At 71.2% G+C, this 55,725-nt stretch carries 51 protein-coding genes and 2 pseudogenes (2 of these 53 only partly in view); 26 read left to right on the top strand and 27 right to left on the bottom strand.

All coding sequences use genetic code 11. The features are described from left to right. Positions 1-413, top strand: the 3' portion of a protein-coding gene (locus AC3CH1_RS18815) for a polysaccharide deacetylase family protein (RefSeq protein WP_488464439.1). 340 nt of this gene lie to the left of the window's left edge; 413 of the gene's 753 nt are visible here — the last part of the coding sequence; the start codon falls outside the window, past its left edge; it ends in the stop codon at positions 411-413. A gap of 102 nt (positions 414-515) precedes the next feature. Here the strand turns inward: AC3CH1_RS18815 and lon are convergent, their stop codons facing one another. After that, complete coding sequence (lon, locus tag AC3CH1_RS18810) at positions 516-2,936, bottom strand: endopeptidase La (RefSeq protein ID WP_488463997.1); 2,421 nt, start codon at positions 2,934-2,936, stop codon at positions 516-518. Between the two features lie 326 nt (positions 2,937-3,262). Between lon and AC3CH1_RS18805 the strand changes: the two genes are divergently transcribed. From AC3CH1_RS18805 to AC3CH1_RS18785, 5 genes are all read left to right on the top strand, one after another. Beyond that, the gene (locus tag AC3CH1_RS18805) at positions 3,263-3,973 is read left to right on the top strand and encodes a spermidine synthase family protein (protein ID WP_488464438.1); all 711 of its coding nucleotides are present in this window, start codon (positions 3,263-3,265) and stop codon (positions 3,971-3,973) included. 235 nt (positions 3,974-4,208) lie between these two features. Continuing rightward, positions 4,209-4,946, top strand: coding sequence for a response regulator transcription factor (locus tag AC3CH1_RS18800; protein WP_488463996.1), 738 nt, complete (start codon positions 4,209-4,211; stop codon positions 4,944-4,946). Next, on the top strand, positions 4,943-6,019 hold the full coding sequence (locus AC3CH1_RS18795; protein WP_398062602.1) for a HAMP domain-containing sensor histidine kinase: 1,077 nt from the start codon (positions 4,943-4,945) through the stop codon (positions 6,017-6,019). The genes AC3CH1_RS18800 and AC3CH1_RS18795 overlap by 4 nt, the downstream gene beginning before the upstream one ends. Positions 6,020-6,300: 281 nt before the next feature. Further along, on the top strand, positions 6,301-10,128 hold the full coding sequence (locus AC3CH1_RS18790; protein WP_488463995.1) for a multifunctional oxoglutarate decarboxylase/oxoglutarate dehydrogenase thiamine pyrophosphate-binding subunit/dihydrolipoyllysine-residue succinyltransferase subunit: 3,828 nt from the start codon (positions 6,301-6,303) through the stop codon (positions 10,126-10,128). Positions 10,129-10,271: 143 nt separating this feature from the next. Further along, positions 10,272-10,457: a DUF6104 family protein gene (locus tag AC3CH1_RS18785; protein ID WP_003966321.1), complete on the top strand. Its 186-nt coding sequence runs from the start codon at positions 10,272-10,274 to the stop codon at positions 10,455-10,457. Positions 10,458-10,485: 28 nt separating this feature from the next. Here the strand turns inward: AC3CH1_RS18785 and AC3CH1_RS18780 are convergent. Beyond that, positions 10,486-11,312: pseudogene (locus AC3CH1_RS18780) on the bottom strand (hypothetical protein). Between the two features lie 163 nt (positions 11,313-11,475). Between AC3CH1_RS18780 and AC3CH1_RS18775 the strand changes: the two are divergent. Next, on the top strand, positions 11,476-12,333 hold the full coding sequence (locus AC3CH1_RS18775) for a DUF4097 family beta strand repeat-containing protein (protein WP_488463994.1): 858 nt from the start codon (positions 11,476-11,478) through the stop codon (positions 12,331-12,333). A gap of 1 nt (position 12,334) precedes the next feature. Continuing rightward, on the top strand, positions 12,335-13,396 hold the full coding sequence (locus AC3CH1_RS18770; protein ID WP_488463993.1) for a PadR family transcriptional regulator: 1,062 nt from the start codon (positions 12,335-12,337) through the stop codon (positions 13,394-13,396). 205 nt (positions 13,397-13,601) lie between these two features. Here the strand turns inward: AC3CH1_RS18770 and AC3CH1_RS18765 are convergent, their stop codons facing one another. The 6 genes and pseudogenes from AC3CH1_RS18765 to AC3CH1_RS18740 all read right to left on the bottom strand — a co-directional run bounded on the left by AC3CH1_RS18765 (position 13,602) and on the right by AC3CH1_RS18740 (position 18,458). Continuing rightward, positions 13,602-14,183: a Clp protease N-terminal domain-containing protein gene (locus tag AC3CH1_RS18765; protein WP_488463992.1), complete on the bottom strand. Its 582-nt coding sequence runs from the start codon at positions 14,181-14,183 to the stop codon at positions 13,602-13,604. Next, positions 14,183-14,392, bottom strand: a complete 210-nt coding sequence (locus AC3CH1_RS18760; RefSeq protein WP_007447814.1) for a sigma factor-like helix-turn-helix DNA-binding protein — start codon at positions 14,390-14,392, stop codon at positions 14,183-14,185. The genes AC3CH1_RS18765 and AC3CH1_RS18760 overlap by 1 nt, the downstream gene beginning before the upstream one ends. A 31-nt stretch (positions 14,393-14,423) precedes the next feature. After that, entirely contained in the window at positions 14,424-14,963 is a 540-nt protein-coding gene (locus tag AC3CH1_RS18755) for a GNAT family N-acetyltransferase (RefSeq protein ID WP_488463991.1), read from the bottom strand. Further along, positions 14,941-15,357: pseudogene (locus tag AC3CH1_RS18750) on the bottom strand (endoglycoceramidase); the annotation flags it as partial. The pseudogene AC3CH1_RS18750 and the gene AC3CH1_RS18755, both read right to left, overlap by 23 nt. Before the next feature lie 268 nt (positions 15,358-15,625). Beyond that, positions 15,626-16,594: a zinc-binding dehydrogenase gene (locus tag AC3CH1_RS18745; RefSeq protein ID WP_488463990.1), complete on the bottom strand. Its 969-nt coding sequence runs from the start codon at positions 16,592-16,594 to the stop codon at positions 15,626-15,628. A 604-nt stretch (positions 16,595-17,198) separates the two neighbouring features. Then, positions 17,199-18,458: an NAD(P)-dependent malic enzyme gene (locus tag AC3CH1_RS18740; protein WP_488463989.1), complete on the bottom strand. Its 1,260-nt coding sequence runs from the start codon at positions 18,456-18,458 to the stop codon at positions 17,199-17,201. 526 nt (positions 18,459-18,984) lie between these two features. Between AC3CH1_RS18740 and AC3CH1_RS18735 the strand changes: the two genes are divergently transcribed. Genes AC3CH1_RS18735 through AC3CH1_RS18725 form a run of 3 tightly spaced genes read left to right on the top strand, consistent with a single transcriptional unit; the run spans position 18,985 to position 21,705 of the window. Continuing rightward, the gene (locus AC3CH1_RS18735) at positions 18,985-19,947 is read left to right on the top strand and encodes an ABC transporter substrate-binding protein (protein WP_488463988.1); all 963 of its coding nucleotides are present in this window, start codon (positions 18,985-18,987) and stop codon (positions 19,945-19,947) included. Positions 19,948-19,975: 28 nt separating this feature from the next. Beyond that, entirely contained in the window at positions 19,976-20,944 is a 969-nt protein-coding gene (locus tag AC3CH1_RS18730; RefSeq protein WP_488463987.1) for an amino acid ABC transporter permease, read from the top strand. Next, positions 20,941-21,705, top strand: a complete 765-nt coding sequence (locus AC3CH1_RS18725; RefSeq protein WP_488463986.1) for an amino acid ABC transporter ATP-binding protein — start codon at positions 20,941-20,943, stop codon at positions 21,703-21,705. Before AC3CH1_RS18730 ends, AC3CH1_RS18725 begins: the two co-directional genes overlap by 4 nt. Before the next feature lie 96 nt (positions 21,706-21,801). Here AC3CH1_RS18725 and AC3CH1_RS18720 read toward each other — a convergent pair whose 3' ends face one another. The 3 genes from AC3CH1_RS18720 to AC3CH1_RS18710 all read right to left on the bottom strand — a co-directional run bounded on the left by AC3CH1_RS18720 (position 21,802) and on the right by AC3CH1_RS18710 (position 24,082). Continuing rightward, positions 21,802-22,596, bottom strand: coding sequence for a hypothetical protein (locus AC3CH1_RS18720; RefSeq protein ID WP_488463985.1), 795 nt, complete (start codon positions 22,594-22,596; stop codon positions 21,802-21,804). Beyond that, entirely contained in the window at positions 22,593-23,081 is a 489-nt protein-coding gene (locus tag AC3CH1_RS18715) for a SigE family RNA polymerase sigma factor (RefSeq protein ID WP_488463984.1), read from the bottom strand. Before AC3CH1_RS18715 ends, AC3CH1_RS18720 begins: the two co-directional genes overlap by 4 nt. Before the next feature lie 239 nt (positions 23,082-23,320). Further along, positions 23,321-24,082, bottom strand: coding sequence for a class I SAM-dependent methyltransferase (locus AC3CH1_RS18710; protein WP_488463983.1), 762 nt, complete (start codon positions 24,080-24,082; stop codon positions 23,321-23,323). Between the two features lie 99 nt (positions 24,083-24,181). Here AC3CH1_RS18710 and AC3CH1_RS18705 point away from each other — a divergent pair, with 99 nt between their 5' ends. Continuing rightward, the gene (locus AC3CH1_RS18705) at positions 24,182-24,802 is read left to right on the top strand and encodes a CGNR zinc finger domain-containing protein (protein WP_488463982.1); all 621 of its coding nucleotides are present in this window, start codon (positions 24,182-24,184) and stop codon (positions 24,800-24,802) included. On the opposite strand, the gene sodX is transcribed toward AC3CH1_RS18705, so the two are convergent. Further along, positions 24,715-25,143, bottom strand: a complete 429-nt coding sequence (sodX, locus tag AC3CH1_RS18700) for a nickel-type superoxide dismutase maturation protease (protein ID WP_488464437.1) — start codon at positions 25,141-25,143, stop codon at positions 24,715-24,717. The genes AC3CH1_RS18705 and sodX overlap by 88 nt on opposite strands. A gap of 198 nt (positions 25,144-25,341) precedes the next feature. Between sodX and sodN the strand changes: the two genes are divergently transcribed. The 5 genes from sodN (at position 25,342) to AC3CH1_RS18675 (ending at position 31,352) form a co-directional block, all read left to right on the top strand. After that, entirely contained in the window at positions 25,342-25,737 is a 396-nt protein-coding gene (sodN, locus tag AC3CH1_RS18695; RefSeq protein ID WP_003966342.1) for a superoxide dismutase, Ni, read from the top strand. 758 nt (positions 25,738-26,495) lie between these two features. Further along, entirely contained in the window at positions 26,496-27,185 is a 690-nt protein-coding gene (locus tag AC3CH1_RS18690) for a hypothetical protein (protein ID WP_488463981.1), read from the top strand. 125 nt (positions 27,186-27,310) lie between these two features. Next, a complete protein-coding gene (locus tag AC3CH1_RS18685; RefSeq protein ID WP_488463980.1) occupies positions 27,311-28,525 on the top strand; it encodes a hypothetical protein in 1,215 nt (404 codons plus the stop codon). After that, entirely contained in the window at positions 28,522-30,402 is a 1,881-nt protein-coding gene (locus AC3CH1_RS18680) for a DEAD/DEAH box helicase (RefSeq protein ID WP_488463979.1), read from the top strand. The genes AC3CH1_RS18685 and AC3CH1_RS18680 overlap by 4 nt, the downstream gene beginning before the upstream one ends. Beyond that, entirely contained in the window at positions 30,399-31,352 is a 954-nt protein-coding gene (locus AC3CH1_RS18675) for a protein NO VEIN domain-containing protein (RefSeq protein ID WP_488463978.1), read from the top strand. Before AC3CH1_RS18680 ends, AC3CH1_RS18675 begins: the two co-directional genes overlap by 4 nt. A gap of 31 nt (positions 31,353-31,383) precedes the next feature. On the opposite strand, the gene AC3CH1_RS18670 is transcribed toward AC3CH1_RS18675, so the two are convergent. Beyond that, entirely contained in the window at positions 31,384-32,571 is a 1,188-nt protein-coding gene (locus tag AC3CH1_RS18670) for a DNA cytosine methyltransferase (protein WP_488463977.1), read from the bottom strand. Between the two features lie 421 nt (positions 32,572-32,992). On the opposite strand from AC3CH1_RS18670, the gene AC3CH1_RS18665 reads away from it, so the two are divergent. Next, positions 32,993-33,376 carry a very short patch repair endonuclease gene (locus AC3CH1_RS18665; RefSeq protein WP_488463976.1) on the top strand — a complete coding sequence of 128 codons (384 nt, stop codon included), beginning with the start codon at positions 32,993-32,995 and terminating at the stop codon, positions 33,374-33,376. Positions 33,377-33,386: 10 nt separating this feature from the next. Here AC3CH1_RS18665 and AC3CH1_RS18660 read toward each other — a convergent pair whose 3' ends face one another. Beyond that, on the bottom strand, positions 33,387-34,163 hold the full coding sequence (locus AC3CH1_RS18660) for a GIY-YIG nuclease family protein (protein WP_488463975.1): 777 nt from the start codon (positions 34,161-34,163) through the stop codon (positions 33,387-33,389). A gap of 181 nt (positions 34,164-34,344) precedes the next feature. Between AC3CH1_RS18660 and AC3CH1_RS18655 the strand changes: the two genes are divergently transcribed. The 7 genes from AC3CH1_RS18655 (at position 34,345) to AC3CH1_RS18625 (ending at position 42,028) form a co-directional block, all read left to right on the top strand. Then, the gene (locus AC3CH1_RS18655; protein WP_488463974.1) at positions 34,345-35,217 is read left to right on the top strand and encodes an alpha/beta fold hydrolase; all 873 of its coding nucleotides are present in this window, start codon (positions 34,345-34,347) and stop codon (positions 35,215-35,217) included. 236 nt (positions 35,218-35,453) lie between these two features. Beyond that, on the top strand, positions 35,454-36,419 hold the full coding sequence (locus AC3CH1_RS18650; RefSeq protein ID WP_488463973.1) for an alpha/beta hydrolase: 966 nt from the start codon (positions 35,454-35,456) through the stop codon (positions 36,417-36,419). Beyond that, the gene (locus AC3CH1_RS18645) at positions 36,416-37,600 is read left to right on the top strand and encodes an acyltransferase family protein (protein WP_488463972.1); all 1,185 of its coding nucleotides are present in this window, start codon (positions 36,416-36,418) and stop codon (positions 37,598-37,600) included. Before AC3CH1_RS18650 ends, AC3CH1_RS18645 begins: the two co-directional genes overlap by 4 nt. Positions 37,601-37,628: 28 nt before the next feature. Then, positions 37,629-38,960, top strand: a complete 1,332-nt coding sequence (locus AC3CH1_RS18640) for a sensor histidine kinase (protein WP_488464436.1) — start codon at positions 37,629-37,631, stop codon at positions 38,958-38,960. Next, positions 38,957-39,631 (top strand): response regulator, encoded by a 675-nt coding sequence (locus AC3CH1_RS18635; protein WP_488463971.1) that lies wholly within the window; start codon positions 38,957-38,959, stop codon positions 39,629-39,631. The genes AC3CH1_RS18640 and AC3CH1_RS18635 overlap by 4 nt, the downstream gene beginning before the upstream one ends. 43 nt (positions 39,632-39,674) lie before the next feature. Continuing rightward, positions 39,675-40,853 (top strand): DUF1266 domain-containing protein, encoded by a 1,179-nt coding sequence (locus AC3CH1_RS18630; RefSeq protein WP_488463970.1) that lies wholly within the window; start codon positions 39,675-39,677, stop codon positions 40,851-40,853. Further along, positions 40,850-42,028 (top strand): DUF1266 domain-containing protein, encoded by a 1,179-nt coding sequence (locus AC3CH1_RS18625; protein ID WP_488463969.1) that lies wholly within the window; start codon positions 40,850-40,852, stop codon positions 42,026-42,028. The genes AC3CH1_RS18630 and AC3CH1_RS18625 overlap by 4 nt, the downstream gene beginning before the upstream one ends. Positions 42,029-42,101: 73 nt before the next feature. Here AC3CH1_RS18625 and AC3CH1_RS18620 read toward each other — a convergent pair whose 3' ends face one another. From AC3CH1_RS18620 to AC3CH1_RS18600, 5 genes are all read right to left on the bottom strand, one after another. Further along, positions 42,102-42,983, bottom strand: a complete 882-nt coding sequence (locus tag AC3CH1_RS18620) for an SDR family oxidoreductase (RefSeq protein WP_488463968.1) — start codon at positions 42,981-42,983, stop codon at positions 42,102-42,104. Next, the gene (locus tag AC3CH1_RS18615) at positions 42,980-43,330 is read right to left on the bottom strand and encodes a DUF952 domain-containing protein (protein WP_488463967.1); all 351 of its coding nucleotides are present in this window, start codon (positions 43,328-43,330) and stop codon (positions 42,980-42,982) included. Before AC3CH1_RS18615 ends, AC3CH1_RS18620 begins: the two co-directional genes overlap by 4 nt. A gap of 33 nt (positions 43,331-43,363) precedes the next feature. Further along, positions 43,364-45,193: a choice-of-anchor A family protein gene (locus tag AC3CH1_RS18610; protein WP_488463966.1), complete on the bottom strand. Its 1,830-nt coding sequence runs from the start codon at positions 45,191-45,193 to the stop codon at positions 43,364-43,366. Positions 45,194-45,308: 115 nt separating this feature from the next. Then, complete coding sequence (locus AC3CH1_RS18605; RefSeq protein ID WP_488463965.1) at positions 45,309-46,307, bottom strand: NAD-dependent epimerase/dehydratase family protein; 999 nt, start codon at positions 46,305-46,307, stop codon at positions 45,309-45,311. Between the two features lie 130 nt (positions 46,308-46,437). After that, positions 46,438-47,391: a LysR family transcriptional regulator gene (locus tag AC3CH1_RS18600; protein ID WP_488463964.1), complete on the bottom strand. Its 954-nt coding sequence runs from the start codon at positions 47,389-47,391 to the stop codon at positions 46,438-46,440. A 314-nt stretch (positions 47,392-47,705) separates the two neighbouring features. Between AC3CH1_RS18600 and snpA the strand changes: the two genes are divergently transcribed. After that, complete coding sequence (snpA, locus tag AC3CH1_RS18595) at positions 47,706-48,359, top strand: snapalysin (RefSeq protein ID WP_488463963.1); 654 nt, start codon at positions 47,706-47,708, stop codon at positions 48,357-48,359. Positions 48,360-48,600: 241 nt separating this feature from the next. Here snpA and AC3CH1_RS18590 read toward each other — a convergent pair whose 3' ends face one another. The 8 genes from AC3CH1_RS18590 to AC3CH1_RS18555 all read right to left on the bottom strand — a co-directional run. Beyond that, the gene (locus AC3CH1_RS18590) at positions 48,601-48,957 is read right to left on the bottom strand and encodes a GntR family transcriptional regulator (protein ID WP_488463962.1); all 357 of its coding nucleotides are present in this window, start codon (positions 48,955-48,957) and stop codon (positions 48,601-48,603) included. A 2-nt stretch (positions 48,958-48,959) separates the two neighbouring features. Next, on the bottom strand, positions 48,960-49,928 hold the full coding sequence (locus AC3CH1_RS18585) for a DUF1648 domain-containing protein (protein WP_488463961.1): 969 nt from the start codon (positions 49,926-49,928) through the stop codon (positions 48,960-48,962). Positions 49,929-50,116: 188 nt separating this feature from the next. Next, complete coding sequence (locus tag AC3CH1_RS18580; protein WP_488463960.1) at positions 50,117-51,082, bottom strand: alpha/beta hydrolase; 966 nt, start codon at positions 51,080-51,082, stop codon at positions 50,117-50,119. Positions 51,083-51,357: 275 nt separating this feature from the next. Next, on the bottom strand, positions 51,358-52,437 hold the full coding sequence (locus AC3CH1_RS18575) for a 2-oxoacid:ferredoxin oxidoreductase subunit beta (RefSeq protein ID WP_488463959.1): 1,080 nt from the start codon (positions 52,435-52,437) through the stop codon (positions 51,358-51,360). Continuing rightward, positions 52,430-54,340, bottom strand: coding sequence for a 2-oxoacid:acceptor oxidoreductase subunit alpha (locus AC3CH1_RS18570; protein WP_488464435.1), 1,911 nt, complete (start codon positions 54,338-54,340; stop codon positions 52,430-52,432). Before AC3CH1_RS18570 ends, AC3CH1_RS18575 begins: the two co-directional genes overlap by 8 nt. Positions 54,341-54,475: 135 nt before the next feature. Next, entirely contained in the window at positions 54,476-54,607 is a 132-nt protein-coding gene (locus AC3CH1_RS18565) for a hypothetical protein (protein WP_488463958.1), read from the bottom strand. Positions 54,608-54,726: 119 nt separating this feature from the next. Further along, positions 54,727-55,353 carry a DsbA family oxidoreductase gene (locus AC3CH1_RS18560; protein ID WP_488463957.1) on the bottom strand — a complete coding sequence of 209 codons (627 nt, stop codon included), beginning with the start codon at positions 55,351-55,353 and terminating at the stop codon, positions 54,727-54,729. A 94-nt stretch (positions 55,354-55,447) separates the two neighbouring features. After that, positions 55,448-55,725, bottom strand: the 3' end of a protein-coding gene (locus tag AC3CH1_RS18555) for an MDR family MFS transporter (protein WP_488463956.1). The gene runs 1,318 nt beyond the window's last position; 278 of the gene's 1,596 nt are visible here — the last part of the coding sequence; the start codon falls outside the window, past its right edge; the stop codon is at positions 55,448-55,450.

The following is a 55,725-nucleotide window of genomic DNA, read 5'->3' as shown; positions in this document are numbered from 1 at the left end:
GGACGCACAAGGTGCTGACCGACCAGAAGCCGGACGAGATACGCGCCGAGCTGGAGAAGACGCAGCTGGCCATCGAGAAGATCACCGGCAAGAAGCCCCGCCTGATGCGCCCGCCGCAGGGCCGCACCGACGACACGGTCTCGGACATCAGCAAGGACCTGGGGCTCTCCCAGGTCCTGTGGAGCGCCACCGCCAAGGACTACTCCACGAACGACTCCGCGCTGATCAAGAAGCGGATCCTGGACCAGGCGAGCAAGGACGGCATCATCCTGCTGCACGACATCTACAAGGGCACCGTCCCCGCCGTGCCCGGGATCATCGACGCGCTCCAGAAGGACGGCTACACCTTCGTGACCGTCCCCGAGCTGATGGCCCCGGCCGTGCCGGAACCGGGCACGATCTACCGCCCCTGACCGGCCCGCGAGGCACGCGGAACGGCCCGCCCCCGTTGACTCGGGAAGCGGGCCGTCCGTACCGGTCGCGGGCCTTGGGCCTCGCCCGTCACAGCGTGGCGGTCAGGCCGCGGCCGGGATCCTGTCCTCCACACGGGCCGACGCCGGGGCGAGGGCGATCTCCAGCACCTGGCGGACGTCGGTGACCGGGTGGACGTCCAGCTTCTCCAGCACCTCGGCCGGGACGTCGTCCAGGTCGGCCTCGTTGCGCTGGGGGATCACCACGGTGGTGATGCCCGCCCGGTGGGCGGCCAGCAGCTTCTGCTTGAGGCCCCCGATCGGCAGGACCCGCCCGGTCAGCGACACCTCACCGGTCATCGCCACGTCCGTACGGACCAGGCGTCCGGAGAGCAGCGAGGCCAGGGCGGTCGTCAGGGTGATGCCGGCGCTCGGGCCGTCCTTGGGGATGCCGCCCGCCGGGAAGTGGATGTGCACACCCCGGTCCTTGAGGTCCGCGACCGGCAGCTCCAGCTCCGCGCCGTGCGACCGCAGGAAGCTCAGCGCGATCTGCGCCGACTCCTTCATGACGTCCCCGAGCTGGCCGGTCAGGGTCAGTCCGGAGGCCCCCGTCTCCGGGTCGGCGAGCGACGCCTCGACGAAGAGGACGTCACCGCCCGCCCCGGTCACCGCCAGCCCGGTGGCCACGCCCGGCACGGCGGTGCGGCGCCCGGCCGGCTCCTGGGCGGACTCGGGCACGTGGTGCGGACGGCCGATGAGGCCGCGCAGATCCGCGTCGGTCACCGCGAACGGCAGCTCGCGGTCGCCCAGCTCGTGCTGGGCCGCGACCTTGCGGAGCAGCCGGGCCACCGCCCGCTCCAGATTCCGTACGCCCGCCTCGCGGGTGTACTCGCCGGCCAGCTTGCGCAGCGCCGACTCCTCCAGGGCGACCTCGTCCTTCTCCAGGCCGGCCCGCTCCAGCTGGCGCGGGAGCAGGTGGTCCCGGGCGATGACGACCTTCTCGTCCTCGGTGTAGCCGTCGAGGCGGACCAGCTCCATGCGGTCGAGCAGGGCCTCCGGGATGGCGTCGAGCACGTTGGCGGTGGCGAGGAAGACCACGTCGCTGAGGTCGAGCTCGACCTCCAGGTAGTGGTCGCGGAAGGTGTGGTTCTGGGCCGGGTCGAGGACTTCGAGGAGGGCGGCGGCCGGGTCGCCCCGGAAGTCGGAGCCGACCTTGTCGATCTCGTCGAGCAGGACGACCGGGTTCATCGAACCGGCCTCCTTGATGGCCCGCACGATACGGCCGGGGAGCGCGCCCACGTACGTACGCCGGTGGCCGCGGATCTCCGCCTCGTCCCGGACACCGCCGAGCGCGACGCGGACGAACTTGCGGCCCATGGCGTGCGCGACGGACTCTCCGAGGGAGGTCTTGCCGACGCCGGGCGGGCCGACGAGGGCCAGCACCGCGCCACCGCGGCGGCCGCCCACCACACCCAGCCCCCGGTCGGCACGGCGCTTGCGCACCGCGAGGTACTCGGTGATGCGTTCCTTCACGTCGGCGAGGCCGGCGTGCTCGGCGTCCAGGATCTCCCGGGCGCCGCGGATGTCGTAGGCGTCCTCGGTCCGCTCGGTCCAGGGCAGTTCGAGGACGGTATCCAGCCAGGTGCGGATCCAGGAGCCCTCGGGCGACTGGTCGCTGGACCGCTCCAGCTTCTCGACCTCCTTGAGCGCGGCCTCGCGGACGTGCTCGGGGAGGTCGGCGGCCTCGACACGGGCCCGGTAGTCGTCGGACTCGTCCTCCGGGTCGCCGTTGAGCTCGGAGAGCTCCTTGCGCACGGCGTCCAGCTGGCGGCGCAGCAGGAACTCGCGCTGCTGCTTGTCGACGCCGTCCTGCACGTCCTTGGCGATGGATTCGGCCACGTCCTGCTCGGCGAGGTGCTCGCTCAGCCACTGGATGGCGAGCTTCAGCCGGGCGATCGGGTCCACGGTCTCCAGGAGCTGGACCTTCTGCGCTGTGGTGAGGAACGGTGAGTATCCGGAGTTGTCGGCGAGCGCGGAGAGGTCGTCGATCTGCTGGACCCGGTCCACGACCTGCCAGGCGCCGCGCTTCTTCAGCCAGCTGGTGGCGAGTGCCTTGTACTCCTTGACCAGCTCGGCGACGGATCCGGGCAGCGGGTCGGGGGCGGCGGTCTCGAGCACGGTCCCCTCGACCCAGAGCGCCCGGCCGGGCCCACTGGTCCCGGCGCCGATGCGGACCCGGTCGCGGGCCCGGATCAGGGCGCCCGGGTCACCGTCCGACAGGCGTCCGACCTGCTCGACGGTGCCGAGGACACCGGTCCCCGTGTACGTCCCGTCGATCCGCGGGACCAGCAGCACCTGGGGCTTGCCCCCACCGGGACGGGCGGCGGCCTGCGCGGCCTCGACGGCGGCGCGCACCTCGGTGTCGGACAGGTCGAGCGGCACCACCATGCCGGGCAGGACGACCTCGTCGTCGAGCGGCAGCACGGGCAGGTCGATCGGTGTGAACGCCTCGGACTCGTTAGTCATGATCTCCCCTTCGGCAGGCAAGTTGAGCTATGTGGACTCAATGCTCCTGAGCCGCCGAATGTTCCCCACCGCTTGTTCGCTCTGAGCGATCAGACGCTCCCGAGTCGGCCCCGGACCGTCCTTGCCGTCCTCCCGACGGGCGGCGCGGGGCGGTCCTCCGCATGCGGGAGCGCCACCGGGCGGGCCGTTGTTCCCCGCCCCGGAAGATCCCGGAAGAGGGAACTCGCTGGCCCTCGGCCCGGGCGGCGGCCAGGATGACGAACACCGACCGCTACGACCGGAGACCGGAGAGCCACACGATGCCCGCGATGCCCGCGATGCCCCCGATGCGTGCGATGCCCGCCCACGACCCGTTGCCGACGCTTTCCGCCGACACCCCCGTCGTCCTCGACCGCCGCGAGGGACCCTTCGGCGAGGTCGTGCTGCGGGAGCGCGGGGAGCACTTCGAGATCATCGCCAACGGCTGCTTCCTGATGGACACCTCCGACGGGCGCTCCGAGCGGCTGCTGATCGACGCCGCGCTGGCCGCCCTGCCCGCCGCGCGGACCGGTCCCTCGGTGCTGATCGGCGGCCTGGGCGTCGGGTTCTCGCTGGTGCGGGCCGCCGAGGAGGGGCGCTGGGGCCGGATCGTGGTCGTGGAGCGGGAGCAGGCGATCGTGGACTGGCACCTGGCCGGGCCGCTGGACCGGATCTCCGGGCCGGCGCTGGCCGACCCCCGGACCGGGATCCTCCACACGGATCTCGTCGCCCACCTCCGTACCACCACGGAGCGTTACGACGCCCTGTGTCTGGACATCGACAACGGGCCGGACTGGACCGTCACGGAGGACAACGGAAGCCTCTACTCCCCCGCCGGCCTGGCGCACTGCCACGACCGGCTGACCCCGGGCGGAGTGCTCGCCGTCTGGTCCGCGCAGCCGTCGCCGGCCTTCGAACAGGCCTTGCGGAATGCCGGGTTCAGCAGGGTTCGGACGGAAGAGGTGGCCGTTGCCCGAGGTGTGCCCGACGTGGTCCATCTCGCACTTCGGACGATCTGAACCCCCCTCCCGGTATGCGCGGACCGGCGGCGGCACGGGTCGACCGGCGCCAGGGCGACCATCCGGCCGCCCGGTCGGCGTGGACGCGCACGTCCGGGGCAACACCCTGCGTAGCCGGGAGCCCTCCGCTGCCTTTACGCTGCTGACCGGCACACGGGATCACCCACCGAAATCCACGAGCGAAAACCGTGCCTCCGGGGGAATGGCTCCCGCGAGAACGGGCAGGGGCGGGGCGATGGAACAGACACACACCACCCACAGCGGCGTCGCGGCCACCCCGGGGGCTCAGCGCCGGGTGCTGGTGGTCGAGGACGACCCCACGATCGTCGACGCCATCTCCGCCCGGCTGCGGGCGGAGGGCTTCCTGGTGCAGACCGCGCTGGACGGCCCTGCGGCCGTGGACGCGGCCGAGGCCTGGCAGCCCGACCTGATGGTGCTCGACATCATGCTTCCCGGCTTCGACGGCCTGGAGGTCTGCCGCCGCGTACAGGCGCAGCGCCCGGTACCGGTGATGATGCTCACCGCGCGCGACGACGAGACCGACATGCTGGTCGGGCTCGGGGTCGGCGCGGACGACTACATGACCAAGCCGTTCTCCATGCGGGAGCTGGCCGCCCGGGTGCACGTGCTGCTGCGCCGGGTGGAGCGGGCCGCGCTGGCCGCCGTCACCCCGCGGAGCGGCATACTGCGTCTGGGTGAGCTGGAGATCGACCACGCGCAGCGCCGGGTCCGGGTGCGCGCCGAGGACGTCCACCTCACGCCGACCGAGTTCGACCTGCTGGTCTGTCTGGCCAACACCCCGCGCGCGGTGCTCTCCCGGGAGCAGTTGCTGGCCGAGGTGTGGGACTGGGCTGACGCCTCGGGCACGCGCACGGTCGACAGTCACATCAAGGCGCTGCGCCGGAAGATCGGCGCGGAGCGGATCCGTACCGTGCACGGCGTGGGCTACGCCCTGGAGACTCCCGCGCCATGACGCGGCCGGGGTCCGGACTGCGGCCCTTCTCCATCAAGGCCAAACTCGGCACACTCGTCGTGGTCTCGGTGTTCATCACCACGGGGCTGCTGATCGTCGCGTTGCGGACCCGTACGGAGTTCCGCTTCATCACGGTGTTCTCGGTGATCGCCACGCTGCTGATCACCCAGTTCGTGGCGCACGGTCTGACCGCGCCGCTGGACGAGATGAGAGCGGTGGCCCGGTCCATCTCGCACGGCGACTACACCCGCCGGGTGAGCGGTGCCGGGCGGCGGGACGAGCTGGGGGACCTGGCGCAGACGATCAACCGCATGGCGGACGATCTGGAGGCGGAGGACCGGCATCGAAAAGAGCTGGTCGCCAATGTCAGCCATGAGCTGCGCACCCCCATCGCGGCGCTGAGAGCCGTGCTGGAGAACGTGGTGGACGGGGTGTCCGCCGCCGATCCGGAGACGATGCGCACGGCGCTGCAGCAGACGGAGCGGCTGGGCCGGCTGGTCGAGACGCTGCTGGACCTGTCGCGGCTGGACAACGGGGTGGTGGCGCTCAAGGCCCGCCGTTTCGAGGTCTGGCCCTATCTCTCGGGCGTACTGAAAGAGGCCAATCTCGCCGCCTCCCATCGACGTCTGTCGTCGGGTTCGGGCAACCACTCCCGTACGGACGTCCACCTGCATCTGGACGTCTCGCCGCCGGAGCTGACCGCGCACGCGGACGCCGAGCGGCTGCACCAGGTGGTCGCCAACCTCATCGACAACGCGGTCAAGCACAGCCCGCCGCACGGGCGGGTGACGGTGCTCGCGCGGCGCGGGGACCGTCCCGAGTCGCTGGAGCTGGAGGTCGTCGACGAGGGGCCCGGCATCCCGGAGGCGGAGCGCCACCGGGTGTTCGAGCGCTTCAACCGGGGCCAGGTGCCCTCCCCGCACGGTCCGGGAAGCGACGGCGGTACGGGGCTGGGGCTGGCCATCGCCCGTTGGGCCGTCGATCTGCACGGCGGTCGGATCGGCGTGGCCGAATCCGCGAGGGGTTGCCGCATCCAGGTCACCCTCCCGGGAATTCCCGAGCCGCGCGGTTGACGGCGCTGTTGACATAGGGTCGAACCGGAAGGGCACGTTCACCCGTGTCCTGCCAGCAGGGGCCTCAAAGGGATGCGGCCGGATGGCCGTATCCTCGGTCCTGCGTACCCGAAGTGCAGTGGAACCTCGCTTGTTTCCCGCCATTTCCTGCGCCGAAACCCGCCTTCCGATGTGATGTGCACGACGAAGCACCGGCCCGGCCTGCAAGGAACGGTTCGGGGGGCGTAGCCTTGATTTCCGCTGTCCATCACCTTGTGAAGCGGAAGAGGGCGGTTGCCGCCGTGTCGTCTCAGTCCCCCAGTAACTCGAGCATCTCGACCGATCAAGCCGGACCGGGTACGAACCCGGCCGCAGCGTTCGGCGCCAATGAATGGCTCGTCGACGAGATCTACCAGCAGTACCTCCAGGATCCCAGTTCGGTCGATCGCGCCTGGTGGGACTTCTTCGCCGACTACAAGCCGGGTGCCTCCGGCACGGCGGACAAGCCCGTTCCCGGCGTCGCACCGGTGACCGAGACCCCCGCCGCTCCGGCCGCGGCCGCTCCGGCGTCCGCGCCCGCCCCGGCCGCTCCCGCCCCGGCGGCTGCTCCGGCGAAGGCCGCGCCCGCAGCCGCTCCGGCGGCTCCCGCGCAGTCGTCCCCGGCCAAGGCCGCCCCGGCTCCGGCCCCGGCGAAGCCCGCGGCGGCGAAGCCCGCCGCCGCGCCCGCCAAGGCCAAGGAGGACGATTCCACCAAGGCCCCGGCCGGCCCGGAGTACGTGACGCTGCGCGGCCCCTCGGCCGCGGTCGCGAAGAACATGAACGCCTCGCTGGAGCTGCCGACGGCCACATCCGTCCGCGCGGTCCCGGTGAAGCTGCTCTTCGACAACCGCATCGTCATCAACAACCACCTCAAGCGCGCCCGCGGCGGGAAGATCTCCTTCACGCACCTCATCGGGTACGCGATGGTGCAGGCCCTCAAGGCCATGCCGTCGATGAACTACTCCTTCGCCACGAAGGACGGCAAGCCGACCCTGGTCAAGCCGGAGCACATCAACCTGGGTCTGGCCATCGACCTGGTGAAGCCGAACGGCGACCGCCAGCTGGTCGTCGCGGCCATCAAGAAGGCCGAGACGCTCAACTTCTTCGAGTTCTGGCAGGCGTACGAGGACATCGTCCGGCGCGCCCGCATCGGCAAGCTCGGCATGGACGACTTCTCCGGCGTCACCGCCTCGCTGACCAACCCCGGCGGCATCGGCACCGTCCACTCGGTGCCCCGCCTGATGCCCGGTCAGGGCCTCATCATGGGCGTCGGCGCGATGGACTACCCGGCGGAGTTCCAGGGCACGTCGCAGGACACCCTGAACAAGCTCGGCATCTCGAAGGTCATGACGCTCACGTCGACCTACGACCACCGGGTCATCCAGGGCGCCGCCTCCGGCGAGTTCCTGCGGGTCCTGTCCCAGCTGCTGCTCGGCGAGAACGAGTTCTACGACGAGATCTTCAAGGCGCTGCGGATCCCCTACGAGCCGGTCCGCTGGCTCAAGGACATCGACGCCTCGCACGACGACGATGTCACCAAGGCCGCGCGGGTCTTCGAGCTGATCCACTCCTACCGGGTCCGCGGCCACGTCATGGCCGACACCGACCCGCTGGAGTACCACCAGCGCAAGCACCCCGACCTGGACATCACCGAGCACGGCCTCACCCTGTGGGACCTGGAGCGGGAGTTCGCGGTCGGCGGGTTCGCCGGCAAGACGATGATGAAGCTCCGCGACATCCTCGGCGTGCTGCGTGAGTCGTACTGCCGCACCACCGGCATCGAGTTCATGCACATCCAGGACCCGAAGCAGCGCAAGTGGCTCCAGGACCGCGTCGAGCGCCCGCGCCCGAAGCCCGAGCGCGAGGAGCAGCTGCGCATCCTGCGCCGGCTGAACGCCGCGGAGGCGTTCGAGACCTTCCTGCAGACGAAGTACGTCGGCCAGAAGCGTTTCTCGCTGGAGGGCGGCGAGTCCGTCATCCCGCTGCTCGACGCCGTTCTCGACTCCGCCGCCGAGGCCCGCCTCGACGAGGTCGTCGTCGGCATGGCCCACCGCGGCCGTCTGAACGTCCTGGCGAACATCGTCGGCAAGTCGTACGCGCAGATCTTCCGCGAGTTCGAGGGCAACCTCGACCCGCGCTCGATGCACGGCTCCGGCGACGTCAAGTACCACCTGGGCGCCGAGGGCACCTTCACCGGTCTCGACGGCGAGCAGATCAAGGTCTCGCTGGCCGCCAACCCCTCGCACCTGGAGGCGGTCGACCCGGTGCTGGAGGGCATCGCCCGCGCCAAGCAGGACATCATCAACAAGGGCGGCACGGACTTCACGGTCCTGCCCGTCGCGCTCCACGGCGACGCGGCCTTCGCGGGCCAGGGCGTCGTCGCCGAGACGCTCAACATGTCGCAGCTGCGCGGCTACCGCACCGGCGGCACCGTGCACGTGGTGATCAACAACCAGGTCGGCTTCACCGCCGCCCCGGAGTCCTCGCGCTCCTCGATGTACGCCACCGACGTGGCGCGCATGATCGAGGCGCCGATCATCCACGTCAACGGCGACGACCCGGAGGCCGTGGTCCGCGTCGCGCGGCTCGCCTTCGAGTTCCGGCAGGCGTTCAACAAGGACGTCGTGATCGACCTCATCTGCTACCGCCGCCGCGGTCACAACGAGGGTGACAACCCGGAGTTCACCAACCCGCAGATGTACACCCTGATCGACAAGAAGCGCTCGGTGCGCAAGCTCTACACCGAGTCCCTCATCGGTCGTGGCGACATCACGCTGGAAGAGGCGGAGCAGGCGCTCCAGGACTTCCAGGGGCAGCTGGAGAAGGTGTTCGCGGAGGTCCGCGAGGCCACCTCGCAGCCGGCCGCCCCGCACGTCCCGGAACCGCAGGCCGCGTTCCCGGTGACCGTGGAGACGGCCGTCTCCGCCGAGGTCGTCAAGCGGATCGCCGAGTCGCAGGTCAACATCCCGGACTCGATCACCGTCCACCCCCGCCTGATGCCGCAGATGCAGCGTCGCGCGGCCTCCGTGGACAACGCGACGATCGACTGGGGCATGGGCGAGACGCTCGCCATCGGTTCGCTGCTGATGGAGGGCACCCCGGTCCGGCTCGCCGGCCAGGACACCCGCCGCGGCACGTTCGGCCAGCGCCACGCGGTCCTGGTCGACCAGGTCACCGGCGAGGACTACACCCCGCTGCTGTACCTGGCCGACGACCAGGCCCGGTACAACGTCTACGACTCGCTGCTCTCGGAGTACGCGGCGATGGGCTTCGAGTACGGCTACTCGCTGGCCCGTCCGGAGTCGCTGGTCATCTGGGAGGCCCAGTTCGGTGACTTCGTCAACGGCGCGCAGACCGTCGTGGACGAGTTCATCTCCTCGGCCGAGCAGAAGTGGGGCCAGACCTCCGGCGTCACGCTGCTGCTGCCGCACGGCTACGAGGGCCAGGGCCCGGACCACAGCTCCGCCCGTCCGGAGCGCTTCCTCCAGATGTGCGCGCAGGACAACATGACGGTCGCGATGCCGACCCTGCCGTCGAACTACTTCCACCTGCTGCGCTGGCAGGTGCACAACCCGCACCACAAGCCGCTGATCGTCTTCACCCCGAAGTCGATGCTGCGTCTGAAGGCCGCGGCCTCGTCCATCGAGGAGTTCACCACCGGCGGATTCCGTCCGGTGATCGGCGACGCGTCGGTCAAGCCGGAGAACGTCCGCAAGGTCGTCTTCTGCGCGGGCAAGCTGTACTACGACCTGGACGCCGAGCGGGAGAAGCGCGGCGACACGGAGACGGCGATCATCCGGCTGGAGCGCCTGTACCCGCTGCCGGGTGCGGAGATCCAGGCCGAGATCGCGAAGTACCCGAACGCGGCGAAGTACCTGTGGGCCCAGGAGGAGCCGGCGAACCAGGGCGCGTGGCCGTTCATCGCGCTCAACCTGATCGACCACCTGGACCTCGCGGTCGGCTCGGACGTGCCGCACGGCGAGCGACTGCGCCGCATCTCGCGGCCGCACGGCTCGTCCCCGGCGGTCGGCTCGGCCAAGCGTCACCAGGCGGAGCAGGCGCAGCTGGTCGAAGAGGTCTTCGAGGCCTAGGACCATGCGGCAGCCGTAGGAGCTGTTCGTACGCCACAGGGACCCGGTTCCGCGCTCGTCGCGGGGCCGGGTCCCTGGCGTATCCGGCGTATCCGGCGTATCCGGCGTTCAGGAAGGCGTCCGCGCCTCGATATCCTGTGCGCATGTACTTCACGGACCGTGGCATCGAGGAACTGGAGAAGCGGCGCGGCGAGGAGGAGGTCACCTTCGAGTGGCTCGCCGAGCAGCTGCGGACGTTCGTCGATCTCAACCCCGACTTCGAGGTGCCGGTCGAGCGCCTCGCGACCTGGCTGGCCCGGCTGGACGACGAGGACGACGAGGACGCGTGACACCCGCACGGTCTGGGGACGACACGTTTTAAGGCCTGTCGGCGCCCGCCCTGGCCCGCTCGTACGCGAGTCCCAGCGCGCCCTGCGCCAGCAGCACCGCCCCGGCCGCCGCCCAGCCTCCACTGCGGCGACGGGCGCCCCACAGCAGGAGCGGGAGCCCGGCCGCGAGCTGGACGGCGGCGACGGCACGGGCGCGGGGGCCGCGTACCCACGGGCCGATCCTGCTGCTCTCGACCGCGTCCAGTTCGACGCGTACGGCATCGCGCCAGCCGGCCCACTCGATCCGTTCCACCCCGCGCTGCACCGCCGCGACGCTGCGCAGCCGGTCCGCGCTCTCGCCCGGCGAGAGCCCGGCGGGCAGAGTCAGCCCGATGCGGGTGAGAACGGCGAGCAGTCCCCGCAGCCGGGCGTCCGCGTCGCCCTCCGGATCGGGGCGGGTCAGCTCCTCCAGCGCCTGTACGTCCAGCACCGGGTCGAGGCCGAGCCGGACCGCGAAGGTGCGCATGGCCTCGTCCTCGCCCACCGGGGTGCCGTCGGTCAGCCAGATGTAGCCCACGGGCCGGCGGAACCCTGCGGCGAGCGTGAATCCGGCCCGGTCGGCGTCCCACCACAGGGCGAGCACCGGCCAGGTGGAGCCGACCGCGAGCGCGGTGGCCCAGCCGCCGAGGACCCGGTCCACGGGCTCGGGGTCCTGCTCGGCGCCCCGTTCCAGGGTTTGCCCTCCGGGACGAGCACGCTCCACTCCTCGCCCGCGCGGACCAGCAGCATCTGCTCGCGCAGCAGGTGGGCGAGCGGCCGTACGGTCTCGGGGTCGGCCCGGCACAGCAGGAGGGCCCCGGTGGATGTCGCGTTCATGGCTCACACGCTAGGGCAATTTGCCCATACTTGATCTATTTGTGCTCATTTCTCTCCTCACCACCCCCCTCCGGCCCCCTTTGACTTCCCCCATCCGCGATATATCGTGTTCCGTACGAGACGCGATATGTTGCGTTGCCACGCTTCCCGGGAGGTCACATCCATGCCTGTGTCGACATGGACCATCGCCGAGCCGCGGAAGCTCGCCTTCGAGGATCCGGTGACGGCACTCCAGGTGCGCGTCGTGGACGGCACGGTCAACGTGGTCGGAACCGACGAGCCGGAAGCCCGGCTGGAGATCTCCGCTATCGAGGGCCCGCCGCTGATCGTGACCCAGGAGGACGGCCGGCTGACCGTGGCCTACGAGGACCTGCCCTGGCAGGACCTCCTGCGCTGGTTCGACCCGAAGAACCGACGCCGCAGCGCCGTGGTCACGCTCGTGGTGCCGGCCGCTTCCTCGGTCGAGGTCGGCGTGATCGGTGCCGGGGCCGTCGTCTCCGGCATCAGCGGCCGCACGGAGGTCCGCGGCATCACCGGAGACTCCACGCTCGTCGGGCTGACCGGCGCGGTGCGCGGGGAGTCCGTGTCGGGCAGCCTGGAGGCCCAGAGCGTCACGGGGGACCTGCGCTTCCACTCCGTGTCCGGCGATCTGACGGTGGTCGACGGGGCGGGGACCTCGGTCCGGGCCGAGTCGGTCAGCGGCGCCATGGTGCTGGACGTCGACCCGTCCGGGCAGCCCACGGACATCCGGCTGGCCACGGTGACGGGCGAGATCGCGATCCGGCTGCCGCACCCGGCCGACGCCAGGGTCGAGGCGAACACCGCGAGCGGGGCCGTCTCCAACGCCTTCGAGGACCTGCGGGTCGGCGGGCAGTGGGGCGCGAAGAAGATCACCGGCACGTTGGGCGCCGGGACGGGGACCCTGCGGGCGACGACCGTGTCCGGTTCGATCGCCCTGTTGCGCAGGCCACCCGTCGAGGACGACGCGTACGCCGCCGAGCCGACCGGAAAGGTTCTCTGACATGCCTCCCGTATTCGCCCACGGCCGTCTGCGGCTGTACCTCCTCAAGCTCCTGGACGAGGCGCCTCGCCACGGTTACGAGGTCATCCGCCTGCTGGAGGAGCGCTTCCAGGGCCTGTACGCCCCGTCCGCCGGCACGGTCTACCCGCGGCTGGCCAAGCTGGAGGCCGAGGGCCTGGTCACCCACGCCACCGAGGGGGGCCGCAAGGTCTACTCCATCACCGACGCGGGGCGCGAGGAGCTGGCGGGCCGGGGCGGCGAACTGGCCGACCTGGAGCTGGAGATCCGCGACTCGGTCTCCGAGCTGGCCGCAGAGATACGCGACGACGTACGGGGCGCGGCGGGCCGGCTCCGCAGCGACATGCGGGCGGCGGCTTCGGAGTCCCGGCAGGGCACGAAGGCCGGGGCGGGAGCAGGGGCCGGGAGCAACAAGGGCCGGGCGAAGACCGAAGGCGCCTCCCCCTTCGACGACTTCGGCGACTTCGACTTCGGCCGTCTGGGCGACCTCGGCGAGAGCGAGACGTGGCGCACGGCGAAGGAGGAGCTGAACCGGGCCAAACAGCTGTGGAAGGAGCAGGCACGCCGGGCGAAGGACGAGTCCCGGCGTGCCCGCGAGGACGCCCAGCAGGCCCGCCGCCAGGCCAGGGAGGCCCAGGAGAAGGCGCACGAGCAGATGCAGACCGCCGCCCGGCAGGTCCAGGAGCACTTCGCGCGCGGCGACTGGCCCTCCGGGGTGCGGGAGGGCCTCGCGGAGATCACCGGCCAGCTCGGCGGGTTCGCGCGCTCCGGAGCCTGGCCCCCGTTCGGCAAGCCCGGGGCGGACTCCGCCCCGGCGGCCCCGGTCCCCGACGACGGCTTCGACTGGGCCGAGGACGCACCGGCCACGGGCGACCCGGTGCGCGACCTGGACCGCCTGCTGGACCGTTTCCGCGACGGCATCCGGGACACGGCCCGCGATCACGGAGTGACGGAGGCCCAGCTCGCGGAGGCCCGCCGCCACCTGGGGGCGGCGACGGCGCGGATCGAGGCGCTGCTGACGACGGAGGACGAGCGGAAGGCCTGAGCCGAGGCGGCCGAGGCGGCCGAGGCGGAACGGAACAGGGGCGGGCGTCCGGTGCTGGACGGCCGCCCCTGTTCCGTTCGGGCGTCCGGTGCTGGACGGCCGCCCCTGTCTTCCGTCCGGAGGTCCGGTGCTGGACGGCCGCCCCTGTCTTCCGTTCGGGGGTCCGGTGCTGGATGCCCACCCCGCCCGGTTCCGTACGCCCGTCTCACCCGGCCTCGGCGCGCCCCTGGCCCCCGTCGGCGTCGCGGCCGTACAAGGCGCGCTGCACGGTCGCGTAGGTCGCGCCGTGCTCGGCGAGGACGTCGGCGACGACTCCGGGCTTCGCCGTGAGGGCCAGGAGCAGGTGCTCCTCGCCGATGAAGCGGTCGCCGCGCCCCAGGGCGACCCGTAGCGAGTTCTCCAGGACGGTCTTCGCGCCCGAGGTGAAGGGGCGGTGCGCCGACCACCACCGGCGGCCGCCCCGGTCGGTCGCCAGGGCCCCTTCGCCGTGGGCCGATTCGACCCGGGAGACGATCGCGCCGATGTCGATCCCGATGCCGGCGAGGGCGTCGGTGTCGGCCTTGGTCAGACCGCCGCGGCGGCGGGCCCCGGCGAAGGCGGCGTCCAGGGAGGCGCGGCGGTCGTGGAGGCCGAGTGCGGTGACGGCGAACGAGGCCCGGCCGCCCTCCTGTTCCAACAGCGCGAGCAGCAGGTGTTCCTCGGTGACCGAGTCGGCCCCGACGCGCTCGGCCTGGGTCACGGCGCCCTTCACGGTCGCGCGGGCCCCTCGGGTGAATCGCTCGAACATCAACGCCTCCCGTACTTCTTGTGCACGGCCTGCCGGCTGACGCCCAGCTCGGCGGCGATCTCCTGCCACGACCAGCCCTGGACGCGGGCGCTTCTCACTTGTACGGCTTCGAGCTGTTCCAGCAGCCGCCGCAGCGCCGCCACCGACCGCAACCCGACGCGCGGGTCACGGTCGCCGGCACGTGCGGCCAGATCCGTTGCTTCGGTCATGATGTCAACCTACATTGACAGATGCTCTCCGTCAATCAAAGTTGACATCATCGTCGGCCAGGCGGGCGTGCCGCTCGACGTCGTACCGGACGTTGCCGTAGCGCAGCCTGGCCCGCTCGATGCCCTCGGGCGCGAACCCGGACCGGGTCGCGACCCGGCAGGATGCCGTGTTGTCGGTGCGGTGGCCCAGCTCCAGCCGGTACAGCCCGAGCCCGTCGAAGGCCCAGCGCGCCAACGCCCGCACACCGGCCGGGGCGACGCCCCGGCCGCGCGCCTCCTCCGTGGTCCAGTAGGAGACCCAGCCGGTGTCGTGGTTCAGGTTGACGGCGTCGATGGCGACACAGCCGAGAGCCTCGCCCGCCTCCCCCACGACGGCCCAGGAGTAGCCGGTGCGCGCTCCCCGTTCGCGCGTGCGGTCCGCGATCCAGGCCAGCGCCCCGGATCGGTCGAACACCGGCCGGTCCGTCTGGCGGTCCATCTCGGCCGGGGCGAAGGCGCGGAGCACCGCCGAGGCGTCGGCGGGCTCCCAGGGGCGCAGCAGAAACCCTTCAGGGGTGGTCAGTTCGTCCATACGGACCACCTTCCCGCATGGTCACCACCACCTCGCCCCCGGGCCACGCCCGTACGACCGGCCAACTGCCGCGCGAAGACGTGCCGGGACCTCCGGCGACCAGCCCCGGGCCGGTGACGGAGACACGCCAGCCCCGGGGCGTGGGCGGGAGGGACAGCTCCGTCGCCCCGGGGCCGGCGGCGGCACGGTAGGCGAGGCGGTAGGAGCGGGTGTCCGCGTCGTACGCCTCGGAGCGGACGGTCCCGGCGACGGCCGGGGCGTACGGGGTGGCCGTCCGCTCCTTGTTCGTACGGAAGCGGCCCCGCTCGTCGACCGCGCAGTAGCCGCCGCCGTAACACCAGACGTACCCGGCCCAGCCGGAGCTGTAGCGGTTCAGGGTGTCGACGGCCTCGCGGTTCGCCTTGTCCTCGACGTTCCAGCCGCGCAGGGTGAGGGTGCGCCCCCGGTCGTCGGTCAGTGGCGGGGCGGCACGTGCACGGGACTCGGATGCCGGTACGGCTACGGGGGCGGGGTGCGCCGAGGCGGCGGGAGCGAGGGCTCCCGCCGCGAGCACAGACGCGACGACAACGGTCATGAGTGCTCTGCCCATTCGCATGGGCGGCACCCGATCAGCAAAGCTGACACATGTTCACGTATGCGTGGACGCCGCGTTTCTGGCGGAGCTACGAGGCCGGCGTGAGCACGATCTTGCCGAACAGGTCGCCCGACTCCAGCCGCCGGAAGCCCTCCCTGGCCCGGTCCAGCGGCAGCACCTCGTCGATGACCGGGCGCACCCCGGTGGTCGCGCAGAACGCGAGCAGGTCCTCCAGCTCGTCCTTGGACCCCATGGTGGAGCCGACGACCTTCAGCTCCAGGAAGAAGATCCGGGTCAGCTCGGCGTGGGCGGGCCGGTCTCCGCTGGTGGCCCCGGAGATGACGAGGGTGCCGCCCGGGCGCAGCGACTTCACGGAGTGGGACCAGGTGGCGGCCCCCACGGTCTCGATGACGGCGTCCACCCGCTGCGGCAACCGGGTGCCGGGCTCGTACGCCTCCAGCGCACCGAGTTCGACCGCCCGAGCACGCTTGGCCTTGTCCCGGCTGGTGGCGAAGACCCGCAGCCCGGCGGCCTTGCCGAGCACGATCGCGGCGGTGGCGACCCCGCCGCCGGCGCCCTGGACGAGCACGGAATCGCCGGGCCGTACCCCGGCGTTGGTGAACAGCATCCGGTACGCGGTGAGCCAGGCGGTCGGCAGACAGGCGGCCTCCGCGAAGCTGAGCTCCTTCGGCTTGGGCAGGACGTTCCAGGTGGGGACGGTGACCTGCTCGGCGAAGGTGCCCTGGTAGCGCTCGGTGAGGATGGAGCGCGGCTCCTTCGGGCCGACGCCGTGCCCCGACTGCCCGATGACGGAGTGCAGGACGACCTCGTTGCCGTCCTGGTCGACGCCGGCCGCGTCACAGCCGAGGATCATCGGGAGCCGGTCCTGCGAGAGGCCCACGCCCCGCAGGGACCAGAGGTCATGGTGGTTGAGGGACGCGGCCCGGACGGTGACGGTGGTCCACCCGGGACGCGTCCCGGGGGCCGGGCGATCACCCAGCTCCAGGCCGTCGAGGGGCTGGTCGGGATCGATGCGGGCTGCGTAGGCGGCGAACATGGCTCGACGATAGGCGGGTCGGGGCGGCCCACGGAACCGCCCGCACGTGTGACGCACACCAAGCGGGGTGGGCCCGCGCCATCGATCCCCTCTCGCGTTTGCCGGCGGGGCCCGCACATTCCCCCTCAGGCGGCAACCAGCCCCTGCGGCGATTGAGCAGCGGAGGCCCGCACCCCCAAGCCTCTGCGGCGATTGAGCAGCGGAGGCCCGCACCCGCAAGCCCCTGCGGCAATTGAACAGCGGAGGCCCGCACCCGCAAGCCCCTGCGGCGATTGAACAGCGGAGGCCCGCACCCGCAAGCCCCTGCGGCGATTGAACAGCGGAGGCCCGCACCCGCAAGCCCTTGCGGCGATTGAGCAGCGGGGGTCCGCACCCTGAAGCCCCTGCGGCGATTGAGCAGCGGGGGTCTGGGGGCAGAGCCCCCGGGGCGCTGCCCCGGACCCCGCTCCTCAATCGCCGGAGAGGCTTGAAGGTGCGGGCCCCATTCCTCAATCCCGAGAGGCCTATTGGTGCGGGCGAGGCTGGTGGCGCGGGCCCCGGGGCAAGAAGTGGGCGGGGCCCGTACACGTACAGGCCCCGCCACCCACAACCGCTCAACGCGACCTCAGCGCCGAGCCACACCCTCCGCACGGGCCGCCGCGGCCACGGCCGCGGTGACCGCCGGGGCGACCCGCTCGTCGAACGGCGACGGGATCACGTACTCCGCCGCCAGCTCGTCGCCGACCACGTCGGCCAACGCGTTCGCCGCGGCGATCTTCATGCCCTCGGTGATCCGGGAGGCCCGGACCTGCAGCGCGCCCGCGAAGATGCCCGGGAACGCCAGCACGTTGTTGATCTGGTTCGGGAAGTCCGACCGCCCGGTCGCCACGACCGCCGCGTACTTGTGCGCGACGTCCGGGTGGACCTCCGGGTTCGGGTTGGCCATCGCGAAGACGTACGCGCCGGGGGCCATCGAGGCCACCGCCGCCTCCGGGACCGTACCGCCGGAGACGCCGATGAAGACGTCCGCACCGGCGAGCGCCTGCTCCAGCGAACCGGAGAGTCCCGCCCGGTTGGTCAGCTCGGCCAGCTCGCGCTTGACCTCGGTGAGGTCGTCGCGGTCGCGGCTGACGATCCCCTTGCGGTCGGCCACCGCGATGTCGCCGATCCCCGCCTCCAGCAGGAACTTGGCGATGGCGACGCCCGCCGCGCCCGCGCCGGAGATGACACCGCGCAGATCGCCGAGCGTCCGGCCGGAGAGCTTCGCGGCGTTGCGCAGGGCGGCGAGGGTGACGACGGCCGTGCCGTGCTGGTCGTCGTGGAAGACCGGGATGTCCAGCCGCTCCTGGAGCTTGCGCTCGATCTCGAAGCACCGGGGCGCCGAGATGTCCTCCAGGTTCACCCCGCCGAAGGAGGGGGCGAGCCGGACGACGGTCTCGACGATCTCGTCGGCGTCGGTGGTCGCGAGCGCGATCGGCACCGCGTCGACGCCGCCGAACTGCTTGAAGAGGATGGCCTTGCCCTCCATGACGGGGAGGGACGCCTCGGGCCCGATGTCGCCGAGGCCGAGCACGGCGGTGCCGTCCGTCACGACGGCCACGACCTGGGACTTCCAGGTGTAGTCGTGGACGAGCTCGGGGTTGTCGGCGATGGCGCTGCACACTTTCGCCACACCGGGCGTGTACGCCAGGGAAAGGTCGTCCTTGTCCCGGATCGGGACGGTGGCCTGCACGGCCATCTTCCCGCCCCGGTGGAGGGCGAAGGCCGGATCGAAGGGCTCGTCGGCCCCGGTGTCCACCGCGCTCGTGCGCTGGATGGCGCTGTCGGCGGTGGCGGTGCTGTCGATGGTGCTGTCGCTGCGAGGATTGACGATCTCCGCTGCCATGGTGTTGACCCCTTAAGTCTTCATCGTTTGAGGGTGGCCACTCCTGGTTGAGGAGGGGTGGGCGGGCACCGCGTACGCGCCCCGCGCCGGGCGGTCGGCCCGCCCCGGCAGGGAATGAGGTACATACGCGCGGGCGCGCCGCACACGCGCCCTGAGCCCCGGATGAGGGGTGTAAACGTCTTTCTTACCGGACGAACGGTGTTACGGACGAGTCCATATCGACGCGGTGACGTGACTCATAGTCGAATATCTGGACAAGTCGGCAAACCGGTATAAATGCCGCCCACTAGTCGAGACATGCCGAAGATTCTCCGGCAGGAGGAATGAATCCCCACAGATGGTCCGGTCCTCGCGCACCGGCCGTTGATGTTCGGGGGTCGCCCGTTATCCGATTTTGACATGGCCGGACCCCTGAATGAGCCAGTCCAAATGGCAGGATGCCGTCATCACACAAGGTGGCGACACTCGAAGGTGCGTGCCAAGCCGCCCACCAGCACCCCACCCTCACCTGCCGGAGGACCCCGACATGACCGCAAGCACCACGCGTCGTACGACCGCGAAGTCCCGGATTGCGGCGATCGGCGCCATCGCGGTCGCCGGCTCCTTGCTGCTCACCGCCTGTGGCGACCAGACAGAGAGCTCCTCCCAGGAGGGAGGCAGCGGCAAGGAGACCAAGAGCGGCGCGCCGCTCTTCTCGAAGCTGCCGGAGAAGTACCAGAAGTCCGGTGTGATCAAGGTCGGCACGAATGCCGAATACGCCCCGATGGAGTCCGTCGAGAACGGCAAGATCGTGGGTGTCGACCCCGACCTTGCCGAGGCCCTCGGCAAGCAGCTCGGGGTGAAGTTCGAGTTCACCTCCGGTTCCTTCGACGGCCTGATCACCGCCCTGAACAGCGGGCGTCACGACATCGCGATGTCGTCGATCACGGACAACAAGCAGCGCCAGGAGGGCCTGGACGAGTCCGGCAAGAAGCTGGGTGAGGGCGTCGACTTCGTCGACTACTTCCTCGCCGGCACCGCCGTGTACACGAAGAAGGGCAACCCGCAGAACATCAAGTCCATCGAGGACCTCTGTGGAAAGGCCGCGGCCGTCCAGCGCGGCACCACGTACGAGAAGGCCCTCAAGACGCAGTCGAAGGCCTGTACGGACGGTGGCGAGAAGGCCGTCAAGATCGAGTCGTTCGAGAACGACACCGAGGCGCAGACCCGCGTCAAGTCCGGAGGTGCGGTCGCCGGCGTCAACGACTACCCGGTCGCGGTCGACCTGGCCCGCAAGGCCGACGGCGGCAAGGCGTTCGAGGTCGTGGGCGAGCAGATCGACGCCGGCCCGTTCGGCATCGCCGTCAAGAAGGACAACACCGGGCTGCGCGACGCCCTGAAGGAGGCCGTCGACGCGATCATCGCCGACGGTTCGTACCAGAAGGTGCTCGACAAGTGGGGCGCCGGCACGGGAGCGATCGACAAGGCCGCCATCAACGGCGGCAAGTGACCGGACGCTTCGCTGAAGGGCAGTCACCATGACTGACAAGTTCGACAAGACACCCGCCGGTTCACCGGCCGGCCCGGTGTCCGTCTCCAAGGGCGCCACCCCGGCCCCGGAGAACATCAAGGCCATTCCGGTCCGCCATGTCGGCCGCTGGATCAGCGGCGTCGTGGTCATCGGCCTCCTCGTCGCCCTCGGGTACGCCTTCTCGCAGGGCAACATCCAGTGGCACGCCGTGGGCGACAAGCTGTTCGACAGCTCGGTCGTCGCCGGCGCGGGCCGCACCCTGCTGATCAGCGTCCTCGCGATGGTGCTCGGCGTGATCCTCGGCGTCGTGCTGGCCGTGATGCGGTTGTCGAAGAACCCGGTCACCAGCTGGGTGGCCTGGCTGTACATCTGGTTCTTTCGGGGCACCCCGGTCTACGTACAGCTGCTGCTCTGGTTCAACCTGGCGCTGATCTTCCCGGTCCTGAACATCCCGTTCATCTACAAGGACGAGATGACGGACGTCATGACCCCGTTCATGTGCGCCCTGCTGGGGCTCGCGCTGAACGAGGCCGCCTACATGGCGGAGATCTGCCGGGCCGGCATCCAGTCGGTCGACGAGGGCCAGACCGAGGCCTCGCACGCGCTGGGCATGACCCAGGGCAAGACCATGCGCCGTGTGGTCCTCCCGCAGGCGCTGCGCGTGATCATCCCGCCGACCGGCAACGAGTTCATCAACATGCTGAAGACCTCGTCGCTCGTCTACGCCGTCACGTACAACGAACTGCTCCGTTCCACCTCGCAGATCGGCTCCACGTCGTACGCGGTGATGGAGATGCTGTTCGTCGCGTCCATCTGGTACATCGTGATGACCAGCGTGTTCAGCGTCGGCCAGTACTACCTGGAGCGCCGCTTCGCCCGCGGCGCGCTCCGCTCGCTGCCGCTCACGCCGCTCCAGCGCGTCAAGGTCAACCTGGCCGCGTTCGGCAACCGGCCCTCCGGAGGTGTCTCCGCATGACCACCCCCATGGTGAAGGCCGAGGGCGTCCACAAGTCCTTCGGCGCCGCCCACATCCTCAAGGGCATCGACCTGGAGGTCGCCCCGCGTGAGGTGTTCTGCCTGATCGGCCCGTCCGGCTCCGGCAAGTCGACCTTCCTGCGGTGCATCAACCACCTGGAGAAGATCAACGCCGGCCGGCTCTCGGTCGACGGCGAACTGGTCGGCTACCGGCAGAAGGGCGACAAGCTCCACGAGCTGAAGGACAGCGAGGTCGCCCTCCAGCGGCGCGACATCGGCATGGTCTTCCAGCGCTTCAACCTGTTCCCGCACATGACGGCCATCGAGAACGTCATGGAGGCCCCGGTCCAGGTCAAGGGCGAGTCCAGGGCCGTGGCCCGGGCCCGCGCCGAGAAGCTGCTGGACCGGGTGGGCCTCTCCGACAAGGCCGGGAACTACCCCACCCAGCTGTCCGGCGGGCAGCAGCAGCGCGTGGCCATCGCCCGCGCGCTGGCGATGGAACCGAAGCTGATGCTCTTCGACGAGCCGACGTCCGCACTCGACCCGGAACTGGTCGGCGACGTCCTGGACGTCATGCGCGGCCTGGCCGAGGACGGTATGACGATGATCGTCGTCACCCACGAGATGGGCTTCGCCCGCGAGGTGGGAGACGCGCTGGTCTTCATGGACGACGGCGTGGTGGTCGAGTCGGGCCACCCGCGTGACGTGCTGACCAACCCGCGGCACGACCGGACGAAGTCGTTCCTGTCCAAGGTGCTGTAAGGCGCGTACGGGAGGGCGGTACGGACCACGGTCCGTACCGCCCTCCCGCGCGTCCGGCCGCGCCCGGTGCACTCCCCCGAGTCCGCGTCCGCGCCCTCAGCCCTTCGGCAGCACCTCCGGGCCGGTGAGCAGCTCCTTCATCTGCTGCCGGGAGAGCGGCGGCTCCGGCAGCAGCGGCCCCTGGGTGCCGGCGCCCTCGAAACCGGTGCTGGAGCGTACGAGGAACTGCGAGCCGTCCCGCTGGACGAGCCGGCCGACCAGCTCGGGCCCCCAGTCGACGCTGTCCTCCCCCTCGACGTCCATCGTGTCGTGCCACGTCGTCAGGGCCCGGCCGTCGGGGAGCACCTCCCGCTCACAGTCGGTACGGGTCGGCTCATGGCCCACCCGGACGCAGAGGTCCTCGTCCGGATCGGCCGGGCGGCCCATCTTCTTCTCGACCGCCTCCCGGTCCTCCAGGGAGAGCACCAGATAGCCGACGCCACCGTCCTTGCGGAACGCGTACTGCCCGTCCAGCGGACCGAGATGGACGGTCTGCGCCTGTTCGGGTGTCGAGCCCTTGAGGAGGGCGAGGAGCAGAACCTCCTCGATCTCCCCCACGTCCGGCGGCAGCAGCGCGGCCAGCCGTTCGGCCTTGGCCGACGCGGGAGCCGACGTCGTCGGGGAGGCGGACGGCCCGGCCGACGCCACCGAGGTGTGCGCGGGGCCCGCGTCGCCGCCCGCCCGGGGCAGGGCGAACGCCCCGGCGGCGACCACCGCGAGGACGGCGGCCGAGGCGGCGGCCCGGCGGCGCCTACGGATCCGGGCGGCCTTCGCGTACACGGCCTCGGCGGCGAACGCGGGCTTCCCCGCTCCCTCGGCGGCGCGGTCGAGCAGTTCACGGACGTCGTTCATACCAGTTCCTCCGCCATCCCGGCGCGCAGCGCCGCCAGGCCCCGAGCCGTGTGGCTCTTGACCGTGTTCGTCCGCATCCCGAGCGCCTCGGCCGTGGCCTCCACGCTCAGGTCCTCCCAGTAGCGGAGCACCAGCACCGCCCGCTGTCTGGCCGTGAGCCGGGCGAGCGCCTCCCTGACGACCAGACCGGTGTCCGTGTCGGCCGGGTTCCCCGGGCGGTCGGGCAGTTCGCCGTACGCCCGCTCCCGCCGCCAGAACCGCCGACGGCTCGCGATGAACGTGTTGACCAGCGTCTTACGGGCGTACGCCTCGATGTTGTCGAGCTGTCCGTGGCGCCGGCCGCCGAGGACGACCTTGACCAGGGCGCTCTGGACGAGGTCCTCGGCCTCGTGCCGGTCTCCGCAGAGCAGATAGGCGCTGCGGAACAGCGCGGTGCGTCGGCCCTCCACGAAGTCGTGCAGCGCCGCGTCGTCATCGGCCCGCATACGGGCCCCTCCCCGGAACTGACAATTCCCTGCCCCCTTCGCTCCGCGTTCCCCGGCCCGCGGCGGCGGACCGGCTCACCCTTCCAGTGCGCCGGGGCCCGGCGGAGGTTGCGGGCAGCGGCAAAGAAAGAGGTTGCGGGCAGCGGCAAAGAAAAGGGGGCGGTACGGGCCCGAAGCCCGTACCGCCCCTCTCACCGCCGTGCGGCTGCCCGCCGTTCGCGGGCGGTTGCTTCGGGCGACTACTTCACGGCGAGGACCAGGGTGTCCGAGGGGGACGCCCAGACCGCGCGGGCCTCACCGAAGCCGGAGGCCAGCAGGGTGCGGGCGTGCCAGTCGGCGGAGGGCATGTCGCCGTCCGCGTGCTCGCCGTAGATCGCGAACCGCTCGGCGGTGGGGGCGGCCAGGACGGGGTCCTTCGCGGCCACGGCCCACCACTCGGCCCAGTCCAGCGCCCCGGCGGCCTTGGCGCGGTCCATCGCGGCGTGCCGGCGGGCGCTTTCGGCGGCGTTGATGCGGGGGGTGGCCGTGTCGATCGTGCGGTCGGCGTTCATGAACACCCCGCCGTCCCGGACGAGGCCGCCGATCTGCCCGTAGAGCGTGGTGAGCGGGTCCCTGTGCAGCCAGTGCAGGGCGGTGGCGGTGAGGACGGCGTCGTACGAGGTGTGGGGCAGCCGGGCCGTCCAGTCGGGGTCCTTGAGATCGGCGGTGACGAAGGCGACCCGGTTGTCGCCCTCGAAGGTGCCGCGGGCGATGGCCAGGAGCGCGGGGTCGAGATCGACTCCGGTGCTCGTGGCGTTCGGGAACCGCTTGAGGAGCCGGTCCGTGATACTTCCCGTACCGCACGCGAGGTCGAGCACCCGCGGTTCCGGTCCGACGACCGCCTCGACCATGTCCAGCATCACCCGGAACCGCTCCTCGCGGTCGGGCATGTACCACTCCTGCTGCCGGTCCCAGCTCTCCTGCCAGGACTGCCAGTCGGTGCCCGTAGCCGTCTCCGTCACGCCAACCTCCACGTAATGACCGCGTAATGACCGTTTACATCAATCGACCATTACACTGGCCGACACCCCGACTCTAGACCGACACCGTAAGGACTACAAGTGGAACTGGCCTATTACTCGGACTACGCCGTGCGCCTGGTCAACACCGAGGAGCCGGCCCGCAACAAGGACGCCCTCACGTCCGTCGAGGCGGTCCGGGAGCTGTTCGGAGCCAACCAGCAGGCGGCGCGGCGGACGACGGACGCGGACGTGACCCGGTTCCGTTCCGTGCGGGCACGGCTGCGCGCGGTCTTCGAGGCGGCGGACGGGGACGACGAGACGCTCGCGGTCGACCTGCTGAACTCGCTGCTGCTGGAGTTCCCGGTGAGCCCGCAGATCTCGGGGCACGACGTACGCGACCAGGACGGCAGGCCGGACTGGCACATGCACCTGGCCGACCACCCGTCGAACGCGACCGCCGGCTACGCGGCCATCGCGGCGATGGGCCTGGCCTTCCACCTCACCGAGCACGGCGTGGACCGTCTCGGCCTGTGCGAGGCGGCGCCGTGCCGCAACGCCTATCTGGACACCTCCACCAACCGCTCCAGGCGCTACTGCTCGGACCGCTGCGCGACCCGCGCGAACGTGGCCGCCTACCGGGCCCGCAAGCGCGAGGAGGCCGAGCGCACCGGCCGCAGCGCGGAGAGCGCCCAGCCCAGCACCGCCGTCACCGACCGCTGACCCTCCGCCAGGGGCCGGTAGCGGGCCCGCACCCGGGCCAGCACCAACTCCTCCGGCACGGTCCCGTAGTCGGTGCTGTCCCCGCCCGCGAAGGTGTTGTCGCCCCGCACCCACCAGCCGCCGGGCCGTCGCTCGGTGGCCCGTTTGACCACCAACAGGTCCTGCTGGAAGGGGTGCCGCAGGATCACCACGTCACCGGGGCTCACGGGCGCCCCGTACTGCACGAGCAGCAGGTCGCCGTGGTAGAGCGTGGGCACCATCGAGGGGCCCGTCACCTCCACCACCCGCAACGGACGCCGCGCCACCCGCCCGCCTCCGGAAACCTGTCGCCGCTCCGGCATCTCCGGCATCTCCGGCACCTCCCGGTTCCTCCTCCACCACATCGTCAGCACATCACCCCGAGCGTCACTCCGTACATTCGGCCGACGGCCCGATTCTCACACCGGACTTTTGACCTAAGCCCCTGGGGCAGCCACGGAAAGCGGCGCTCCACGGAGTAATGTCCCACCTGAGAAGACGATCACGAGGAGGACAGCTCCATGCTTTCCCGCCTGTTTGCCCCCAAGGTGAAGGTCAGCGCCCACTGCGACCTGCCCTGCGGCGTGTACGACCCGGCCCAGGCCCGCATCGAGGCCGAGTCGGTCAAGGCCGTCCAGGAGAAGTACCAGGCCAACGAGGACGCGGACTTCCGCACCCGCGCCGTCCTGATCAAGGAGCAGCGCGCCGAGCTCGCGAAGCACCACGTCTCGGTGCTCTGGAGCGACTACTTCAAGCCCCCGCACTTCGAGAAGTACCCGGAGCTGCACCAGCTGATCAACGACACCCTGAAGGCGCTCTCCGCGGCCAAGGGCTCGAACGACCCGAAGACGGGTCAGAAGGCTCTGGACCTGATCGCCGAGGTCGACCGGATCTTCTGGGAGACCAAGAAGGCCTGATCCTTATAACGGACGGGCTGACTCGGCTGCTATTAACCGAATATGCTGCCCGTTCGTTCGACCACACCCGGTTCGCGGGTCACCGATCTCGGTGGCCGGCGGGCCGGGTGTTTCTTTGCGTCATGCCTGCGAAAATACATGGCTATACCGCAGGTGCAGCGGTCGGCCGGTGCACACCTGCCCGTCCGCACCTGAGCCGTGACCAGGTGTTCAGGTTGAAGCCCGGCACAGGGACGTTAGACCAGGAGGGTCGTCGCTCCACGGATGGTGCGTTCGTCGGCCCGTAACCGTTGGGGGCTGGTGGTGATCCGGGGCCACGACAGGTCGATGCACGGGAGCGTCGGGAGACCCAGAAGGGGGTGGGTGCGTTCCTCCACGTAGTCTGGCGAGGGATCCTTACACGCGACACCGCCCGGAGCGGCTTCGTCGTGACTTGACGAAGACCGCAGCACCGCCGTCAGTGTCCGACCTCGTTGCTACGATTCTCGTTCTGCTCCTTGGGGAGATCGGTGGGACGCTCAGCCGCTTCGTGCGGGTCACAACGCATCTGCCGGAGCAGCAGGTTTCAGCGAAGCAGTTCATGTGGACCAGGGGGCAGTCGTATGGGCGCGGAGGATGCCGCACCGTGTCGTCACACGGGGGCTCCGCCCCCGGAGGTCGTCGAGAGGGTCTCCGGCCTGATCCGTAGTCTCGGGGCAGAGGCACAACTGCTGGAGCGTAGCGGCGTCACAGCGGAGGAATTTCGCGACGCGCTGCCGATGGCGATCCAGAAGATGCGGGGCAGCATGAGCGCCAGCACCGCCGAGCGTCGGGAGTTCGTCCAGGGCGTACTCGGCCGGCTCGTTGCCGAGGGTCTGGCCGACCGCCTCGATGAGCCGGCGTACGGCGACGACACCGTGTACCGCCTTTCCATCCCCGGCATGGATCGCGACGTCGCCGTCATCCAGAAGGGATGCCCGGACGGCGCCCACAGCAGCACCCGCTGGTCGGCACCCGAGTGGGCGGGCGAGGTCTACCTGTGGTGGGTGTGCGACAACATGGGCTTCCAGCCGGGCGAGCACGTTTCCAAAGGAGTCAACCGGCTGTTCCAGCGCTTCACGGACGACAGGCCGGATCGGCTCGCCGGCGTGATCTTCCACAGCACCTCCTGCGGCGGGTCCGCCCGCGTCTGTCCAAAGGCAGACCGGTCCGTCACCATCGGCGCACGCGAGGTGCCGCCTCCGTGCATCTACGTGTTCCCGGACCGGGACTCCTCGGCGAGCGAGTGGAACTGGCGCGGAGGGCAGCAGCGTCGCTTCCCCGCCGTGCTGCTCAAGGCCTTCCGCATCCCGGAGGACCAGGTGGCGCACTTCGTCGGCGACATTGGCTACCGGGTCGTCGGCGGTCGACGAAAGACCCACATCATCTCGCGTGCTGGCCTCGGCCGCACGACTTCGCACAGGAGCTGACGCCCATGCATGTTCCGGTCCCCGCCCTCGACCCGAACCGGTCCGTCTCCCTGGCCGCCCGCCTGGGTGGCTCGCCGCGGACTATGCCGGTGCCTGCGTGGCCGCGCCCTGACAAGGAGCTGCCCGTGGTGAACGTCGAGGTCGCCTGGGTGTGCTTCTCCACCATCAACCACCGCACCAAGGCGGAGCAGATCCGTGAGCGGCGCAAGAGGGGCCGCGACGACCTCTTCGCCCGCAGCCCGCTCGAGAAGGAGGCGCAGGATGCCCAGTACCACATCCTGCGTGAGCAGGACGGCTTCGCCGAGCTCAAAGAAGATTTGAAGGCGCGGGGGCAGCAAGAGCCGGCGATCGTCACCGCCGACGGGGTGCTCATCAACGGCAATCGCCGCTCCGCAGCTATGCGGTCTCTGTTCGTCGACGATGACGTGCGCAGCGCGCGCTACGTGCAGTGCCTGGTGCTTCCCGCGGACGCGACGGCTGCAGAGCTGGTCGATCTCGAGACGGAGCTCCAGGTCGCCAGAGACTTCAAGCAGGACTACTCGTGGATCAACGAGGCTCTGCTTATCGAGGAGCTGTACGAGCGCGAGAACAAGAACTTCAAGCGGGTCGCGGAGCGGGTGCACCGCACTGTGTCCGACGTCCGCGCGTACTACGACAAGATCCAACAGGTCCATCAGCTTGTGGCCTTGTCGAAGGGGACCCGCGAGTACGTGGACTTCATCCCCAACGAGTCTGCGTTCGACGAGCTCGCGAAGCACATCAAGAACAAGACTGAAGCCGAGGCGCAGAGCGTCAAGGATGTGTACTTCATCGGCACGCTGACCGGCGTGGAGTATCGAAATCTGCGTCATCTGCGCCGTCCAGACGCCGCCGCGCTCGTCCTCGACGAGATCAGGAGCGACTCTAGGCTGGAGGCGGTGCTCGATGACGCGACCAAGAGCTCGGGCACCGAGGAAAGGAACGATGACCTTCTGGACGCTTTCCTAGATGACGGTTCAAGCGACTCCGAACCGCTCAGCGGTCTCCTGCAGCTGGTTGCGGCCACGGATAAGGAGGCGACCATCAAACTCGGCGACGGGTCGCCGATGGAGGCGAGCCAGCTGCTCAGTGGTCTTCGGCGGTCGATCACCAACGCCGCGACCGAGGCGAAGGAGGACACGCGGGACCGCAAGGAGGTCACGGCACCGCTCGAACGGGCGGACGCGGCCATCGGCGAGCTCGGCCGCATGATCCAGGCGCTCACGCGGGCCCGCCGCTACGACGACTGGAGCGAGGCGGCGTTCGCGTCCAAGGTGGAGCGGCTCGAGGAACTCCTACTGAAGGCCAAGGGGCGGTCTTGATCTACGCCGAGCTGTACGGGGTCCCCCGGCCAGTCGTCGTCCTGGAGAAGCGCGCCGACACAGGCCTGGGCGCGTGGGCGAGCATTCAGGAGACGCTCGCGCGAGGGATCGTCGGCGGCGCGAGCGACCGGACCGAGGTGCGAGTCGAGGTCTTCCTCGCCGAGCTCCACGTCATCGGAGCCGTCCGCAAACGCTACAGAGAGAAGCTGGACTTCGGCCCGTCGCTGAAGGAGCAGGTGCAGGCTCTGCTGTCGGACCAACGGCAGCGGCAGTCAGCCCTGGACAATCCCAGCGCCATCGACTCGGTGGCGGATCTCGAGGAGCTGCTCGCCCAGGCTGGATTCGTCCGGAGCCTGAAGTCCTTCCAGATGGAGAACCTTGCGCGGATCGTGCAGCTGCCGCATGCGGCGGACTTCTCGGTGCCCGGTGCTGGAAAGACGACGGTGGCTCTGGCCAACCACGCCGTGGCGTGCGCTCGTGGCCAGGTCGAGCAGATGCTGGTGATCGCCCCGCTCGCGGCCTTCGCCGCGTGGAAGGAGGAAGTCAAGGCGTGTCTCGAGCCCGCTCCGCGGCTCACGGTCCATCAGGGCGCCGGGTCGCTGATCCCGCAGAGCGCGCAAATCCTGCTGACGAACTACAACCGAGCCGCCAACGACTACGACCGCATCCGCGACTTTGTAGCTCGTCGTCCGACCCAGGTCGTCCTGGACGAGGCGCACCGCATCAAGCGGGGTTCCGGCGGGGTTCACGGGCGCGCCGTGCTAGACCTTGCCTACGCGGCGCGCCGCCGTGACGTGCTGACCGGTACGCCGGCCCCGCAGGGCGCGCACGACCTTGTGGCTCCGATCCGGTTCCTGTATCCGGGGCAGGACCGGAAGATCCTGCCGCAGAGTGCGTACAACGAGCGCAACGGCCGCGACGAGGACGTGGTCCGGGACACCGGTGAGGCGATCGCGAAGTATTTCGTCCGGACGCCCAAGGCCCGGCTTCAGCTACCGCCGACGGAGATCGTCGTGGAGTCGGCGGAGACGAGGCCAGTACAGAAGGCGATCTACGAGGCGCTCCTGGGCCGCTACCACGGAGAGTTCGCGCTGGCGAGGAAGGACCGCCGTGACTTCGACCGGCTGGGCCGGATCTTGATGTATCTGCTGGAGGCAGCGACCAACCCAGGCCTGCTGGTGGCGGGCTCGGACAGGGACGACGAGACGGGGTTCGCACATCCTCCGCTGCAGGTGACGAGTGACGAGCCCCTGATGCGGCTACTGACCGCGTATCAGACACACGAGGTGCCCTGGAAGTACGACCGCGTGCGGGAGATCGTCGCGAAGGAGGCCGCGCGCGGGCAGAAGGTGCTCGTTTGGTCGACGTTCGTGCGCAATCTGAAGATCCTGCGCGGCTTCCTCCGGGAGCACGAGCCCGCGGTGGTGCACGGCGGCGTGCCCGCCGCCGACGGGGCCTCTGCGGGAGCCGTGACCAGGGAGGGCGAGCTCGACCGCTTCCGCAACGACCCGCGGTGCAAGGTACTGCTCGCGAACCCGGCCGCCTGCGGCGAGGGCGTCAGCCTGCAGCACTGGTGCCACCATGCGGTCTATCTGGACCGGACCTTCAACGCGGGCCACTATCTGCAGAGCCAGGACCGCATCCACCGCATCGGTCTCGCGGAGGGCACCCTCACGAAGTTCACGCTTCTGCTGAGCCGGGACACGATCGACGAGACCGTGGACAGTCGGCTGCGGGACAAGATCGAGGCGATGGCAAAGCTGATGAACGACCCCGGTCTCGTCCGAGTGTCGCTTCCGGAGCCCGACGAGCAGGTGGGGGGATCCGCCGCAGCGGAGGACGACATGCAAGTCGTGGCGGCCATGCTGCGCGAGTGACGGAGCAGGTCATGAATTTGCTGCCCCGCCACGGCGTCGCATATGCGGCGGTGCTGCTCGCCCATGTGGCCCGGATTTCGCCGCGAAATGGCGTCGACGAGTGGGTAGCGGCCGCGCGGCAGCACGGCTCCTATCTCGCCGCCGCGACTGACCTCCGCACGCCGGCCCAGGCGCTCGTCACGGCGGGGCTCGCCTCGGTGGGCGAGGAAGGGAACATAAGGCTGGCGCGCCCGCTGGCGGCGCTGACCGCGTCGGGCGATTCCCGGCGTGCCATGCGTCACGCGGCGGTCACATTGCTGGCCGCTCAGCCGCCTGCGTGGCTGCGGGTGGCCGTGGGGGGCGAGGGCGTCGAGCGCGCGTACATCCCGCAGCCCGACCTCGAGGCACTGAGCTGGCTAGGCGAAGCTCTCGGCGAAGTCCTGGCGGAAGCCTGTCGGCTCGTCTGCACCCCTGAGAGGGCGGACCTGGCCAAGGAGATTGGTGACGCCGCGGAGGAGATCGTCGTCGCGGCGCTGAGAGCCGCGGGCAAGGAGCCGGTTCACGTCGCCCGCATCTCGGACGCCTACGGCTACGACGTGGAGCTGGCCGAGGAGCCGGTCCGGTGTTTGGAAGTGAAGGCGGCGGGGCCGCGGACGGCCGACCGCTTCCATCTGTCCCGCAACGAGTTCGACACGTGCGTGTGCCGCCGGGATGCGTGGTGCATAGTTCAGGTGGTGTTCGAGGCGAGCGCGTTCGTCGCGGACCCGATCACGGCTGCGGATGTCCGCGAGATTCGGGAGCTGTCCGCCGCTGCAGTACGAGACCTCGTGCCCGAGGACAGCCCTGGGTTCAGGTGGGAAACGTCGGCAGTCCTCACGCCGTCGGCGTCACTGTGGCGACCGAGCGCCCTGACGCCGGATCCCGGCTTCCTACGGCGGGGCCTCGACCGGCGAGACGTGACCGGCGGCTGAGCGCGGGTCCACGGACCCGCGCTTGCGACGGTCAGCGGCTCTTCTGCTCCGCGATGAGCGGCTTCAAGCAGTGCTCGGCGAGCCAGGCGACAGCGTCGACGCAGACGGCATCACCGAAGCCCATCAGCGCCTGATTCGTCCGGGCCGGAAGCGTGTAGTCGTCCGCCCCCATCAGGCAGGCGTACTCGCGCGCCGTCATCCACCGAGTCCGCAGACCCTCCGGGCCGATCTCCACGACAGCCTGCTTCGAGGAGCCGCCGCCGGTGGTTCGCAGGCAGCCCGCGATGTCGTCCGCCCGGATCTCCCAGGCCGGTTTCCCGCCACGCGTGCGGCGATAGGCGGTCCGGTAGACGACTGAACCCTTCTCCTTCAGCTGCGCGATGCGCTGGAGCTGAATTTCGGAGAGCTGGTCCTCGAACTTCTTCTGCCGCTGCCCGTCCCACCACACGTCCTCGGGGACGGGGTCGTTCTTCTCGATGAGCGTCGTCCAGCCTTCCACGCGGTGCGGGGGAGGGCTGGGGAGGGCGGCGCGGTGGGTGCGGAGGTCGACATCGTCGAGTACAGGATCCAGCCAGGACGGGCGTAGGAAGGTGTTCCGGTCCTCCGGGTCCCTTTCCGTCGGGGCATGGCGTGCGCCGACGAGGAAGAGCCGCGGGCGGGACTGCGGAACCCAGCTGCGGGCATCCAACGTCAGAACGTCCACCGAGTACCCGAGCCGGTTGAGCTCCTCGATAGCCGCCCGGAGGTCTGCTCCGCCGTGGCTGGTGGCGAAGCCGTTGACGTTCTCGAGCGCGACTACTGCAGGACGGTCGCCCTCACCGAGGTTCTCCAGAATCTTGGTGAAATCCCAGAACGTCCCGGAATGCTTGCCCGCGAGGCCCTTACGCCCGCCGGCAAGCGAGAGATCCGTGCAGGGGAAGGAAGCCCAGGCGAGATCAAGATCGCGCGGCAGGCCGGGCGCGTTCTCGTCCTCGGCGATCTCCTTGATGTCGCCGAGCTGGTAGTGGTCGTGCTCGTCGGCGAAATGCCCGGTGTACATGTCGCGTTTGTCGATGGACATGTCGTTCGCCCACACGACCTTCAGGTCCGCCTTCTCCAGGCCCAGCCTCGCGAGCCCGATGCCCGCGAAGAACTCCGCCACGGCCGGAGCCGGGGCGGCGGGCTGGTCGGAGGGTGCTGCGGGAGAGAGTACAGAGGCTACGGTCGGCGCGAGAGTCACGTCCCGGATCCTAGAACACGTCCCCATCTCGAACCCGTCCGCCTGCCTGAATCCGGGTTCCGGGCAGGTAGGTACCTTACTGTTTGCGATCACGGCGGCATAGTGAAGTGCAGCTTCTTCGCAACGGTCGCTCGATCCGGCGGACGCATCTCTCCCGCCGGGGGCTCGTGCGGCCGACGGCGCTTCGACGGCCGGTGCGGCCGTTCGGTCGTTCATGATCTTGCTCCAGACGCCCAGGACCCGTGGACTTCAACCTGCCCGGTTCTTCCAGGCGGCACTGCGGTAACTTGATCGCCAAGGTAGCCGGAGCCACTGACATCGCTCTGGACCCGTCGACGGTTGTGAGCCGGGAAGCGCCATAATCGTTTATGTGAATCATTCGGGCGAATCGTGGGCCTCGACTCCCGGCACTCGGGCTAGCATGCAGGCGAACCGCAGCCGAGACACCAAACCAGAGCTTGCTCTGCGCAGGGCCGTGCACGCCCGGGGCCTCCGATACCGAGTCGCGGCCCGCCCCGTACCGACGCTGCGCCGCACCGCTGACCTCGTGTTCCCGCGACAGAAGGTCGCGATCTTCCTCGACGGCTGCTTCTGGCACGGCTGCCCCGATCACCACACGCAGGCGAATCGGAACTCCGAGTACTGGAAGTCGAAGGTTCAGCGCAATCGCGAGCGGGACCTTGACACGACCAAACGCCTGGCCAACGAAGGATGGGTCGTGATCAGGTTCTGGGAGCACGAAGACCCTGTCGCCGCGGCGCTGATCGTCGAGAAGGCCGTCAAGGAACGCAACGCCACTCCGTAGGGGCGGTCCGTCAGTCCATGTCGGCTGCTTCGCCGTCGAGTTCCGGCTGCTCGGAATGTTCTTGGAAGAGAGTCCCCACGAGGCCCTCGATGTCGATCGCGTCGGCTGAAGGTTCAGGCCGGCCCTCGGCGTGCGCAAGCCGCGCAGCGGCCAGATGCGCGAGTCGCACTGCCTGGATGACGATCACCCGGCGCAGACCCGAGGACACGACGCCCCGTTCGTGCGCCACTGCGGTCAGCCGGGATAGCGTCTCGGCCCGGCGGGCGATGCGAATGTCGTCGTGCCCTCGCTCTCGACGAGTCTCGGCGCTCACCAGCTCGAAGCGCTGAGACGGAGGGAGCTGCACGAGAGAGGAACGCGGAGGGATCTTCTCGTTGAGTATCGCGTGGAACCGGCTCCCCTTGATCGCCTGGACGTAGGCCGAGTACTCGACGGCATCGAGCCGGCTTCGGGCTCCCTTGTCCTTTGCGCTCGTGTCCTCGAGCTCCCAGAGCGGCCACAGCTCCATCTCCGCGACTTCGAAGACGTCGAGAATACGCATCGCCACGGCGTCGGTCCGTTGATTGGTCAGGTGCCTACGGACTCGCTTCCGCAGCTGCTCGTTGGTCTGGCCGACATAAATCGGCTCGCCTTCGTAGTCGTAGAAGGCGTAGCAGCCCCATTTGGCGTCGGACCACTTACGCTCCGCGGAGTCCGTAGTTTCCAGCGCGTCATCGAGGAGACTCCGGAAGTCTCGGACCAGAGGGGCGGGCAGATCGGCGCGCTTCGGAGCAGGGGGCGGGGCCATAGGGGATCGCGATCCTCAGGTGGTCAGACTGGCTACAAGCAACATCGTGCGACCTTGCTTTTTATCACATCCCACGGCACACGGTCCGCGCGGCGTGTTGCGTCCCGAGATAAGGTCACCTCGACGCGAGACGATACGTCTCGGCCCATCGTTCACCTGTCACAGGACAGCGAGGTCCCCCATGGAACGCTTCGTCGAAGTCGCCCCCGGCGTACGCCTGTGGGCCCAGGAGCGCGGCGCTCCCGACGCCCCCGCCCTGCTGCTGGTCATGGGTGCGCAGGCGTCCGGGCTCGGCTGGCCCGACGAGTTGGTGGAGTTGCTCGGGGCCCGGCATCGCGTTATCCGTTACGACCACCGGGACACCGGCCGGTCCACCTGGGCCTTCGACGAGCGGCCCTACCCGCTCACCGCGCTGGCCGAGGACGCCGTGGCCGTGCTCGACGCGTTCGGTGTGGAGCGCGCGCACGTCGTGGGGATGTCGCTGGGCGGCATGCTCGCCCAGTTGCTGATCGCCGACCACCCCGAGCGGCTGCTGAGCGCCACCATGTTCGGGACGCGAGCGCTCAGTTCCGTCCCCTACACCGCACCGGACGGCGCCCGTGTCCCGCCCGAGCGGCTTCCCGGCGTCGCGCCCGCCCTGCTGGAGCTGTGGGCCCAGCCCGTGGAGGACCGTGGGCCCGAGGCCGAGTTGGAGCGGCGCGTGGAGCACTGGCGGGCGCTCGGCGGCGGTGTGATCCCCTTCGACGCCGACCGCACCCGGGCCCTGGAGCGCCGGATCATCGAGCACACCGGGCATCACCGCGCCGGTTCCGCGCACGCCCGCGCCGACTACTCCGGGATGGACCGCACCGAGCAGCTCGCCAGGACCCGCGTGCCCGCCCTGGTCGTCTCGGCCCTCGCCGAACCCGTCTTCCCGCCCCCGCACTCCGAACACCTCGCCCAGGCGATCCGCGGCGCGCGGCTCGTCGAGATCCCGGGCATGGGCCACGCGCTCCCCCGCGAGGTGCACGCCCCGCTCGCCGCCGCGATCCTGGAGCACACCGGCCGGGGCTGACGCCGCGGCGCACGGGCCGATGCCGAGGCGGCCGTCGCAGCCCCCGGGCCGGAACCGCGCCGACGCCGTGGCTCAATCGGCCCCAGGCGATCGGCCGCCTCCGCGCGCGTCCCCCGCGTCATACCTGAGAGCCACTCCGTAGGTGCCCTCTCCAGCGGGACGCCGACTACCCGTCCCCGTCCATAACTTCTGTACCGGAAGCACGCGATGCCCCTGGTACGGAAGGACCTCACCCCATGCCCGACCGCCCGCGCAGACCCCGGCGGCTCCGCGCCCTGCTCGCCGCGCTCGTCACCTTCGCGGTGGCCGTGCCGGTGTCCGGAGCGGCTCGGCCCGCCGCCGTGCCCGCCCCCGCGCCGACCGCTCACGGGACGCTGCGGGACGCGGGGCCGGCGGCGCTCGCCCGGCGGTACGCGGTGAGCCGGCAGGACATCCGGACGGCCGGGCGGGCGGCGGAGGAGCACGGGGACCTCCGGCGGGCGGCCTCGCTGCGCGCGATGGCCGCGCCCGGGCGGCAGTTCCTCGCCTTCGACGGCCGGGGCGGCGGCCGGAGCACGGAGGTCGTCGGAGAGCTGTCCGCGGCCCGGCGGATCGCGGTGCTGGTGCCCGGGGCGGGCGTCGGTCTTGACACGTACTGGCGGCTGCGGCGTGACGCCCGGTCGCTGCACCGGGAGTTGGGGGAGGGCGCGGCCGTCGTCGGCTGGCTCGGCTACCAGACGCCCGGCACCGTCAGCCCGACCGTGCTGACCACCGGTCGCGCCGACGAGGCCGCGCCGGGGCTGCGCGCGCTGGTGGACGGGCTGCGCCTGATGCTCCCCGGCGCCCGGATCAGCCTGCTCTGCCACTCGTACGGTTCGGTGATCTGCGCCCGGTCCGCGCCGGGGACGGCGGCCGACGCCCTCGTCCTCTACGGCAGCCCGGGGGTCGGAGCCCGGGACGCCGCATCGCTGCGCACCGGGGCCCGGGTGTGGGCGGGCCGGAGCCGCGCGGACTGGATCGCCCGCGTGCCCCATGTCCGGGTGCGGGTGCCGTTCGTCGCGACGCTCGGCTTCGGGACGGATCCGGTGGCGGACCGGTTCGGGGCCGAGGTGTTCGACGCGGGCGACGGCGGCCACAGCGACTATCTGCTGCCCGGTTCGCGCTCCTTGACCAACCTGGCCCGGATCACCGTGGGCGCTGAACCGCTGGGGGCTTCCCGATGACTGGTCTCGTCGCGAGGATCGAGGCGGCCACCCCGCCGGGCCGGGACCGGGCCGTCGACGCCCTGCGGGCCCTGGCGATCCTCGGCGTGGTGGGCGGGCACTGGCTGGTGACCGCGCTGGTCACCGACAGCGGCACGGTGCGTGGGGCGAGCCCGCTGACGTATCTGACGCGACTCACACCGGTCTCCTGGGTGTTCCAGACCCTCGCGGTGTTCTTCCTGGTGGGCGGGCAGGTGGCGGCCGGGAGTTGGGCCTCGGCCCGGCGGCGCGGCGTGCCGTACGGGCGGTGGGTGCGCGGCCGGCTGGGGCGCCTGTTCCGGCCGGTGGCGGCGGTGCTCGTGGTGTGGGCGCTCGCGGCGGCCGGGATGCTGGTGGCCGGGGTGGGCGAGTCGACGGTCCGGGCGCTGGTCAAGCTGGTCTGGTCCCCGCTGTGGTTCCTGCTGGTCTTCGCCGCGCTGACGGCGCTGACTCCGCTGGTGGCGCGGCTGCACCCGTTGTGGCCGCTCGTGGTGGTGCTCCACGTCGACCTCGTACGCCTGGGCCTCGGCGGTCCTCGCGAGCTGGGGTGGATCAACGTGGTCGCGGGCTGGCTGGTGCCCTACTGCCTGGGGGCGCTCGTGGCCCGGGGCGGGGTGCGGGGACGGGCGGGCCGCTGGGCGCTGGTGCTCGGCGGGGCCGCGGCGGCGGTCGCGCTCGTCCTGTGGGCCGGGTATCCGGCCGCCATGGTCGGCGTCCCTGGCGGCCGGATGTCCAATCTGGATCCGCCGAGCCTGGCCGCCGTGGCGTTCGGCCTGGCGCAGTGCGGAGCGGCGCTCCTGCTGCTCGGGCCGCTGCGCCGGGCGCTGCGCAGGCCCGCGGTCTGGGCGGTGGTGGCGGTGGTGAACCTGTCGGCGATGACCGTCTTCCTGTGGCACCAGACCGCGATGATCATCGTGACGACGAGTGCGGCGCTGATCGCGGACGGGCCGCTGCCGGGGCTGCACACCGTGCCCGACGGCGCCGGCTGGGTGCTCGCCCGGTTGCTCTGGCTGCCGGTGTTCGCGCTGGCCCTGCTGGTGTGCTGGGCCGCGTTCCGGGGCCATGAGCAGGGCGGGAGGCCCCATGGCGGGGGCTCCCTCGTCGTACGGGAGTCCCTGGGGAAGTCCTCCCCCGGGCGGAAGGGACACGCGCGTCGTGCCTAGTCTGAGCAGGAGTGGAGCCGAGGGGGCGGTGGGGGCGGTGACGTCATCGAGGGCGGTACGGCTGCGGGCGGCGGTGCGCCGTGCGCCACGTGTCCTGTACGAGGAGTTGTGGGCCGCGCCCGCCGACCGGGTGCCGCGCATGGGAGAGCCGAACGCGCCGGTGTGGCGCCCGGTGTTCCTGGTGCTGCTGGTGCTCATCGCGGTCGGCGTCACGGTGATCCGTACCGTCGAACTCACCCCGTACGGCGCTACGGTCAGCGGTTTGGCGGTTCTGGTGGCCGTCGCGCAGTCCGCGGCACTGGTGGCCGGAATGATCCGTCCGGTGGGCGCCTGGTGGGCGGCGACCGCGCTGGCGATCGTGTCGGTGCCGGCCACCGTGGCCGCCGCCCCGCCGGGCCACCCTCCGTACCCGGGGCTGGAGTTCTTGTATCCCACCCCCTTCGCGGGAGCGGCCCTGCAGGGCGGCGCCCTGTTCCTGCTGGCGCTGCGTGTCCGGCCGCGCCGCGCGGTGGCCGCGCTGGCGATCTCGCTGGCGGTGGCGCTGTCCGTCGCCCTGCGCACGCCGCCGCTGCCGCATGTGACCCCGGCCGTGGCCGTGCTCGTGTTCACCACCTCCCTCGTCCTCGGCACCGCGCTCCGCAGCCTGCGCCTGGCCCGTAAGGACCTCGTCGTCCAGGCCGAACTGACCGCCGAGGAGCGGGCCCGGCGCACCCTGCTGGAGGAGCGCAACCGGATCGCCCGCGAGCTGCACGACGTGGTCGCCCACCACATGTCCGTGATCTCCATCCAGGCGCAGGTCGCCCCGCATCTGGTGGAGCACCCCACCGAGGAGCTGCGGGAGAATCTGGCCGGCATCCGGGAGAACGCCCTGGAAGCCCTCACCGAGCTGCGCCGGGTGCTGGGCGTCCTGCGCTCGGAGGACGCCCCGTCGCAGGGTGCGCGGCACGCCCCGCAGCCGGGCCTCGACGGCCTCGACGGCCTGCTCGCCACGGTGCGCTCGGCCGGTCTCGCCGTCACCCGCTCCACGACCGGCGACCCCCGCCCCCTCCCGCCGGGCGTCGAGCTGTCCGCGTACCGCATCGTGCAGGAGGCCCTGAGCAACGTGATGCGCCACGCGCCCAGCGCGAGCGCCGAGGTGGTGATCGGCCACCGGCCCGCCGGGCTGACCGTCCGGGTCGTCAACTCGCCGCCGGACCGCCCGGCCGCGCCCTCCCCCGGCGTACGCCACGGCCTGCTCGGGATGCGCGAACGCACGGCGATGCTCGGCGGTGAGCTGGCCACCGGCCCCACGCCCGAAGGCGGCTGGGAAGTCACCGCGCTCCTGCCCACCCGCACCGAAACGACCGAGGACGCCCCATGACACCGCCCATCCGCGCCGTGATCGCCGACGACCAGATGATGGTCCGCCAAGGCTTCACGGTCCTCCTGAACGCCGAGCCGGACATCGAGGTCGTCGGGCAGGCGGTCAACGGGCTCGACGCGGTCGACAAGGTCGCCGAACTCGCGCCGGACGTCGTCCTGATGGACATCCGGATGCCGGAGCTGGGCGGTATCGAGGCGACCCGGCGGATCACCTCCCCCGAGGGCTCCACGGTGAAGGTGCTCGTGCTGACCACCTTCGATCTCGACGAGTACGTCTACGAGGCGCTGCGCGCGGGCGCTTCGGGTTTCCTGCTGAAGGACGCCTCGGCCGACGAACTGGCCCACGCGGTACGGGTGGTGGCGGCGGGCGACGCGCTGCTCTCCCCGAACATCACCAAGCGGCTCATCGTGGAGTTCTCCCGGACGGCCGGGGCCCCGCGCCCACCGCTCAAGGCGCGCGTAGGAGACCTGACGGAGCGCGAGACGGAAGTGCTGACGCTGATCGCGGGCGGCCTGTCGAACGCGGAGATCTCCCGGCAGCTCATCGTGGCGGAGCAGACGGTGAAGACCCATGTGGGCCGGATCCTGGTCAAGTTGGGCGTCCGCGACCGGACCCAGGCGGCGGTGTTCGCGTACGAGTCGGGGCTGGTGCGCCCGGCCGGGCTCTGACCTCCCGCGCCCGGCGCGGGGCCCGTTTCGTAGGATCGGCTCCGTGACGACGGGGAACGGGGCAGGGGCAGCGGGCGGCACAGCGGTGGCGCCCACCGGGATCGAGCGCGCGCTGTCCGCGGTCGTCGCGGGCGGCAGCGCCGACGCGGTCGTGGAGCTGCTCGCGCGGACCCGGCTGTACGTGCTCGTCGCCCGGCTGCACGCGGACATCCCCGGCTGGACGGCCCCCCTGCCCGCGATCCGCGACGAGGCCTCCGGGCGGACCTGCGTCCCGGTCCTGACCCAGGGCATGCTGCCGCCCTGGCACCCGGAGTGGGTGTTCCGCGGGGTGAGCCTCGGCGAGCTCGCCCGGATCTGGCCGTACGACGTGCGCCGGCTCGCGGTGAACCACGGCACCCCGTACGCGGCGATGGTCGACGCCCGGCCCAGGCGGCTGAAGGCCTGGTCGAGGGCGGACGAGCAGTCCGGCGGGGCCCAGCGGGGCGTCCTGCTCACCGACGACGGCGGGCCGCTGCACGGACCGCTCGCCCACGGGCTGGCGCTCGGCGCCCATCTGGCCGTCACAGGCGGTCTCATCTGGAACCGGCTCGGCGCCGCCTACGAGGACTACGCGGCCGACCGGGCCCGGCTGCGCAGCCCGTGGGGCATCCCGCACCGCGCCGAGTACCGCGACCGCCTCACCTCCCTGATGAGGAACCAGCTGGTCGGACGCGTACAGGAAGCCGTCCTGCGGACCCGGCACACGCTGGCGCACCGGCTGGGGCGGACGCCGACGCACGAGGAGTGGTCCGAGGCGGTGGCCCGCGCCTTCGCCGCGCGCGACGCGGACGACCGGGCGGCGGCTGACCGGTCGCTGCGTCACATCACCCTGTACGAGGCGAAATTCCGGGCCGACGGCGCACTCGCCCCGGAGGGCCGCGTCGACACCCTGGCCGCCTTCGACCTCGGCCGGGCGGTCAACGTCGTACGGCTCGCGCTCGGCGCCCGGTACGGCGAACCGCACGAGGCCGAGCAGGACGTGCTGCGGATCGGCGGACTCGCCCGAGCGGCCTACTCCTCGTGGGCGGACTTCTCCCTCGGCTACCTCATGGCCCGGGTGGTCCACCGGGCCGAGGACGACGGCCCGGAGGCGGCGGAACCCACGTACCGGCAGTCGCTCACCGAACACCGCATCCTCGTCCAGGACCCCACCAGCCCCTACCGGAACATCGCGTGGTCATGAACCCGATCCACCCGAACCACCACCCGCCTCCCTGGGCCCCCTGGGTCCCGCCGTCCGAGACCGAGCAGCTCCTCCACGAGGCTGCGCTGCGTGGCGACGCCCGGGCGCAACTGGCGGCGCTCGCCGGGGCCGAGCTGTACATCCCGGCCCCGCGCGCCGAGGTGGACGCGAAGCCGGACACCATCACCTGGCGCGCGCACCACGACCCGGCCGGATTCGTCTGCCGGCCGGTGCTCACCCGGGGCATGCTGCCTGCCTGGCATCCGGACTGGGTCTTCCACGGGGTCTCGCTGCGCTGGGCCGCCGAGTTCGGCTGGTCCGACCCGCACGTGTTCCTCGGGGTGAACGTGGGGACGCCCGGCCAGCTGCTGCTGCCGACGGGACCGACGGACCTGGCGCTGTGGCAGCGCGCGTACGCGGAGAACGACCGTCTCCCGGAGAACCGGCTGCTCGCGCTGCGCCACGGCGCGCTGCGCGGTCCGCTGGCGTACGGGCTGGCCTGCGGGGCGCACCTGGCGATCGGGAACGCGGTGCCGTGGAACGAGGTCGGCACGGTCTACCGCGAGTACACCACCGAGCGCGATCTGCTCCGCGAGTCCTGGGGCATCACCGGCCACGCGGAGTGGCGCAAGCAGCTGGACACCCTGCTGGAGGCCCGTAACAGCCCGCCGGAACCGGACTTCGTCCTGCGCACCCGCGACCAACTGGCCTCCGCACTGGGCGAGTCGCCCTCGGCCGACCTGTGGCGGGAGACCGCGGCCGGCCACGCCCAGGACCTGGGGGCGGAGCCGGGCACGGTGAAGGGCATCGAGGAGCTGGTGCGCCGGATCATGCGCTACGAGGCCCGGTTCCGCGCGGACGGGCTGCTGCCCCCGGACGGCCGGGTCCGCACGACGGTCGCGTACGACTACGGGCGGGCGGTGAATCTGGCGCGCTGGGGGTTGGCTGCGCGCTACTGCGCCCCCGCCGACGCGGAGCAGGCGATCGTCTACGCGGGGGCGCTGAGCAAGTCGGCCCACCGCTCCTGGGAGGAGTTCTCGGCGGGCTACTCGCTGGGGCGGGTGCTGCGGTTCGACGAGGAGGAGTACGGGCCGTTCTACGAGAAGAACGTCCTCGCCCACCGTCTGCTGGCGGAGAGCGAGGGCAGTCCGTGGCGTCACATCCCGTGGCGCTGAGCACGGCGTGACCCCGCGCGGGCGAAGCGGTCCGCGCCGACCAGGTGCCGGTCAGCCGTCGGCCGGATGTCGGTCAGCCGCCCGCCAGCAGGTGCCGGTAGCTGTCCGGGTTCTCCACCAGGAACTGCGCGAAGCTCTTGGCCGGGTGCCCGGTGAGCGTGGGCACCGCGTCGGAGACGGCGGCCAGCTCTCCGTTGGCGATCGCCTCGTACGAGGTGACCCAGCCGGCCACCTCCCAGTCCTCGGCCCCGTGGGCAGCCCGGGAGGCGTAGGCCTCCTCGCGGGTCTCGGGGACGTAGACGACGGGTCGCCCGGTGACCCGGCTCAGTTCGCCGGCCGCCTCGGCGAGGGTGAACGCCTCGGGTCCGGTGAGGTCGTAGACCCGGTCGTCGTGGTCCGTGCCCTCGTCCAGCAGCACGGCCGCCGCCGCGTCGGCGATGTCCTCGTGGGCGACGGCCGCCACCCGTCCGTCGCCGCCGGGCCCGCGCAGCACCCCGTCGGTCCCGGTCATCGCGGGCAGCCCCGCCAGGTACCAGTTGTCCCGCAGGAAGGTGTGGCGGACCTCGGCCGTACGGATGTGGGCCTCGGTGTCCCAGTGGTCCCGGGCGAAGGTGAACGTGGCGTCGGGCGCGGCCCCCTGGAAGGACACGTACACGATCCGCTCCACGCCCACCGCCACGGCGGCGTCGATCGCCGTGGTGTGCTCGCGCACCCGGTGGGGGCTCTCGTGGGCGGAGACCAGGAACAGCGTGTGGGCCCCGTCGAGAGCCCGGCGCATGGCCTCCGCGTCGCCGTAGCGGGCGGCGGGCGCGTGGTCGGCGCCGGGCAGGTCGGGCAGCCGGGCGGGGTCGCGGCCGAGGAGCCGTACGGGCACGCCGGTCCGGGCCAGCCGTCGGGCGACCCGGCCGCCGACCGCGCCGGTCGCTCCGGTCACCGCGATGAGGGGGCTGATCACTGGGTCTCGTCTTCCTCTCGTCGTCCTCCGTCCCAGGGCCGCACCTCCACGACCGCGCCCACCGGGAGCGGTCCGTACAGGTGCGGGAACTCCTCGCCGCCGGGCTTCATCGCCTCGTACCGGACGGGGTCGGCGAGGCGGGCGGGGTCGACGACCAGGACCACGAGGTCCCGGTCGTCGTCCCCGTACAGCATCCTTGCCACCCCGGGGAGTTGGTGGGGCAGCGAGAGATGGATGAAGCCCTCCTCCTGGAGAGTGCGGCCGCGGGTGGACATCTCGTACGTCCCTGTCCCGCGGGCCGCCTCCCAGAGAGGTGCTTCGGCCAGGTGCAGCAGCGGTTCGGTCATCGGACCACGCTAGCGGGCGGTGCTTCGTGCCTGCTAGAAGGTGCGGCGACGAGCCCTGCGCGTGGCCACGAGAACCGTGCCGCCGGCGGCGACCAGCGCGGCCGCGATGGACCCGATGATCCATTCGCCGCCCCGGGAGCCGGTGTCGGGCAGCTCACCCGGGTGGCTCGGCGAGTGCGTGGGGCGCGGCGGGTGGGCGGTGCGGGTGGGAGTCGGAGTGGGAGTGGGGTCGGTGGGGGTGGGCGTCGGGTCGGTCGGCGTCGGCGTGGGGTCCGTGGGAGTCGGAGTGGGGTCGGTCGGGGTGGGCGTCGGGTCCGTGGGAGTCGGCGTCGGATCCGTGGGAGTCGGGGTTGGGTCCGTCGGCGTCGGCGTCGGGTCCGTGGGAGTCGGGGTCGGGTCCGTGGGAGTCGGCGTCGGGTCGGTCGGCGTCGGCGTGGGGTCGGTCGGCGTGGGCGTCGGATCCGTCGGCGTCGGAGTCGGGTCGGTCGGCGTCGGCGTGGGGTCGGTCGGCGTGGGCGTCGGATCCGTCGGCGTCGGAGTCGGGTCGGTCGGCGTCGGCGTGGGGTCGGTCGGCGTGGGCGTCGGATCCGTCGGCGTCGGAGTCGGATCCGTCGGCGTCGGAGTCGGATCCGTCGGCGTCGGAGTCGGGTCCGTCGGCGTCGGAGTCGGGTCTGTCGGCGTCGGGGTTGGGTCTGTCGGCGTCGGCGTGGGATCCGTGGGAGTCGGGGTCGGGTCCGTCGGCGTCGGCGTCGGGTCCGTCGGCGTCGGCGTGGGATCCGTCGGCGTCGGGGTCGGGTCGGGCGAACAGGTCGGCAGGTCGCCGTCGAAAGGGTACGCGTGGATCTCCTGGCCGCCCGACGCGCCCGCCGAGGTGTGGGTGAGCGAACCCGCCGTGTAGAAACGGCCGTTGGTGCCGCTCATGCTGAGCACGGTGGTGCTGGTCGGCTGGCCCACCAGCACGCTGCCCTCGAACTGGGCCGGGCCGCTCATGGACAGGTCGGTGGCGTCCGGGAAGTTCCAGAGCAGGTTCTCGCGGAGGCCCTCGTTGGGGAACGAGCCCATGAACGTGGCGACGCTCCGGGTTGCGCCGTAGACGTTGACGAGGACCGTCGCGCCCTCGGGGATGCCGTTGAAGACGAATCCCGTGTTGCCGCCCGCCTCCGACTCCAGGTCCGCGTCCACGTCGAAGATCTGGATCGCGGACGAGCCGTCACCGGTGAACGTCATGACGTCGCCGACCTTCACCCACGTGCCCGTCGCCTCCCGGTGCTCGTCGCCGTCGTACGCGTAGCACTGGCTGGCCTCGGTGAGCTGCGGGCGCAGCCCGGTGAACGGGGCGGCCGCGTCCTCGTCGAAGCGCGGGGCGGTGGTGGGGTTCACCGTGCCCGTCAGCTCACCCGCGTACGCGACGCGGCCGGAGTGCGTGCCCTCCTCGGCGAGCAGGCGCTCGCCGGCGGCGACGGTCACGTCACCGCCCGCCGTCAGGTAGTCGGAGCCGTCCGGCGGCGGCACCCGCGAACCGACGCCCGCGATGCCGACGTTGTAGACCTGCGAGACCCCGTCCCGCTTGTCCATGTCGAAGCTGCCGAGGGTGACGACCTTCCCCTCCGCCTCGGCCGCCGCCTCCCGGACCAGGAAGTCCCCGCCGACGTAGACGTTGATATTGCTGTCGAAGTTGGTGACCGGACCGTTGTTGGGGTCGTTCCAGCTGGGCGGGCAGGAGCTGCCGAGGCAGGGTCCCAGTCCGCCCGGCAGCGGATCGGCACCCGCGGCCGGGGCCAGCACGCCCACCATCGCCGCGGCCGTGGCCACTGTCACTGCTGCCCGGATTGCGTTGCCGCGCCTGCGCGCCTTCTGTTCCATGCCGCGCAATATGCATGGTTAACACTTAGTCATTTTGTATGACACGCCGCTCTTGCCCCTTTGTGTAGGCCTATAGGAGGTTTCTTCGGCGCGACACGCAGGTGGCAGCGGTGCGTCAGAGGGCCAGCAGCTTCGCCTCCAGCGCGGGGTCGAGGCCGACGGCCGGGCGGTCCGGGCGCTGCGGCGCCACCCCGCCGAGGGCGCGCAGCCAGGCCCAGGTGTCCGCGACGGTCTCCCCGGCCGGGCGGCAACGCAACCCCGCGGCGTACGCCCTGGTGGGGTCGCCCCGGTGGAGCGTGTCGTACAGCTCGCCCGGCGGGAGCCAGATCGGCAGGTCGCTCCAGGGCTCGACCCCGGCGGCCAGCAGGACCTCCGGATCGGTCCAGCGCAGCTCGGCGTCGGACCCGGTGACGCGTACGCAGGCTTCCAGCAGCTCGCCCATGGTCGTGTGGCCGGGGCGGCTGACGGTGTTGTACGCGCCGTGCAGCCCGCCCGCCGCCGCGTCCAGGATCCAGTCCGCCAGGTCCCGCGCGTCGATGTACTGGAGCTCGGCCCCGGGCGGGCCGGGGGCGATCACCGGTCCGCCCCGGGCGATCCGCGCCAGCCACCAGGGCAGTCGGCCGATGTTCTCGCCGGGGCCGATGACCAGCCCGGCCCTCGCCAGCAGGGCCCGGTCGCCGAAGGCGTCGAGGACGGCCAGCTCGCCGCCGCGCTTGGCCCGGTCGTACGGCACGTCCGCGGCGTCGTCGGGCGAGGCGCCGGCCACCAGCGGGCCGTCCTCGTCGAGCCCCGGGGCGGCCGGATGGGCGTACACCGAGCGGCTGGAGACGTAACTGAAGTGCCCGGACCGGCCGGACAGCAGACGGGCGGCGTCGCGGACGGCGGCGGGCTCGCCGCTCCAGGTGTCGACGACCAGGTCCCACTCCTGCCCGCCCTCCGCCAGCGCCGCGAGTCCGCGCTCACCCGCGGTCCGGTCCCCGGTCAGCACGCGCACGCCGGGCGGTGGCGCGTGACGGCCCCGGTGGAACACGGTGACGTCCCAGCCCCGCTCCAGCGCGGCCTCGGTGACGGCCCGTCCGACGAACTCCGTACCGCCCAGCATCAGAAGCCTCATGGGACGACTCTGCCCGCCGGAAGGCGGCGGGGGAACACGAGCACGCTGTCAGCAGAACGGGGAACTCGCCGTCGCGGGGCCGGAGCGCGGGTCGGCGGGGCGCCGCCGGCGCGAGCGGAACGCCGGCGGATCAGGGTGTGCGGGCCAGCGGGGAGCGGTGGCGCAGCAGCCACTCGTGGTAGCCGCTGGCCCGGCGCGCCGCGTCGCGGTAGGCGTCCTCCAACTGCGCGTACACCACCGCGATGTCCGCCCCGGGCCGGGAGACCAGGAGCAGCCGCACCGCGAGCGGGTCCCCCAGCAGCGGGCGGATCACCATGTCGTCGCGCGGGCCCGACGTCGGCTGGCAGGGCGCGACGGCCTCGCCGAGTACGACGAGGGAGGCGGCGGTGAGGTAGTCGCCGTGCAGGACCGGCGGGTTGAGGCCGGCGGCGCCGAGCACCCGGCGCACCCCGTCCCATTCGCCGTCCACCGTCGGATCGACCATCCACGGGTCGCCCGCCAGGTCCGCGAGCTCCACCACGCGGCGGCGGGCGGCGGGGTGGTCCCGGGAGAGCGAGATGAACTGCGGCTCCCGCTCCACGAGTACGCGCTGCTCCAGGCCCTCCGGCACGGCGAGCGGGGAGCCCTCCACCTCGTGCACGAAGGCGACGTCCAGGCGGCCCGCCTCGACCGAGCCCAGGAGTGCGTGGGCGGAGACGTCGACCCGCAGCGAGATGTCGGTGCCGGGCAGGGCGACCCGCAGCCGGCGCAGCCAGCCGCCGATGACCCGGCTCGCGGTGCAGCCGATGCGCAGCCGGGATCCGCGTGGCCGGGCGGCCTCGGCCTCCGCCAGCGCCTCGGCGACCAGGTCGTTCATGCCGTCCACGAGGGGCCGGGCCCGGCTCAGGACGACCCGCCCCAGGGAGGTCGGCCGACAGCCGGTCCGTTCGCGGCGGAACAGTTCGGCGCCGAGCGTGTTCTCGATCCGCCGGAGCTGGGTGGTCAGGGAGGGCTGGCTCACACCGAGGCGTCGGGCCGCCTGGTGCAGGCTGCCCGCGTCGGCGATGGCGCAGAGCGCCCTGAGGTGCCTCACCTCCAGCTCCATGCAGCGGAGACTATGACCGCCGCGCGCCGTGCACCAGACGTCGCAACCCCACCAAACGGCGTCAATTCAGGGGGTGTTGGGCTTTGGGACATGTGGCGATGCCGTGCCCGTGACGTGAGCATGGCATGCTCAAGGGCGGCTGACGTGCGGCGCGAGAGGGGCCGGGCGGCGATACGGCGGAGCTATCGCCGTTCGACATCATCCCGCCGACTGTGCGCTGCACCACACTCTTCCCCGTACCGCCCCACGCCCTGTCCGCCCAGCGGACACCCCCACGGCGCGGGTTCGATCGGACAGGTAGGAGAAATCCCCCCATGAGTCACCTCAGGACCGCTGTCGCCACCGCCGCCGCCGGGCTCGGCCTCCTCGCCGCGCTGGGCACCGCACCCGTGGTCGCCGCCGCTCCGGCCCCTGCCGCCCCCTCCTCCACCACCATCGCCGCGTACAACGGCTCGGGCGAGAACGCCGCCGCGAACCGCGCCTTCCTCGACGCGGTCATGAAGTCCGTCGCCGAGAAGCGCGCCGCCAACCCGGGCATCAAGGCCGTCACGGTCACCTACAACGCGTCGAGCGCGCCGTCCTTCCGCGGCGAGATAGCCAACAGCACGCAAATCTGGAACAGCTCGGTCTCCAACGTCCAGCTCCAGGAAGGCTCCAACGCCGACTTCACCTACCGCGAGGGCAACGACCCCCGGGGCTCCTACGCGAGCACCGACGGGCACGGTCGCGGGTACATCTTCCTGGACTACGCCCAGAACCAGCAGTACGACTCGACCCGGGTCACCACGCACGAGACCGGGCATGTGCTCGGCCTGCCGGACAACTACTCCGGACCGTGCAGCGAGTTGATGTCCGGCGGCGGCCCCGGCCCGTCCTGCACCAACGCCAACCCGGACGCCGACGAGCGCGCCCGGGTGAACCAGCTGTGGCAGAACGGCCTGGCCGCGCTCGCCCGCTCCGCCTCCTGACACCGGTCGCACCGGTCGCACCGGCAGTCCGGCAGTCCGGCAGTCCGGCAGTCCGGCAGTCCGGCAGTCCGGCAGTCCGGCAGTCCGGCAGTCCGGCGGAGAACGGCCGGTCCTGTGTCCCGGGACCGGCCGGCACCCCCCACACGACAGAGGACTGTTCCGGGCGCGGAACGGTCCTCTGCGCGGTCCGCGCCCGTGCCGGTCCGGCCGGCCGGCCGGGCCGTGCGCACCCGTGTGGCGGTCAGGCGTCGAACTCGCCGCGGACGAGGGTCAGCAGTTCGTCCTCGGTCATGCCGAGGTCCCGGGCGTCCGCGACGGCTTCGCGGACGCGCTCCAGCAGCCGGGCCCGCTGCGGCGAGGCGCCCTCGGTGATCGCCGCGCCCCGGCCGCGGCGGAGCTCGATGAGCCCTTCCTCGCGCAGCCTTTGGTAGCCGCGCAGCACCGTGTGGACGTTCACGCCGAGGGATTCGGCGAGCACCCGGGCGGCGGGCAGCCGCTCGCCCGGGGCCACCGCGCCCTCGGCGACCGCACGCCGGACCGAGGCGGCGATCTGGTCGCCGAGCGGGGCGGTGGAGGTCGGATCGACCCGGAAGAGCATGGTCAGCGCCCCGTCCGCTGCCGGTCGAGCAGGGTGTTGAGCAGGGCCGCGCCGGTGGCCGAGTCGTCGACGGTCACGGCGAACTCGCGGCCGCTCGTCAGGCTGACCACGATGGCCTCGCCCGATCGGGTGATGACGCCGCTGCGCTCGGGGCGGATGCGATAACCCCAACCGCCGTACTCCGCGAGCGCGTTGACGCGGCGACTGTCCGCTCCCGCCATCCGCTCCAGCGGCACCCGCACCCGGGGCCGGGGCAGCAGACCGGAGACGGTCAGTCCCCGCCGGTCCACGGTGACGTGGGGGTGGCAGAAGGTGACAGCCACCAGGGCGAGGAGAAGGAGCGGGCCCCCGATGAACCAGCTCTGCTCCAGGCCGACGGTGACACCCGCCGCCAGGAACACCAGCACGGCGATCGGCACCCACCACGCGCCGATCCCGCGCGCCCAGCCGGCCACCTCGCCGTCGGCGAGCGCGATCCGCTCCCGGCCCACCGGGTCCCGGTCGCGGGGGTCGTCGGGTGCGGGGGCGAGCCGGGACGCCGACAGACCGAGGGCTCCGGCGAGGACGGCCGCCCCGAGGGCCACGACGACGTGCAGGAGCGGGAAGCCGTCCGCCGGTCCGCCGTCGGAGGCGTCCACGTTGACGAACAGGACGGCGACCAACAGGTATCCGAGGAACCCGGCGACGGCGAAGCCCCCGCCGATGAACCACCGGTGGGCACGGCCGTGGAGCTTGCCGTTGACCGCGATGAAGGCCCACAGCGCGCCGAGCACGAGCAGCGATGTGGCGGTGTAGAGGAGATGGGCGGTGACGCCCATGTAGCCGTCGGCGGAGCCGCCGGCGTCGAAGTGGACGGCCAGCCGATCGGGCAGCCGGTCCTTGACGGTGAGGTGGACGACGAGGTCGACGAGGAGAGCGAGCACAAAGGGCAGGGCCGCGAGCGTCGCGCGGCCAAGGTTCTTGCTTGTCATGGAAAACCTCCGTTGTTCGCATGTTAGTAGAACAATCAGGCGAGAGCAACGGGGGACGTGCGTCCGCCCCGTACCGGGATGCGGAACAGCGCGGGGCTGTGTGGCGAACGGGGGGGGGACCCGGTCGGACTTCCTCAGCGGCGCCCCGCGGTCGGCCGACCGCGGGAGGTGACGCGGACCGGGTGGACCTACGCGTGCACGTCTGTGAGGTGCGTCGCCGATCGGACCAGGTCGGGGTCGGCCGTGGCCGGTCGCGGGCGCCCGGCGGCCGGTGTCACGCGGGGCAGTGCCGCGTCCCGAGCCAGGAGGCACTCTTCAAGGAAGCCCATCGCCCTGAGGTGGTAGGTGCGGGCCGCCCAGCCGAGGCTGATGTTGTGGCCGGCATCCGGCTGGTGGTCGACCGTCACCTTCGTTCCGGACAGCGGTGCCTTGAGCATCGCCACGGCCTCTTCGTCGAAGCGCCACCACTGTTCCTGCTCGGCGAAGGTGAATCTGACCGGGACCGTGACCAGTGCGGCGATGCCCGGGTACAGGCGGGGCCACAAGGGGCCTTCGCTCGCTTCCAGGCCGGGCACCGGCGACACCAGCGCCCGGCCGAGCCGGAACGCGTCCGGCGGGTAGAACCGCAGGGGCCCCCAGTGCCGGCGCCAGTCTCCGTGACCGTCCGGTCCGGGCAGTTGGCGCGCGTCGACGGCCAGGGTGCTGCCGAGCCCGGATATGTCCAGGCCCACGAGAGGCACGGCCACCGGCTCCATGGCGGCCTCGGCCGCCGCAGCCAGGGCCAGCTTGCCCCCGTTGGAGTGCGCCACGGGGAAGAAACCGGCACCGGTGTCGTGGGTGCCCGCGAAGTCGCCGAGCGCGGCGTGCAGCGTGGCCGCCTGCTGGAGGACCGTCTGCCCCTCGGGGAGATACGAGGTGGACGCTCCGTATCCGGGCCGGTCCACGGCCAGGACGGAGTAGCCGAGCCTGACGCCCAGATCGAGCAGGGAGAGGCCGGGTCTGGCCCGGCTGTCGAAGTAGCCGGCGCTCATGCCACCGCCGTGGATGGCCACCACCACGGCGCGCGGCGGACCCGCCGGTTCGGCGAGCAGGGCGGACATCGGGACGCCCGCGGCGTCGAGCGTGACCTTCTGGATCTCCGGGGCGTCAGACATGTCTGTCGCCCCCCAGGATCCCCGTACGCCCGTCGGCGGGACGGGATCCCCGTACCGGGCGGTCCTCACCTCTGCCCACGACGACGGCGACACCCCATGCGAGGCGTCGTCGGACCAGCCTGCCGAAGGGAGGCACGTGTACCTGTCCGGGCTGGGTCGGTGCTTTGTCAGCGATCGAAAGCATGGTTTCTCCCTCGGCCGAGCGGTTACCTCGAAGCGGCCGGTCGGACGGTGGGGCCAGGAGGCGCGGCAGGAGCGCGCCGCTCCGGTTCTGGTCAGCCGGCGACGGTCCAGGTGTCGTTGCCGGCGAGGAGTGTGGCGAGATCGCCCTTGCCGTGCTGGTCGACGGCGGCGTCGAGCTGGTCGGACATCTGGGTGTCGTAGACCGGCCGGTCGGTGGAGCGGAACACGCCGATGGGGGTGAGGTGGAGGGTGTCCGGGTCGGCGAGCCGGGACAGGGCGAAGGCGGCGGCCGGGGACGGGGCGTGGGCGTCGTGGACGACGACACGGTCCCGGTTGGCGTCGGTGACGGGGACGGCCTCGAGCTCTCCGGTGCGGGGGTCGCGGACGACGCCCTTGGTGCCGCCGGCGCCGAAGACGATGGGCCGGCCGTGTTCCAGGCGGATCACCGCCTCCTCGGCCCGCTGCTTGTCCTTCAGCACATCGAAGGCGCCGTCGTTGAAGATGTTGCAGTTCTGGTAGATCTCCACCAGTGCCGTGCCGTCATGGGCCGCGGCCTGCCGCAGTACCTCGGTGAGGTGCTTACGGTCCGAGTCCACCGTCCGCGCCACGAAACTGGCCTCGGCGCCGAGGGCGAGGGAGACGGGGTTGAACGGCGCGTCCAGAGAGCCCATCGGTGTCGACTTGGTGACCTTCCCGACCTCCGAGGTCGGGGAGTACTGGCCCTTGGTCAGACCGTAGATCCGGTTGTTGAACAGCAGGATCTTCAGGTTCACGTTCCGACGCAGCGCGTGAATGAGGTGATTGCCGCCGATCGACAGCGCGTCCCCGTCACCCGTGACCACCCATACGCTCAGATCCCGCCGGGAAGAGGCCAGTCCGGTCGCGATGGCGGGAGCACGGCCATGGATGGAATGCATCCCGTACGTGTTCATGTAGTACGGAAAACGGGAGCTGCACCCGATGCCGGAGACGAACACGATGTTCTCGCGGGCCAGCCCGAGCTCGGGCATGAACCCCTGCACGGCTGCCAGAACCGCGTAGTCACCGCACCCCGGGCACCAGCGCACTTCCTGGTCGGACTTGAAGTCCTTCATGGACTGCTCGGCCTGGGCCCTGGGCACCAGCGAAAGCGCTTCGACCGGGCCGGTGTTCTCCGTGATCGTGTCAGCCATCGAGGGCCTCCTTGAGGACCGTGGCGAGCTGCTCGGACTTGAAGGGCATGCCGTTGACCTGGGTGTGGCTGAGGGCGTCGATCAGGTACGTGGCCCGCAGCAGGGTGGCGAGCTGGCCGAGGTTCATCTCCGGCACGACCACCTTGTCGTAGCGCTTCAGGAGCTCGCCCAGATTCCGTGGGAACGGGTTGAGGTGCCGCAGATGCGCCTGCGCGACGGACTCACCGGCCGCCCGCAGCCGACGCACCGCGGCGGTGATCGGCCCGTAGGAGGAGCCCCAGCCGAGCACCAGGAGCGAGGCGTTCCCCGTGGGGTCGTCGACATCCAGGTCCGGGACATCGATGCCGTCGATCTTGGCCTGGCGGGTGCGGACCATGAAGTCGTGGTTGGCCGGGTCGTAGGAGATGTTGCCCGTGCCGTCCTGCTTCTCGATGCCGCCGATCCGGTGCTCCAGGCCCGGTGTGCCCGGCACCGCCCACGGCCGCGCAAGGGTTTCCGGATCGCGCTTGTACGGCCAGAACACCTCGCTGCCGTCGTCCAGCGTGTGATTGGGGCCGCTCGCGAACTCCGTACGTAGATAAGGGAGTTCTTCCGCGTGCGGGATCCGCCACGGCTCCGAGCCGTTCGCCAGATACCCGTCCGACAGCAGGAACACCGGCGTCCGGTAGGTGAGCGCGATCCGCGCCGCCTCCAGGGCTGCGTCGAAACAGTCCGCGGGGGTCTTCGGGGCGACGATCGGCACCGGCGCCTCGCCGTTGCGGCCGTACATCGCCTGCAGCAGATCCGCCTGCTCCGTCTTCGTCGGCAGACCGGTCGACGGCCCGCCCCGCTGGATGTCCACCACCAGCAACGGCAGCTCCAGCGACACCGCCAGGCCGATCGTCTCCGACTTGAGCGCCACCCCCGGCCCCGACGTCGTCGTCACCGCCAGGCTGCCGCCGAACGCCGCCCCGAGCGCCGCACCGATCCCGGCGATCTCGTCCTCCGCCTGGAACGTCCGCACCCCAAAATTCTTGTGCTTCGACAACTCATGCAGAATGTCCGACGCCGGGGTGATCGGATACGAGCCCAGATACAACGGCAGATCCGCCTGCCGGGACGCCGCCACCAGGCCGTAGGACAGGGCCAGATTGCCGGAGATGCTCCGGTAGGTGCCGGCCGGGAACGCCGCCGCCGGCCGCACCTCGTAGGAGACGGCGAAATCCTCCGTCGTCTCCCCGAAATTCCAGCCCGCCCGGAAAGCCGCGATATTCGCCGCCGCGATCTCCGGCCTGCGCGCGAACTTCTCCCGTAGGAAACTCTCCGTTCCCTCGGTCGGCCGGTGATACATCCACGACAACAGCCCCAGGGCGAACATGTTCTTCGACCGGCCCGCGTCCTTCCGCGACAGGTCGAACCCCTTCAACGCTTCCACCACCAGCGTCGTCAACGGCACCCCGTGCACGCTAAACCCGTCCAGGGACCCGTCCTCCAGGGGCGAGGCCGCGTAGCCCACCTTCTGCATCGCCCGCTTCGTGAACTCGTCCGTGTTCACGATGATCTCCGCACCACGCGGCACATCGCCGATATTCGCCCGCAACGCCGCCGGGTTCATCGCCACCAGCACATCCGGCGCGTCCCCCGGCGTCAGAATGTCATGATCCGCAAAATGCACCTGGAAACTCGACACCCCGGGCAACGTCCCGGCAGGCGCACGAATTTCCGCGGGAAAATTCGGCAACGTCGACAGATCGTTACCGAACGACGCCGTCTCCGACGTAAAGCGATCGCCTGCCAACTGCATACCATCACCCGAGTCACCCGCAAAACGAATGACCACCCGGTCCAGACGGCGCACTTCCTTGGTCACTGTGACGACGGCCACCACATTCTCCTTTGTTGACGGGTATGTCGAAGACGGCACGCTCACGTTCTTCGTTCTTCGCACGGGCCGCGACGTCGCGGCGGAGCGGGAGTTCGGTGTCGGAGGTGCGGCGGTCCGCCTCAGGGCGACCCCGGTCGGTTCCGCCGGCCCGTCGTCGCGACCATGCGGCTCCGGTCAGTCGGTGCCCCGAAAGATGCACCGGTCGGGCACGTCTTCTTCCTCGCCCGCGAGAAGGACGGGCGGGCCGTGCTCGAGTGCCGGCGCCTCGTGAACGGTCTCTGCGCGCTCCATGACATCGGCTTCCATCGTGTCCTTCTCTCGAGGAGTTCGGGCCTTCCCCACTCGTCGGGCCCCGGGAAAGTGAAGCGCGGGTGCGCCCCGGAAGTTCGGGCACACCCGCGCGGCAGGCAGAGCGGAAGTCGTTCTCAGACCGTGCTGACCGGGCCCTCCAGAGCCGTCCGGAAGGTTTCCTCCGGCTGCGCCCCGCTGATGGTCCGGCCGGTGTCGAAGTGGAACCGCGGTACGGAGGTGACACCGGCCCGTCGGACCTCCGCGAGCCGGGCCCGCAGTTCCTCCGCGCCGCCCGTCGCGGGCTCGACGCCGGTCTCGGCGGCCAGGTGGCGCAGTGTGTCCGCGTCGCCGATGTCCAGCCCGTCCGTCAGGTAGGCGCGGAAGAGCCGCTCCGCCATCGGCTCGCCTCGGCCCTGCGCGGACGCCGCGGCGAGCAGCCGGTGCGCTTCGAACGTGTTGACGTGGACGGCCCTGTCGAAGTGGGCTTCGATGCCGTCCGCGGCGCCGAAGGAGGTGTCGGCGGCGATGGTTCGGGCCTCCTCCTCGCCGAACACCTCCTTGTGCACGTCGTACAACGGCCTGCCTTCGGCCGGTGCGTTGGGTACGACCTGGAAGGGACGGAAGGCGACGCGCACCTCGCCGCCCCGGTCGCGGTAGCGCCGGGCAGCCCGGGACAGACGGGCGAAGCCCACGTAGGAATGGGCGCACATGAGGTCGAGTACGAACTCGACACGGCGTGTGGGAAGCGTGTTCGTGGTCATGAGGGGACTCTCCGACGTGAAGTGCGAGGTCGAGCGGGCACCCGCTCGCGGCCGGGTCGGACCGGCACCGGCCGCGAGCGGGCGTCGGGGTGGCTCAGGCGGTCTTGACGCCCTTGTCGCCGGTGTCGCTGTCGCCGGCGCCGCTGTCGGCGTCGTCCGCGTCCACGTCGACGGCGGCCGTCTCCCGCAGCGGGACCTCCTTGACCACGGCGGAGACGACCAACGCGACCAGGGCGAGACCGGCCGAGAGGAGGAACACGCTGCCGGTGCCGTCGGCAGCGGCCTCCTGGTACACGCGCTGTACGCTCGCGGGCAGTTCGGCGAGCTTCGCCGGGTCGATCTGCGGCTTGCCCTCGCCGACGTGCGTGCCGC

Source organism: Streptomyces sp. MGP-P1 (assembly GCF_057766565.1).
The sequence above is the reverse complement of the archived record's forward strand: the minus strand, read 5'-3'. Positions and strand labels throughout refer to the sequence as shown.

Bases quoted from the DNA above. Each gene is read 5' to 3' on its own strand.
- AC3CH1_RS18560 (WP_488463957.1), bottom strand. From the start codon at position 55,353: ATGACCACGAACACGCTTCCCACACGCCGTGTCGAGTTCGTACTCGAC.
- AC3CH1_RS18600 (WP_488463964.1), bottom strand. From the start codon at position 47,391: ATGGAGCTGGAGGTGAGGCACCTCAGGGCGCTCTGCGCCATCGCCGAC.
- AC3CH1_RS18740 (WP_488463989.1), bottom strand. From the start codon at position 18,458: ATGGCAGCGGAGATCGTCAATCCTCGCAGCGACAGCACCATCGACAGC.
- AC3CH1_RS18610 (WP_488463966.1), bottom strand. From the start codon at position 45,193: ATGGAACAGAAGGCGCGCAGGCGCGGCAACGCAATCCGGGCAGCAGTG.
- AC3CH1_RS18625 (WP_488463969.1), top strand. From the start codon at position 40,850: ATGAACCCGATCCACCCGAACCACCACCCGCCTCCCTGGGCCCCCTGG.
- AC3CH1_RS18805 (WP_488464438.1), top strand. From the start codon at position 3,263: ATGCGTGCGATGCCCGCCCACGACCCGTTGCCGACGCTTTCCGCCGAC.
- AC3CH1_RS18590 (WP_488463962.1), bottom strand. From the start codon at position 48,957: ATGCTCTTCCGGGTCGATCCGACCTCCACCGCCCCGCTCGGCGACCAG.
- AC3CH1_RS18725 (WP_488463986.1), top strand. From the start codon at position 20,941: ATGACCACCCCCATGGTGAAGGCCGAGGGCGTCCACAAGTCCTTCGGC.
- AC3CH1_RS18730 (WP_488463987.1), top strand. From the start codon at position 19,976: ATGACTGACAAGTTCGACAAGACACCCGCCGGTTCACCGGCCGGCCCG.
- AC3CH1_RS18660 (WP_488463975.1), bottom strand. From the start codon at position 34,163: ATGGCCCCGCCCCCTGCTCCGAAGCGCGCCGATCTGCCCGCCCCTCTG.
- AC3CH1_RS18585 (WP_488463961.1), bottom strand. From the start codon at position 49,928: ATGACAAGCAAGAACCTTGGCCGCGCGACGCTCGCGGCCCTGCCCTTT.
- AC3CH1_RS18735 (WP_488463988.1), top strand. From the start codon at position 18,985: ATGACCGCAAGCACCACGCGTCGTACGACCGCGAAGTCCCGGATTGCG.
- AC3CH1_RS18785 (WP_003966321.1), top strand. From the start codon at position 10,272: ATGTACTTCACGGACCGTGGCATCGAGGAACTGGAGAAGCGGCGCGGC.
- AC3CH1_RS18605 (WP_488463965.1), bottom strand. From the start codon at position 46,307: ATGAGGCTTCTGATGCTGGGCGGTACGGAGTTCGTCGGACGGGCCGTC.
- AC3CH1_RS18690 (WP_488463981.1), top strand. From the start codon at position 26,496: ATGGCGATCCAGAAGATGCGGGGCAGCATGAGCGCCAGCACCGCCGAG.
- AC3CH1_RS18655 (WP_488463974.1), top strand. From the start codon at position 34,345: ATGGAACGCTTCGTCGAAGTCGCCCCCGGCGTACGCCTGTGGGCCCAG.
- AC3CH1_RS18650 (WP_488463973.1), top strand. From the start codon at position 35,454: ATGCCCGACCGCCCGCGCAGACCCCGGCGGCTCCGCGCCCTGCTCGCC.
- AC3CH1_RS18745 (WP_488463990.1), bottom strand. From the start codon at position 16,594: ATGTTCGCCGCCTACGCAGCCCGCATCGATCCCGACCAGCCCCTCGAC.
- sodN (WP_003966342.1), top strand. From the start codon at position 25,342: ATGCTTTCCCGCCTGTTTGCCCCCAAGGTGAAGGTCAGCGCCCACTGC.
- AC3CH1_RS18715 (WP_488463984.1), bottom strand. From the start codon at position 23,081: ATGCGGGCCGATGACGACGCGGCGCTGCACGACTTCGTGGAGGGCCGA.
- AC3CH1_RS18775 (WP_488463994.1), top strand. From the start codon at position 11,476: ATGCCTGTGTCGACATGGACCATCGCCGAGCCGCGGAAGCTCGCCTTC.
- AC3CH1_RS18770 (WP_488463993.1), top strand. From the start codon at position 12,335: ATGCCTCCCGTATTCGCCCACGGCCGTCTGCGGCTGTACCTCCTCAAG.
- AC3CH1_RS18795 (WP_398062602.1), top strand. From the start codon at position 4,943: ATGACGCGGCCGGGGTCCGGACTGCGGCCCTTCTCCATCAAGGCCAAA.
- AC3CH1_RS18760 (WP_007447814.1), bottom strand. From the start codon at position 14,392: ATGACCGAAGCAACGGATCTGGCCGCACGTGCCGGCGACCGTGACCCG.
- lon (WP_488463997.1), bottom strand. From the start codon at position 2,936: ATGACTAACGAGTCCGAGGCGTTCACACCGATCGACCTGCCCGTGCTG.
- AC3CH1_RS18765 (WP_488463992.1), bottom strand. From the start codon at position 14,183: ATGTTCGAGCGATTCACCCGAGGGGCCCGCGCGACCGTGAAGGGCGCC.
- AC3CH1_RS18575 (WP_488463959.1), bottom strand. From the start codon at position 52,437: ATGGCTGACACGATCACGGAGAACACCGGCCCGGTCGAAGCGCTTTCG.
- AC3CH1_RS18720 (WP_488463985.1), bottom strand. From the start codon at position 22,596: ATGAACGACGTCCGTGAACTGCTCGACCGCGCCGCCGAGGGAGCGGGG.
- AC3CH1_RS18800 (WP_488463996.1), top strand. From the start codon at position 4,209: ATGGAACAGACACACACCACCCACAGCGGCGTCGCGGCCACCCCGGGG.
- AC3CH1_RS18615 (WP_488463967.1), bottom strand. From the start codon at position 43,330: ATGACCGAACCGCTGCTGCACCTGGCCGAAGCACCTCTCTGGGAGGCG.
- AC3CH1_RS18565 (WP_488463958.1), bottom strand. From the start codon at position 54,607: ATGGAAGCCGATGTCATGGAGCGCGCAGAGACCGTTCACGAGGCGCCG.
- AC3CH1_RS18635 (WP_488463971.1), top strand. From the start codon at position 38,957: ATGACACCGCCCATCCGCGCCGTGATCGCCGACGACCAGATGATGGTC.
- snpA (WP_488463963.1), top strand. From the start codon at position 47,706: ATGAGTCACCTCAGGACCGCTGTCGCCACCGCCGCCGCCGGGCTCGGC.
- sodX (WP_488464437.1), bottom strand. From the start codon at position 25,143: ATGCCGGAGCGGCGACAGGTTTCCGGAGGCGGGCGGGTGGCGCGGCGT.
- AC3CH1_RS18580 (WP_488463960.1), bottom strand. From the start codon at position 51,082: ATGTCTGACGCCCCGGAGATCCAGAAGGTCACGCTCGACGCCGCGGGC.
- AC3CH1_RS18755 (WP_488463991.1), bottom strand. From the start codon at position 14,963: ATGGACGAACTGACCACCCCTGAAGGGTTTCTGCTGCGCCCCTGGGAG.
- AC3CH1_RS18665 (WP_488463976.1), top strand. From the start codon at position 32,993: ATGCAGGCGAACCGCAGCCGAGACACCAAACCAGAGCTTGCTCTGCGC.
- AC3CH1_RS18645 (WP_488463972.1), top strand. From the start codon at position 36,416: ATGACTGGTCTCGTCGCGAGGATCGAGGCGGCCACCCCGCCGGGCCGG.